55 protein-coding genes (2 of these 55 running past the window's edge) are annotated in these 54473 nt (G+C 70.9%); 11 read left to right on the top strand and 44 right to left on the bottom strand.

The features are described from left to right. Nucleotides 1-1255: the 5' portion of a 1-deoxy-D-xylulose-5-phosphate reductoisomerase gene (gene dxr, locus SCK26_RS10405; protein WP_318200998.1), read on the bottom strand. Its footprint begins 14 nt before the window's first position; the window shows 1255 of its 1269 coding nt (coding positions 1-1255); the start codon lies at nt 1253-1255; its stop codon lies off the left edge, out of view. 155 nt (nt 1256-1410) lie between these two features. Here dxr and SCK26_RS10410 point away from each other — a divergent pair, with 155 nt between their 5' ends. Next, a complete protein-coding gene (locus SCK26_RS10410) occupies nt 1411-1869 on the top strand; it encodes a lamin tail domain-containing protein (RefSeq protein ID WP_318200999.1) in 459 nt (152 codons plus the stop codon). On the opposite strand, the gene SCK26_RS10415 is transcribed toward SCK26_RS10410, so the two are convergent. Then, nucleotides 1866-3803: an acyl-CoA dehydrogenase family protein gene (locus SCK26_RS10415; RefSeq protein WP_318201000.1), complete on the bottom strand. Its 1938-nt coding sequence runs from the start codon at nt 3801-3803 to the stop codon at nt 1866-1868. The genes SCK26_RS10410 and SCK26_RS10415 overlap by 4 nt on opposite strands. Before the next feature lie 302 nt (nt 3804-4105). Between SCK26_RS10415 and SCK26_RS10420 the strand changes: the two genes are divergently transcribed. Continuing rightward, nucleotides 4106-5119, top strand: a complete 1014-nt coding sequence (locus SCK26_RS10420) for a LacI family DNA-binding transcriptional regulator (RefSeq protein WP_318201001.1) — start codon at nt 4106-4108, stop codon at nt 5117-5119. A gap of 43 nt (nt 5120-5162) precedes the next feature. On the opposite strand, the gene SCK26_RS10425 is transcribed toward SCK26_RS10420, so the two are convergent. From SCK26_RS10425 to SCK26_RS10455, 7 genes are all read right to left on the bottom strand, one after another. After that, nucleotides 5163-5876, bottom strand: coding sequence for a GH12 family glycosyl hydrolase domain-containing protein (locus tag SCK26_RS10425; protein ID WP_318201002.1), 714 nt, complete (start codon nt 5874-5876; stop codon nt 5163-5165). 34 nt (nt 5877-5910) lie between these two features. Beyond that, nucleotides 5911-8103 (bottom strand): glycosyl hydrolase family 95 catalytic domain-containing protein, encoded by a 2193-nt coding sequence (locus SCK26_RS10430; protein ID WP_318201003.1) that lies wholly within the window; start codon nt 8101-8103, stop codon nt 5911-5913. Continuing rightward, complete coding sequence (locus tag SCK26_RS10435) at nt 8100-10070, bottom strand: beta-galactosidase (protein ID WP_318201004.1); 1971 nt, start codon at nt 10068-10070, stop codon at nt 8100-8102. Before SCK26_RS10435 ends, SCK26_RS10430 begins: the two co-directional genes overlap by 4 nt. Continuing rightward, nucleotides 10067-12247, bottom strand: coding sequence for a 1,4-beta-glucanase (locus SCK26_RS10440; protein WP_318201005.1), 2181 nt, complete (start codon nt 12245-12247; stop codon nt 10067-10069). The genes SCK26_RS10435 and SCK26_RS10440 overlap by 4 nt, the downstream gene beginning before the upstream one ends. Nucleotides 12248-12388: 141 nt before the next feature. Beyond that, nucleotides 12389-13336, bottom strand: a complete 948-nt coding sequence (locus SCK26_RS10445; protein ID WP_318201006.1) for a carbohydrate ABC transporter permease — start codon at nt 13334-13336, stop codon at nt 12389-12391. Beyond that, nucleotides 13333-14349, bottom strand: a complete 1017-nt coding sequence (locus SCK26_RS10450) for an ABC transporter permease (protein ID WP_318201007.1) — start codon at nt 14347-14349, stop codon at nt 13333-13335. The genes SCK26_RS10445 and SCK26_RS10450 overlap by 4 nt, the downstream gene beginning before the upstream one ends. After that, nucleotides 14346-16028 carry an extracellular solute-binding protein gene (locus SCK26_RS10455; RefSeq protein ID WP_318201008.1) on the bottom strand — a complete coding sequence of 561 codons (1683 nt, stop codon included), beginning with the start codon at nt 16026-16028 and terminating at the stop codon, nt 14346-14348. The genes SCK26_RS10450 and SCK26_RS10455 overlap by 4 nt, the downstream gene beginning before the upstream one ends. Before the next feature lie 336 nt (nt 16029-16364). On the opposite strand from SCK26_RS10455, the gene SCK26_RS10460 reads away from it, so the two are divergent. Continuing rightward, nucleotides 16365-19199: a glycoside hydrolase family 3 C-terminal domain-containing protein gene (locus SCK26_RS10460; RefSeq protein ID WP_318201009.1), complete on the top strand. Its 2835-nt coding sequence runs from the start codon at nt 16365-16367 to the stop codon at nt 19197-19199. A gap of 199 nt (nt 19200-19398) precedes the next feature. Here SCK26_RS10460 and SCK26_RS10465 read toward each other — a convergent pair whose 3' ends face one another. The 3 genes from SCK26_RS10465 to SCK26_RS10475 form a co-directional block, all read right to left on the bottom strand. Continuing rightward, nucleotides 19399-20844 (bottom strand): aldehyde dehydrogenase family protein, encoded by a 1446-nt coding sequence (locus SCK26_RS10465; protein ID WP_318201010.1) that lies wholly within the window; start codon nt 20842-20844, stop codon nt 19399-19401. Between the two features lie 195 nt (nt 20845-21039). Continuing rightward, entirely contained in the window at nt 21040-22617 is a 1578-nt protein-coding gene (locus tag SCK26_RS10470; RefSeq protein WP_318201011.1) for a PucR family transcriptional regulator, read from the bottom strand. A gap of 84 nt (nt 22618-22701) precedes the next feature. After that, nucleotides 22702-24861, bottom strand: coding sequence for an ATP-binding protein (locus SCK26_RS10475; RefSeq protein WP_318201012.1), 2160 nt, complete (start codon nt 24859-24861; stop codon nt 22702-22704). A 301-nt stretch (nt 24862-25162) separates the two neighbouring features. On the opposite strand from SCK26_RS10475, the gene gabT reads away from it, so the two are divergent. The 5 genes from gabT (at nt 25163) to SCK26_RS10495 (ending at nt 29280) form a co-directional block, all read left to right on the top strand. Further along, nucleotides 25163-26497, top strand: coding sequence for a 4-aminobutyrate--2-oxoglutarate transaminase (gabT, locus tag SCK26_RS10480; RefSeq protein WP_318201013.1), 1335 nt, complete (start codon nt 25163-25165; stop codon nt 26495-26497). A gap of 421 nt (nt 26498-26918) precedes the next feature. Then, nucleotides 26919-27590, top strand: a complete 672-nt coding sequence (locus SCK26_RS10485; RefSeq protein WP_318201014.1) for a phosphatase PAP2 family protein — start codon at nt 26919-26921, stop codon at nt 27588-27590. Between the two features lie 450 nt (nt 27591-28040). Then, nucleotides 28041-28703, top strand: coding sequence for a GntR family transcriptional regulator (locus tag SCK26_RS37960; protein WP_412080731.1), 663 nt, complete (start codon nt 28041-28043; stop codon nt 28701-28703). A 182-nt stretch (nt 28704-28885) separates the two neighbouring features. Then, entirely contained in the window at nt 28886-29065 is a 180-nt protein-coding gene (locus SCK26_RS10490) for a hypothetical protein (protein WP_318201015.1), read from the top strand. Nucleotides 29066-29076: 11 nt separating this feature from the next. Next, nucleotides 29077-29280, top strand: coding sequence for a hypothetical protein (locus SCK26_RS10495; RefSeq protein ID WP_318201016.1), 204 nt, complete (start codon nt 29077-29079; stop codon nt 29278-29280). A 74-nt stretch (nt 29281-29354) separates the two neighbouring features. Here SCK26_RS10495 and SCK26_RS10500 read toward each other — a convergent pair whose 3' ends face one another. Both SCK26_RS10500 and SCK26_RS10505 read right to left on the bottom strand, forming a co-directional pair. Further along, the gene (locus tag SCK26_RS10500) at nt 29355-29576 is read right to left on the bottom strand and encodes a hypothetical protein (protein WP_318201017.1); all 222 of its coding nucleotides are present in this window, start codon (nt 29574-29576) and stop codon (nt 29355-29357) included. Between the two features lie 35 nt (nt 29577-29611). Then, nucleotides 29612-29818: a hypothetical protein gene (locus SCK26_RS10505; protein ID WP_318201018.1), complete on the bottom strand. Its 207-nt coding sequence runs from the start codon at nt 29816-29818 to the stop codon at nt 29612-29614. A gap of 24 nt (nt 29819-29842) precedes the next feature. Between SCK26_RS10505 and SCK26_RS10510 the strand changes: the two genes are divergently transcribed. Further along, nucleotides 29843-30181: a DUF6233 domain-containing protein gene (locus tag SCK26_RS10510; protein ID WP_318201019.1), complete on the top strand. Its 339-nt coding sequence runs from the start codon at nt 29843-29845 to the stop codon at nt 30179-30181. 371 nt (nt 30182-30552) lie between these two features. Here SCK26_RS10510 and SCK26_RS10515 read toward each other — a convergent pair whose 3' ends face one another. Then, nucleotides 30553-31572: a tyrosine-type recombinase/integrase gene (locus tag SCK26_RS10515; protein WP_318201020.1), complete on the bottom strand. Its 1020-nt coding sequence runs from the start codon at nt 31570-31572 to the stop codon at nt 30553-30555. 335 nt (nt 31573-31907) lie between these two features. Between SCK26_RS10515 and SCK26_RS10520 the strand changes: the two genes are divergently transcribed. Next, nucleotides 31908-32189 (top strand): hypothetical protein, encoded by a 282-nt coding sequence (locus tag SCK26_RS10520; RefSeq protein ID WP_318201021.1) that lies wholly within the window; start codon nt 31908-31910, stop codon nt 32187-32189. 206 nt (nt 32190-32395) lie between these two features. Here SCK26_RS10520 and SCK26_RS10525 read toward each other — a convergent pair whose 3' ends face one another. From SCK26_RS10525 to SCK26_RS10660, 28 genes are all read right to left on the bottom strand, one after another. Then, on the bottom strand, nt 32396-32725 hold the full coding sequence (locus SCK26_RS10525) for a hypothetical protein (protein ID WP_318201022.1): 330 nt from the start codon (nt 32723-32725) through the stop codon (nt 32396-32398). Then, complete coding sequence (locus tag SCK26_RS10530) at nt 32722-33159, bottom strand: hypothetical protein (RefSeq protein WP_318201023.1); 438 nt, start codon at nt 33157-33159, stop codon at nt 32722-32724. Before SCK26_RS10530 ends, SCK26_RS10525 begins: the two co-directional genes overlap by 4 nt. Before the next feature lie 12 nt (nt 33160-33171). Then, nucleotides 33172-33528, bottom strand: a complete 357-nt coding sequence (locus SCK26_RS10535) for a hypothetical protein (protein WP_318201024.1) — start codon at nt 33526-33528, stop codon at nt 33172-33174. Nucleotides 33529-33543: 15 nt separating this feature from the next. Then, complete coding sequence (locus SCK26_RS10540) at nt 33544-33885, bottom strand: hypothetical protein (protein WP_318201025.1); 342 nt, start codon at nt 33883-33885, stop codon at nt 33544-33546. Between the two features lie 2 nt (nt 33886-33887). After that, the gene (locus SCK26_RS10545) at nt 33888-34649 is read right to left on the bottom strand and encodes an N-acetylmuramoyl-L-alanine amidase (protein WP_318201026.1); all 762 of its coding nucleotides are present in this window, start codon (nt 34647-34649) and stop codon (nt 33888-33890) included. A 63-nt stretch (nt 34650-34712) separates the two neighbouring features. Continuing rightward, nucleotides 34713-34919, bottom strand: coding sequence for a hypothetical protein (locus tag SCK26_RS10550; RefSeq protein ID WP_318201027.1), 207 nt, complete (start codon nt 34917-34919; stop codon nt 34713-34715). Continuing rightward, nucleotides 34916-35716: a hypothetical protein gene (locus tag SCK26_RS10555; RefSeq protein WP_318201028.1), complete on the bottom strand. Its 801-nt coding sequence runs from the start codon at nt 35714-35716 to the stop codon at nt 34916-34918. The genes SCK26_RS10550 and SCK26_RS10555 overlap by 4 nt, the downstream gene beginning before the upstream one ends. A gap of 4 nt (nt 35717-35720) precedes the next feature. After that, nucleotides 35721-36803 (bottom strand): hypothetical protein, encoded by a 1083-nt coding sequence (locus tag SCK26_RS10560; protein WP_318201029.1) that lies wholly within the window; start codon nt 36801-36803, stop codon nt 35721-35723. After that, nucleotides 36800-37858, bottom strand: a complete 1059-nt coding sequence (locus SCK26_RS10565; RefSeq protein WP_318201030.1) for a hypothetical protein — start codon at nt 37856-37858, stop codon at nt 36800-36802. The genes SCK26_RS10560 and SCK26_RS10565 overlap by 4 nt, the downstream gene beginning before the upstream one ends. 12 nt (nt 37859-37870) lie before the next feature. After that, nucleotides 37871-38737: a phage distal tail protein gene (locus SCK26_RS10570; RefSeq protein WP_318201031.1), complete on the bottom strand. Its 867-nt coding sequence runs from the start codon at nt 38735-38737 to the stop codon at nt 37871-37873. A gap of 14 nt (nt 38738-38751) precedes the next feature. Beyond that, complete coding sequence (locus tag SCK26_RS10575) at nt 38752-42855, bottom strand: phage tail tape measure protein (protein ID WP_318201032.1); 4104 nt, start codon at nt 42853-42855, stop codon at nt 38752-38754. 3 nt (nt 42856-42858) lie between these two features. Beyond that, complete coding sequence (locus SCK26_RS10580) at nt 42859-43119, bottom strand: hypothetical protein (protein ID WP_318201033.1); 261 nt, start codon at nt 43117-43119, stop codon at nt 42859-42861. Nucleotides 43120-43169: 50 nt separating this feature from the next. Further along, a complete protein-coding gene (locus SCK26_RS10585) occupies nt 43170-43688 on the bottom strand; it encodes a hypothetical protein (RefSeq protein ID WP_318201034.1) in 519 nt (172 codons plus the stop codon). Continuing rightward, nucleotides 43688-44167, bottom strand: coding sequence for a hypothetical protein (locus tag SCK26_RS10590; RefSeq protein WP_318201035.1), 480 nt, complete (start codon nt 44165-44167; stop codon nt 43688-43690). The genes SCK26_RS10585 and SCK26_RS10590 overlap by 1 nt, the downstream gene beginning before the upstream one ends. A gap of 75 nt (nt 44168-44242) precedes the next feature. After that, on the bottom strand, nt 44243-44572 hold the full coding sequence (locus tag SCK26_RS10595; RefSeq protein ID WP_318201036.1) for a hypothetical protein: 330 nt from the start codon (nt 44570-44572) through the stop codon (nt 44243-44245). 13 nt (nt 44573-44585) lie between these two features. Beyond that, complete coding sequence (locus SCK26_RS10600) at nt 44586-45008, bottom strand: hypothetical protein (protein WP_318201037.1); 423 nt, start codon at nt 45006-45008, stop codon at nt 44586-44588. Then, nucleotides 45005-45406 (bottom strand): hypothetical protein, encoded by a 402-nt coding sequence (locus tag SCK26_RS10605; RefSeq protein ID WP_318201038.1) that lies wholly within the window; start codon nt 45404-45406, stop codon nt 45005-45007. The genes SCK26_RS10600 and SCK26_RS10605 overlap by 4 nt, the downstream gene beginning before the upstream one ends. Next, nucleotides 45403-45813 carry a DUF6093 family protein gene (locus tag SCK26_RS10610; RefSeq protein ID WP_318201039.1) on the bottom strand — a complete coding sequence of 137 codons (411 nt, stop codon included), beginning with the start codon at nt 45811-45813 and terminating at the stop codon, nt 45403-45405. The genes SCK26_RS10605 and SCK26_RS10610 overlap by 4 nt, the downstream gene beginning before the upstream one ends. Beyond that, nucleotides 45810-46379, bottom strand: coding sequence for a hypothetical protein (locus SCK26_RS10615; RefSeq protein WP_318201040.1), 570 nt, complete (start codon nt 46377-46379; stop codon nt 45810-45812). The genes SCK26_RS10610 and SCK26_RS10615 overlap by 4 nt, the downstream gene beginning before the upstream one ends. A 15-nt stretch (nt 46380-46394) precedes the next feature. After that, nucleotides 46395-46655, bottom strand: coding sequence for a hypothetical protein (locus SCK26_RS10620; protein ID WP_318201041.1), 261 nt, complete (start codon nt 46653-46655; stop codon nt 46395-46397). Nucleotides 46656-46687: 32 nt separating this feature from the next. Continuing rightward, nucleotides 46688-47650 (bottom strand): phage major capsid protein, encoded by a 963-nt coding sequence (locus SCK26_RS10625; protein ID WP_318201042.1) that lies wholly within the window; start codon nt 47648-47650, stop codon nt 46688-46690. 57 nt (nt 47651-47707) lie between these two features. Then, nucleotides 47708-48259, bottom strand: coding sequence for a hypothetical protein (locus SCK26_RS10630; protein WP_318201043.1), 552 nt, complete (start codon nt 48257-48259; stop codon nt 47708-47710). Between the two features lie 41 nt (nt 48260-48300). Continuing rightward, a complete protein-coding gene (locus SCK26_RS10635; RefSeq protein WP_318201044.1) occupies nt 48301-49332 on the bottom strand; it encodes a hypothetical protein in 1032 nt (343 codons plus the stop codon). 2 nt (nt 49333-49334) lie between these two features. Then, on the bottom strand, nt 49335-50714 hold the full coding sequence (locus SCK26_RS10640; RefSeq protein ID WP_318201045.1) for a phage portal protein: 1380 nt from the start codon (nt 50712-50714) through the stop codon (nt 49335-49337). Between the two features lie 15 nt (nt 50715-50729). Continuing rightward, complete coding sequence (locus tag SCK26_RS10645; protein WP_318201046.1) at nt 50730-52301, bottom strand: hypothetical protein; 1572 nt, start codon at nt 52299-52301, stop codon at nt 50730-50732. Further along, nucleotides 52282-52473, bottom strand: a complete 192-nt coding sequence (locus SCK26_RS10650; protein WP_318201047.1) for a hypothetical protein — start codon at nt 52471-52473, stop codon at nt 52282-52284. The genes SCK26_RS10645 and SCK26_RS10650 overlap by 20 nt, the downstream gene beginning before the upstream one ends. Then, complete coding sequence (locus SCK26_RS10655) at nt 52473-52937, bottom strand: hypothetical protein (RefSeq protein WP_318201048.1); 465 nt, start codon at nt 52935-52937, stop codon at nt 52473-52475. The genes SCK26_RS10650 and SCK26_RS10655 overlap by 1 nt, the downstream gene beginning before the upstream one ends. Nucleotides 52938-53546: 609 nt before the next feature. Then, nucleotides 53547-53930: a holin gene (locus SCK26_RS10660; protein ID WP_318201049.1), complete on the bottom strand. Its 384-nt coding sequence runs from the start codon at nt 53928-53930 to the stop codon at nt 53547-53549. A 50-nt stretch (nt 53931-53980) separates the two neighbouring features. Between SCK26_RS10660 and SCK26_RS10665 the strand changes: the two genes are divergently transcribed. Further along, the gene (locus tag SCK26_RS10665) at nt 53981-54412 is read left to right on the top strand and encodes a DUF2511 domain-containing protein (RefSeq protein ID WP_318201050.1); all 432 of its coding nucleotides are present in this window, start codon (nt 53981-53983) and stop codon (nt 54410-54412) included. 58 nt (nt 54413-54470) lie between these two features. Here the strand turns inward: SCK26_RS10665 and SCK26_RS10670 are convergent, their stop codons facing one another. Beyond that, a protein-coding gene (locus SCK26_RS10670; protein ID WP_318201051.1) for a hypothetical protein crosses the window boundary here: on the bottom strand, nt 54471-54473 show its final stretch. 201 nt of this gene lie beyond the right edge of the window; 3 of the gene's 204 nt are visible here — the last part of the coding sequence; its start codon lies beyond the right edge, outside the window — the gene reads right to left on this strand; it ends in the stop codon at nt 54471-54473.

The following is a 54473-nucleotide window of genomic DNA, read 5'->3' on the forward strand; positions in this document are numbered from 1 at the left end:
CCGCGGTCGCCGTCGTGGCTGTGAGTTCGCGGGCCCGGGCGCGGGCCCAGGTCTCCGCTTCGAGGACGTCCGACACGGTGAGCGAGGTTCCCGTGGCCGGGGTGCCGTGCTCCTCGACCACCCGGGTGACGGTCTCCACGATCCCGTTGAAGGGCAGCGCGCCGTTCAGGAAGGCGGCGACGCACTCCTCGTTGGCCGCATTGAACACCGCCGGGGCCGTGCTCGCGAGCCGTCCCACGTGCCGGGCGAGGTTCACCGAGGGGAATGCCTCGTTGTCCAGCGGGAAGAATTCCCAGGTGGAAGCCTTGCTCCAGTCGAAGGCGGGGGCGGCGTCGGGGACGCGTTCGGGCCAGCCGAGGCCGATGGCGATGGGCCCGCGCATGTCGGGGGGCGTCGCCTGGGCGAGGGTGGACCCGTCGGTGAACTCGACCATCGAGTGGACGTACGACTGGGGGTGGACGACCACCTCGATGCGGTCGAACGGAATGTCGTACAGCAGGTGGGCCTCGATGACCTCCAGTCCCTTGTTGACCAGGGTCGCGGAGTTGACGGTGATCACCGGTCCCATCGCCCAGGTGGGGTGGGCGAGGGCGTCCTGGACGGTGACGCCGGCCAGCTCGGCCCTGGTCCGGCCGCGGAAGGGGCCGCCGGAGGCGGTGACGACGAGCTTGCGGACGTCGGCGCGGGTGCCGGCGGCGAGGGCCTGGAAGAGGGCCGCGTGCTCGGAGTCCACCGGGATGATCTGGCCGGGCTTGGCGAGCGCGGTGACCAGCGGGCCGCCGACGATCAGCGACTCCTTGTTGGCGAGCGCGAGCGTGCGGCCCGCCTCCAGGGCGGCCAGGGTCGGGGCGAGGCCGATGGAGCCGGTGATGCCGTTGAGGACGGTGTGGCAGTCGGAGGCGGCGACCTGGGTGGCCGCGTCGGGCCCGGCGAGTATCTCGGGCAGCGGCTCGGTGCCGTACGCGGCGGTGAGCGCCTCGCGCAGCGCGGGTACGACGTCCTCGCGGGCGACCGCCACGGTCCGCACCCTGAGCCGGTGCGCCTGCTCGGCGAGGAGGGCCACCCGGCCGCCGTTCGCGGACAGGGCGGTGACCCGGAAGCGGTCGGGGTTGCGCAGCACGAGGTCGATGGCCTGGGTGCCGATGGATCCGGTGGAGCCGAGGATCACCACGTCCTTGGGTCCGTCGCCGGCGGCGGGGTCGTAGACGAGGTGCGGGTCGGCGAGGGGTGCCGGATGGGCGGGACTGTCGGTCATCCTCCCATTGTTGCGGCAAGCGGCGGCGCTCCGGACAGCGCGTCCCCCGGGTGGGTGCGCCGGCCGGGATTCCCCTTGTGAAGTCGTCATGAAGATCTTGTGATAAACACTTCGTTCCGCATGATTTACGGACGACATCCTGGGGGGATATCTCCATGCGCATTGTGCGCCTCCGCGCAGCCCTGCCCGCGCTCGCCGGCGCGGCCGTGCTCACCGGCACCCTGCTCAGCACTCCGGCCGAGGCCGCCGGCGGCGTGAGGATCCACCACGTGTGGTTCGACAGCCCCGGCAAGGACAACCGCTCCAACAAGAGCCTGAACGGCGAGTGGGTGCAGCTGAAGAACACCAGCGGCCGGGCCGTCTCGCTCAAGGGCTGGGTGCTGAAGGACGCCTCCAACCACAAGTACGTCTTCCCGAACGTCAAGATCGGCGCCGGGAAGTACCTGAAGGTCCACACCGGCAGCGGCTCGGACACCTCCTCCGACAAGTACCAGGGCCGCCGCGCCTACGTCTGGAACAACGACAAGGACACGGCCACCCTGACCAAGGCGGGCGGCACCAAGGTCGCCTCCTGCTCCTGGACGACGCGGGACCCCAGCGACAAGTACTGCTAACTCCCGTAGGGACGGCGGACGTTCTCGCGGGTCGGGGGTCCGGGGGTCGCGTCGGCGATCCATGGGCCCTCGCCCGACGGATCGAGGATGCCCTCCTCCAGCCAGGTGTGGGAGCCGGCGAGGACGGCCTTGACCAGCCCGCGGTCCAGGTCGTCGGTGTTGGTCCACAGGCGGGTGAACAGTTCCTCGACGCGGATGCGGGCCTGGCGGCAGAAGGCGTCGGCGAGCTGGTAGGCCTCCCGGCCGTGCCGGTCCTCGGCCCGCAGCCGCTCGGCGCGTACGCAGGCCGCGCTCATCGCGAACAGTTCGGCGCCGATGTCCACGATCCGGCCGAGGAAGCCCTGCCTGGTCTCCATCCGGCCCTGCCAGCGGGACATGGCGTAGAAGGTGGAGCGGGCGAGCCTGCGGGCGGTGCGCTCCACGTAGCGCAGATGCTTGGAGAGGTCGGTCGCGTGCCGGAACTCGGTGTAGGACGTGGGGAGCTGACCGGGGCCCGCGAGCAGTTTCGGCAGCCACCTGGCGTAGAAGGCGCCCGCGTGCGCGCCGGCCCGCGCCTTGTCGGCCAGGGACTTGTCGGGGTCGATCAGGTCGCCGGCGACCGAGAGGTGGGCGTCCACGGCCTCCCGGGCGATCAGCAGGTGCATGATCTCCGTGGAGCCCTCGAAGATGCGGTTGATGCGCAGGTCGCGCAGCATCTGCTCGGCCGGGACCGGGCGTTCGCCGCGCGCCCGCAGGGACTCGGCCGTCTCGTAGCCGCGTCCGCCGCGGATCTGGACCAGTTCGTCGGCCATCCGCCAGGCCGCCTCGGAGCCGTAGAGCTTGGCGAGGGCGGCCTCGATGCGGATGTCGTGGCGGTCCTCGTCGGCCATCTGCGAGGACAGGTCGAGGACGGCCTCCAGGGCGAACGTCGTCGCCGCGATGAACGCGATCTTCGACCCGACGGCCTCGTGCAGCGCCACCGGCTTGCCCCACTGCTCGCGCTCCGCCGCCCACTCGCGGGCGATCTTCAGACACCACTTGCCGGCGCCCGCGCACATCGCGGGCAGCGACAGCCGGCCGGTGTTGAGCGTGGTGAGCGCGATCTTCAGACCGGCGCCCTCGGGCCCGATCCGGTTCGCCGCCGGGACCCTGACCCGGTGGAAGCGGGTGACGCCGTTCTCGATGCCGCGCAGGCCCATGAAGGCGTTGCGGTTCTCCACGGTGATGCCCTCGGAGGCGGCCTCCACCACGAACGCGGTGATGCCGCCCGGATGCCCCTCGGACTGCGGCACCCGTGCCATGACGACGAGCAGATCGGCCACCACCCCGTTGGTGGTCCACAGTTTCACTCCGTCGAGGATGTACGCGTCGCCCTCGGGCACGGCCGTGGTGGCGAGGCGGGCCGGGTCGGAGCCCACGTCCGGCTCGGTGAGCAGGAACGCGGAGATGTCGGTGCGGGCGCAGCGGGGCAGGAAGGCGTCCTTCTGCTCCGGCGTGCCGAAGAGCTTCAGCGGCTGCGGCACACCGATCGACTGGTGCGCGGAGAGCAGCGCGCCGACGGCGGGGCTGACGGAGCCGACCAGGGCGAGGGCCTTGTTGTAGTACAGCTGGGACAGGCCGAGACCGCCGTACTCGGGGCCGATCTTCATGCCGAGCGCACCGAGTTCCTTCAGGCCCGCCACGACCTCGTCGGGGATGCGGGCCTCGCGCTCGATGCGGGCGGGGTCGATCACCGTCTCGCAGAAGGCGCGCAGCTTCGCCAGGAACTCCTCGCCGTGCCGGACGGACTCCTCGTCGGGCAGCGGGTGGGGGTGGATGAGGTCGAGCCGGAAGCGCCCGAGGAACAGCTCCTTGGCGAAGCTGGGCCCCCGCCAGTCCCGCTGCCGGGCGGCCTCCGCCACCCGGCGGGCCTCGCGCTCGGTGACGGTGGTGCGTGGGGTGGTGGTGGCGGACATCGGGGCTCCACTCGCCGCGGGGAGGGACGGCCGGGACCGTTCGGCACCGACCGGTGCCCTTGGATCGTTGGTACCGAAAACGGGCGGGCCGCGCCAGCCGGGAAAGCCGCCCGGGTTTAGCGTGGAGCCTCGGTGGCCGCCGTCCGGCGCGCGGGTTTCCGCGACATGGCCGGGAATCGTTGTCGAAGCGCTTCGATAGCCTATGGACACCCCGGGCTCCCTGAAGCTAGGGTCATTCGCATTCGCACCCACCCTGTCGGCACCGCGCAATGTCGAAGCGCTTCACATAGCTTGGAGAGCGGATGGTCACCCTCGCCGAGGTCGCCCAGCACGCCGGAGTCTCGGCGAGCACGGTGAGCTATGTCCTCAGCGGCAAGCGGTCCATCTCCGCCACCACCCGGCACCGGGTCGAGCAGAGCATCCGGGAGCTCGGCTACCACCCGAACGCGGGCGCCCGCGCCCTGGCCGGCAAACGGTCGAACATCATCGCCCTCATGATCCCGCTACGCACCGACATGTACGTACCGGTGATGATGGAGATCGCCATCGCGGTGGCCACCACCGCCCGCACGCACGGCTACGACGTCCTGCTGCTCACCGGCGAGGAGGGGCCCGACGCGGTGCGCCGGGTCACCGGCAGCGGGCTGGCCGACGCGATGATCCTGATGGACGTCGAGCTGGAGGACGAGCGGCTGCCGCTGCTCAGAGGCACCGACCAGCCGTCCGTGCTGATCGGTCTGCCCGCCGACGCGGGCGGTCTGACCTGCGTGGACCTGGACTGGAGCGCGACCGGCGCGCTGTGCGTGGAGCATCTGGCCGGCCTCGGGCACCGTGACATCGCCGTCATCGGCGAGGCCCCGGCGGTCTACGAACGGCACACCGGCTTCGCCGAACGCACCCTGGACGGGCTGCGCTCCGGGGCCCGCCGGGCGGGCGTGCGGCTGCTGCACCGGCCGTGCGAGGGCGGCTACGACGCGATGGCCCTCACCCTGGCCCGCGTCTTCGACGAGCGCCCGGCGACGACCGGGTTCGTGGTGCAGAACGAGTCGGCGGTGGAGCCGCTGCTCGCGCTGCTGCGCCAGCAGGGCCGGGCCGTGCCGGAGGACGTGTCCGTGGTCGCGGTCTGCCCGGACCAGGTCGCCGTGCAGGCCTCGGTGCGGCTGACCTCGGTCGCCATCCCCGCCCAGGAGATGGGCCGGCGGGCCGTGGAGCACCTGGTGGCCAAGCTGGACGGGCGGGGCGGCGAGGAGGTCGTGCTGCTCGCGCCCGAGCTGACCCGCCGGGCGAGTTCGGGACCGGCCCCGGCCGCGCCCTGACGCCGAGGGGGCCGGCCCCGCCGCGGAGGCCGGCCCCGGCTGCTCAGCCGCCGCTGACGGTCAGGTTGTTGGTGGTGAAGTCCAGGCCGCCGGACGAGGACGTGATCTCGTAGCCGAACTGGACGTCGCCGATGGTCTCGTTGCCGAACCAGCCCTTGGTGTCCTTGATCCACTTCAGGATCGGCAGGATGTTCACCGTGCCGGAGGCGGAGTTGGAGGTGCGGATGAAGGAGAACACCTCGTTGGCGCCGTTGTTGCCCTTGTAGACGGTCCAGGTGTGACCGCCCAGGGTGACGTTGCCCTGCGAGGTTCCGAGAGGCCCGACGGGTCCGGTCTTGTTGACCCAGAGCATGATCTCGTAGTCGTAGTCCGTGTCCCAGATGTCGTACGACGTGTTGTACGCGCCGGACGCCGGGACGGTGACGTTGTAGCTGCTGGTGAGCGAGGTCAGCGAGGTGATCGGCTTGTTGATCACCTTCTTGGCGTCGGGGTAGGACTTGATGCCGCCGGTGTTGGGGTGGTCGGCGTGCACACCCCAGTTGGTGCCGGAGTTGGCCCAGACGCACTGGCTGCCGGCGCCGGAACCCCAGATGTTGTTGTAGAGCGTGTAGCCGTTCAGGGTGGTGTTGCCCCACTGGTCGCAGGTGCTCCAGACGGCGGCGGAGGCGGGTGCCGAGGCGAGGCCGACGGTGGCGCCGAGGGCGAGTGCGGGGGCGAGCAGGGCCTTGGCGACCCTGCCGAGGGTGCTGGTTGCCATGGTGTCCCTTCCATGGGTGGGGGTGTGGGGAGGTTCACCGCGTCCTCAGGGTGAGGACGCGGGCTTCTCCGGCGACCAGGTCGAGGAACGCGGTGCCGGAGGAAGTCCGCAGCTCGACGCGGTGGGTGCGGCCGGGCCGGACGACCGCCCGGGCGCCGTCCGGGTCCCAGGCGAGGTCGACCTCGGCGCCGAACCGGGTGCGGATGCCGCGCAGTTCGCCGCGCGGACAGCTGTCGGGGACCGCCGGGAGCAGGATCAGGCGGTCCGGGGTGGACTGGAGGAGCGTCTCGACGAGCACACCGGGGAGGGTGTGCGCGGCGTCCGCGTTGTAGACGTCGCGGTGGGGGTAGTGGGCGCTCATCAGGGAGGCGTGGAAGAAGTCGCCGTCGAGGACCCGGCGCAGGGCGCGGCCGGCGCGCTCGGGGTCGCGGAGCCGGGCGGCGATCAGGGCGTGGTGGAGATGGCCGTGGGCGGAGTCGTTCTCGGCGCCGCGCAGTTCCAGCGCCCGGTGGGCGGCGGCGGCCAGGCGCGGGGTGTCGTACGGGGTGATCTCCTCCAGGGGCCAGACGCCGTACAGGTGGCTGAGGTGGCGGTGGTCGTAGGTGTCGTGGAGGCCGGGCCAGGCCCATTCGGCGAGGGCTCCGTCGGCGTTGATCCGGTGCGGGGGCAGCCGGTCGGCCAGCGCCCGCCACCTGTCCGCCTGTCCGGGGTGGTAGCGGGCGGCGGTGAGCAGGGTGTGGCGGGCGGCGGAGAGGTCCATGGCCGCGTTGACCGCGCCCCAGCTGCCGTTCGCCGGGCGGTTCTCCGGTGAGTAGGACGGCACGATCACCAGGTGGCCCGCGGCGTCGGTGCGGGTGAGGAAGTCCTCGTAGAAGAGGGCTGCCTCGGCGAGTGCGGCGGCGGTGCGCGGGTCCTGTGCGCCCTGGATCTCGTCGTGGTCGACCAGCGGCTTGAGCAGCCAGTCGGCGCCGGCGGTCCACAGGTGCAGCGGGTACTCGCGGCTGAAGTGGTAGGTCAGCCCGGACTCGCCGTCGCTGTGCGAGGGCGCGACCGCGCCCCGGGTGCCGAAGACCGCGCGGGCGTTGGCCCGCCAGTCCGGCAGCTGCCGGGTGACGAAGGCGGCCAGCGCCTCGGTGACCTCGGGCAGGGCGGCGGCGGGCGCGGCGGCGGTCTGGAGGTTGAGGTTGGCGTTGGTGGTGAACGCGCCGGACCAGGCGGTGTCCCAGTCGCCGGTCCACAGCCCGGTGAGCCGGGGCGGGTGGTGGCCGCTGCTGGAGAGCAGGTGGTAGCGGCCGGCCGCGAACAGCCGTTCCAGCAGGGCCGGGCTGTGCGGTCGCTTCAGCAGCTCGGAGCCGGGCAGGGCGCGTTCGGCCGGGTCGGCGCCGAGGTCCAGGGTGACCCGCAGGTAGGCGGTGCGGTGCCGGTCCAGATGGCGGGCGAGCAGGCCGTCGTAGGGGCGTTCGGTGCCGTCGAGGAGGTCCTGGAGGCGCCGGGTCTCGGCGCCGGCGTCCGCCTCGCCGGTGTGCCGCAGCACCCTCGTGAGCAGCAGCGCGGAGCGGCAGCCGGTGACGCGGACGCCGGGCGGGGTGAGTTCCGTCCGGCCGCCGGTGACGGCGAGGAGGGTGACGCCGGTGTAGGCGCGGTCGCTGCCCGGGTATCTGACGCGCAGGCTCAGCACGGCGCCCTCGGGAGTGAGCAGCGCGCCGTGCCCGACCCGCAGGCCGGCCGGGGCGCCCGGCAGCCGGTGGTCCAGGGTGAGGTGGAGGTCGCCGGCGGTGACCTCGTGCACGATCACGTCGTCGGCGCGGGAGACGAAGACACGGCTCACGGCGCCGCCGCCGGCCGCCGTGACCTCGCCGCTGGTGAAGTCGACGGCCCGGCGCACCTCCCGCCCGGCGCCCGCCGGCCGGCGCACCCGGACCTGGAAGGCGGGGTGGAAGGGCTGCACCCACTGGAGCGGGCGGCCGTCGGTGAGCGCCTCGGCGGCGGTGAGGTGCCCGGCGAGCAGCCGGTCCTGGACCTCCGGGAGGGCGGCGGCCAGCCGGGGCGGCCGGGCGTGTTCGCCGCCGTTGGGCCGGACCAGGGTGTGCTGGGTGACGATGACCCGCTCGTCGTCCGGGTCGCCGTACACCAGGACGCCGTGGTGGCCGTTGCCGCTCGGGAAGGCGTCCTCCCAGCGCGCGGCCGGGGCCGGCTCCCAGGTGCCGTGGACCGGCGTGGCGCTCATGACCGCAGCACCGCCACGCCGTAGCGGCCGAGGGTGACCGCGTCCGTGACGTCCGCGTCGCCGAGCAGGTCGCGGTGGGTGCCCGGGACCGGGACGGTGACCGGCTCCCGCCCGTGGTTCAGCAGGAACAGCAGCCCGCCCCGGCGCACCGCCTCCACTCCCCGCGGCAGCCCGTCCAGCACCGGCCGGACGCCGGCCCCGGCGGCGATGCCGGCCAGCAGGGAGCGCAGGGCCTCCGGTTCGGGCAGCGTGGACAGGTACCAGGCGCGGCCCCGGCGCAGCACGGCGGGCAGCCCGTCGAGTTCGCCGCCCCGGTAGGGCACGGTCTCGGCGGCGCCGGGCTCCGGCTCGATCTCCTCCGACCACAGCGTGCCGCGGAAGCCCTCGCAGCCGACGGTCTCCCCCGCCTCCAGCGGCCACCACTCGTGCAGGGTGCGGATGCCGAACAGCTCGCGCAGCCGGGCGTCCATGCCGCCGGGGCGGACCCGGTCGTCGCGGTCGACGACGCCGGTGAGGAAGCCGCTGACGAGGGTGCCGCCACCGCCGGTGTACGCGAGGAGGTTGTCGACGGCGGAGTCGGTGAGGAGGTACAGCTGCGGGGCGACGACGAGCCGGTAGCCGGACAGGTCGTCTTCCGGGTGGGCGAAGTCGGCGGTGAGGTGGGCCTCCCACAGGGCGCGGTGCCAGGCGGTGAGCACCTCGGGCAGGTCGAACCGGGTGGACAGGCGTCCTTCGTGGTCGCCGGCCCACCAGGAGTCCCAGTCGTGCAGGATCGCCACGTCGGCGGTGATCCTGGTACCGCAGACCTGGTCCGCGATCCGGGCCAGGTCGGCGCCGAGCCGCTTGACCTCCTGGTGGGTGCGGCCCTCTGGGCCCGCGTGGCCGAGCATGCCGGAGTGGAACTTCTCGGCGCCCTGCCGGGACTGGCGCCACTGGAAGTAGCAGACGGCGTCGGCGCCGCGGGCGACGGCCTGGAGGGACCACAGGCGGTTCAGGCCGCGCGGCTTGGGGTGGTTCGCGCCGCGCCAGTTGACCGGTCCGGCCGCCTGTTCCATCAGCATCCACGGCCCGCGCGCCTGCGACCGGGTGAGGTCCTGCACCAGCGCTCCGGCCTGCGCGCCCAGCGGGTCGCGCGGGTCGGGATACAGGTCGACGGAGACGACGTCCTCCTCGCGGGCCCAGCGCCAGCCGTCCTGCCCGGTCCACAGCGGCATGAAGTTGGTGGTCACGGGCAGCCGCGGGGTGTGCCGGCGGACGATGTCCCGCTCGGCGGTGTAGCACTCCAGGAGCATGTCGGAGGTGAACCGCCGGAAGTCCAGCACCTGGCCGGGGTTCTTCATGTAGTGCGGCCGGCGCGGCGGCAGGATGCCGTCCCAGGTGTCGTAGCCCTGGCTCCAGAAGGCCGTGCCCCAGGCCGCGTTGAGTGCGTCCAGGCTGCCGTACCGCTCCCGGAGCCAGCGGCGGAAGGCGGCGGCGGCCTCGTCGCCGTAGTCGAAGGTGCAGTACTCGTTGTTGATGTGCCACATGATGAGCGCCGGGTGGCCGGCGTACCGGGCGGCCAGGTCCTCGGTGATGGCGGCGGCGTACCGGCGGTAGGTGGCGCTGGAGTGCGAGAAGTGCTGCCGGCCGCCCCACCACTCGGTCCGGCCGTCGGCGTCCCGGGGCAGGGTGTCCGGGTGCAGCCGGCCCAGCCAGGGCGGCGGGGAGGAGGTGGGCGTGGCGAGGACGACACCGATGCCGTGCTCGTGCAGCAGGTCCATCAGCCGGTCCAGCCAGCCGAACTCCCGTGCTCCCGGCTCCGGTTCGAGTCGCGACCAGGAGAACACGCCGACCGTGACGGAGTTGACCCCGGCCTCCCTCATCAGCCGGACGTCCTCGTGCCAGGTCTCCTCCGGCCACTGCTCGGGGTTGTAGTCGCCGCCGAAGAGGATGCGGCCGCGGGTGGCGTCGGCGAGGGTCGGCTTCATGCGGGCTCCCCGTACTGGATGCCCCGCCCGTTGGTGGCGAGGTAGACCCGGCCGTACAGGCGCGGGTCGCCGGTGACGGCCTGTCCGGTCCAGCCCCACTGGTGGGCGTCGTCGTTGACCCGGACCCAGGTGCGGCCCTCGTCGTCGGAGCGCAGGACGGCGACGCCGGAGCCGGTGAGCGCGCCCACCTGGTAGAGGGCCGGGTAGCGGGCGCCGGGGGCGGCCTTGCCGAACCCGAGCGTGTACGAGGCCCGGACGCCGTCGACCCGGGCGAAGCCCGCTCCGGCGTCGGTGGACCGGTACAACCCGTCCTCCTTGCCGCTCACCCACAGGTCGCCCGTCCGCCCCGGGGCCACGGCCAGCTGGAACTGGCTGTCGCCGGACGGCAGATGCCCGGACCGGGCGACGAAGGTGCGACCGTGATCGGTGCTGGCGTACAGGGTCCCGGTGGCGGTGGCGTAGGCGTAGAAGACGGCCGGGTCGACGGGGTCGGCGACCGGCGTGGCCCCCTTGGGGAAGGAGGGCACCTCGGTCCAGGTCCGCCCGCCGTCCGCCGACCGGTGGGCCGGGTACGCGGTCCCGTCCCAGTGCACGAACGTCCACAGCAGCACCGCGCCGTCGGCGCCGGCCGCGATCGGCCCGGGCGCGTCCTCGGCGAGGGCGGGCTGGGCCGGGAAGGGCGTCCAGGTGCGTCCGCCGTCGGTGGAAAAGGCGCCGTTGCCGTTCTCGCCCCATCCGGTGCGCACGACGTACGACGGTTTCGCCGCGGCCAGCGCGAGTCCGGTCGCCGTGCCGAAGACGGGGTTGGTGGCCATGCCGGTCTTCGGGGAGGCGGTCAGCCGTTCGTGGTACAGCACCCCGATGTCCCCGTTGCCGCTGATCAGATGGGCCGGGCCGGCGGGCGGCGAGATCAGCTGCCGGACCGAGGTCTCCTCCAGGCCGCGGACCCGGGGCGTCCAGTGGACGAGGTCACGGGTGCCGTAGACGGTGGCGCCGGTGCCGTAGAGGATGTGCGCGCTGTCGTACGGGTCCACGGCGACGGCCTGGATCCACCAGCCGAACTTCGGGCTGTCCGCGCCCCAGTCGAGATACGGCGTCTCGGACACGTCGAGGACGGCGGTGTCCTTCAGGGAGACCCAGCTGCGGCCCGAGTCGGTGCTGCGGTACAGCGTGTCGACCGCCGACCAGCGGTTGTTGGTGGAGACGACGACCGTGCCGGGACGGTGGGCGGCCACGGCGATCCCGCCGTAGCCGAAGGTGTCGCCACCGCCCGGGACGACCGGGGTGACGTCGGTCCAGGCGCCGGTGGTCGTGTCCAGCTTGTGCACGCTGCCGGTGCTCTGGCCGTTCGGGCCGGGCGCGTCGGCGTAGGTGACGTACAGCTCGTGGGCGCGGGAGTCGTGGGCGGCGCGGACGGGGACCTTGGCGCTGGCGCCGGCGGGCTGTCCGGGGACGGCCTCCCAGGTGGTGCCGTCGGTGGTGCGGTACAGGTTCGGGTGCGCGGCGGTGCCGTCGCCGTCGCCCCAGCCGGCGTAGACGGCGCGGCCGGCGGCGACGAGCAGGGTGACGCCCTGGCCGCTGCCGCTCGGCGTGCCCGGGAACCCGGACTGCCTCGCCCAGGTCCCGCCCCGGTCGGTCGACCTCAGCAGCCCGTCATGGCGGGTGCCGAGCCACAGGGTGTCGCTGTCGCGGGGGTCGACGAGGAGCCGTTCGCCGGTGCCGCGGCCGTCCTCGTTGGCGCCGAGCGGGACGGGGAGGGCGGTGCGGTGCCAGGTGCGGCCGCGGTCCTCGGAGCGCAGCAGGGCTCCGTTGCCGGCCCAGGGCTGGGCGTACGTGCCGAGGGCCAGGTAGAGCCGGCCGGGGTGGGCCGGGTCGACGGCCAGGGCCTCCACGCCGAGCAGGTTCCAGTCGTCCCAGCCGAGGTGGTCGGTCAGCGGGGTCCAGCGGTCGGTGTCCCGGTCCCAGCGGTAGGCGCCGCCGATGTCGGTGCGGGCGTAGGCCAGGCCGGGGGCGGTGGGGTGGAAGAGGAGGCCGGTGACGAATCCGGTACCGCCGATGACCGCGGTGCGCCAGCGGTACGGGTGCCGCTCGGCTTCGGCGGCGTGTACGGGTGTGGGCAGGGTTGCCAGTGCGGCGGCTGCCGCCGTTCCGGCGAGAACGGTTCTGCGGGTGGGCATGGGGTACCTCGGGTGGGGAGTCTGGGTGGGTGGTGCGGTGCTGGGGCAGCGCCCCGTAAGGGGTGCGGGGAACTGCGCGATCAGCCACGACGGACCCGCGGTCGCCGGCGAACCGCACCGCCCCTTCGCAGCGCGCCCCCGTCAGCCCTTCACCGCTCCGGTCAGCATCCCCTTGCGGAAATGCTTCTGGACGAACGGCGAGAGGACGGCCACCGGCAGCAGGGCCAGCACCATCACCGCCATCTGGATGGCCAGCGGCGACAACTGGCCGGTGTTGATCTGGGCCGACAGCCCCACCGGCCGTTCCTGCTTCTGCACCAGCTGGATCATCACGTTCTGCAGCGGCATCTTCTTCTGGTCGGTCAGATAGATCGACGCGTTGAACCAGGCGCTCCAGTACCCGACCGCGTAGAACAGCGTGATCACCGCCAGCACGGCCCGGGACAGCGGCAGCACGATCCGCCACAGGATCCGCCAGTCCCCCGCCCCGTCGATCCGCGCGCTGTCGACGAGTTCGGGCGAGATGCCCATGAAGAACCCGCGCAGCACCAGGATGTTGAACACGCTCACCGCGCTCGGCAGGATCAGCGCCAGATAGGTGTCGGTGAGCCCGAGCGCCTGCACCAGCAGGTACGTCGGGATGAGCCCGGCGCCGAAGAACATCGTGGCGAGCAGGGTCATCAGGATCCAGCGGTGGCCCAGCGAGTCCCGCCGGGACAGGCCGTACGCGCACAGCACCGACACTGTCATGCTGAACAGCGTGCCGACGAGGGTCACCCCGATGCTGACCAGCGCGGCCCGCTGCACCTGGCCGCCGCCGAGCAGTTCCTGGTAGGCGACGAACGTGATGCCCCTGGGGACCACCACGAGTCCGCCCGTCTCGTCGATGACCTTCTTCGGCGACAGGCTGGTGACGACCACGATCCACAGCGGGAACAGCACGGCGAAGCACGCGATCCCGAGGACCAGTCCCTTTCCGGCGAGCCCGGCCTTCGCCGGCTCCTCCTCCCACACCGGCCGGGGCGGCGCGGCCCAGCGGCTCCGCTCGCGCACGCCCTCCGGCGCCGGCCGGTCGACCACGGCGCTCACTTCTCGTACACCCCCTGCTCGCCCATCAGATGGGCCACCTTGTTCGCCACGAGGACGAGGGTCAGTCCGACGACGCCCTTGATCAGGCCGGCCGCCGCCGCGTAGCTGAAGTCCTGGTTGCGGATGCCGTTCCACCACACGTAGGTGTCGAGCACCTCGGAGGCGTCCGGGCCGACCGCCTGCCGCTGGAGCAGGAACTGCTCGAAGCCGACGGTGAGGGCGTCGCCGACGCGCAGCACCAGCAGCAGGGCGATCACCGGCCGCAGCGCGGGCAGCGTGATGTGCCACATGCGGCGCCAGCGCCCGGCGCCGTCCATCGCGGCGGCCTCGTATAGGTCGTTGGAGACGGCGGCGAGGGCCGCGAGGAAGACGATGACGCCCCAGCCCGCGTCCTTCCAGACCATCTCGGCGGTCACCAGGTACTTGAAGACCGAGGGGTCGGTCATGATGTCGAAGCCCGGGTGCCCGTGTTCGCGCAGGGTCTGGGCGAGGACGCCGGCGCCGCCGAAGATCTGCTGGAAGACGGTGACGACCAGCACCCAGGAGAAGAAGTGCGGCAGATACATGATCGCCTGGGCGACCGCGCGGACCCGGGGCCGGATCACGCTGTTGATCAGCAGCGCCAGCGCGACGGGGATGGGGAAGAACAGCACCAGTTGGAGGGAGAACAGGACGAACGTGTTCTGCACGGCGTGCCAGAACTCGGAGTCCTCGAAGACGCGCTGGAACTGCTCGAAGCCGACCCAGGGGCTCTGGAAGACGGCGATGAAGCCGTTGTCGCTGAGGTAGGGGTCGTAGTCCTGGAAGGCGACGACGTTGCCGAGGATCGGGATGTAGTTGAAGACCAGGAGCAGCAGCACCACCGGCAGGGCCATCAGGATCAGGGTGCGGTCGCGCCGGAACCTGGTCCGCAGGCCGGGTCCCCGGGTGCGCTCGCGGCGGCCGGTGGCGCTCCCGGACGCCGCCGGGGCGCGCTTCGCGCCGGCCTCGCTGCGGGGGACGGTGCTGGTCATTTCGCCGATCCGGTGTCGTCGAGCAGCTTGCGGTACCAGTCGCGCAGGTCGTCGCCGCCCCGCTTCTTCCACTCGGAGACCGCCTGCTGCACGTCGCCGATCTTCTTCCGGCCGCGTACGACGTCGTCCTCCAGCTGTTCGAAGTCGTCGGCGAGGTTGGACCAGCGGTTGGGTTCGGTGATCGTCAGGCCGTAGAAGGAGGACTTCTTGGTGAAGGCGCCCATGCGCTGCTGCCACTCGACCATGCCCCGGGTGACCTCGGGGAAGTCGGGGTGGGCGACGTACGCGGCGGGCTTGCCGGTGTAGTCGAAGGCGCCGAGGACCTCGTTGACGCCCTTGGTGGTCTTGGTGGGCACGCCCTTGGCCAGGGTGAAGTCGGTGCCCTCGACGCCGTACTCGGCGAGCAGGCGCTCCTTGGTGCCGTAGGGGGCGGCGCAGAAGTTGGCGATGGCGAGGAAGTCCTTGATCTTCTGCTCGGACGCCTTCTTGTTGACGAAGGTGAAGATGTTGGAGGGCTGGACGGCCCACAGCAGGGGGTCGCCGCCGTCGTGGGTGAAGATGTCCATCGCGGCCATCTCGAAGTCCGGGTTCTGCGCGCGCTGTTCGGAGGTCTTGCCGAACCAGTCGGACAGGTCCTGGTTGTAGACGAGGAGTTTGCCGGCGGTGAAGCGGGTGCCGGGCGGGTTGGTGGTCTTGCCGGCCTTGTCGTCGGGGTGGACCACGCCGGCGGCGAACAGCTTGCGGGCCCACTCCAGGGCTTCGAGGTACTCCTCGGTCTCGATCCGGTTGATCAGCTTGCCGCCCTGGAGGTTCCACCACAGCGCCTTGTCGCTGCCGCCCAGGACGCCGAAGGCGCTGAACGCGGTCCACTTCATGTCGGAGCAGGCCCACACCCCGCCCTTGGCGTCGGTGGCCTCCTTCGCCCAGGCCAGGAACTCGTCGGTGGTCTTGGGCGGCTGCCAGCCGTGCTTGTCGAAGACGTCCTTGCGGTAGAAGGGCGCGATGTTGGTGACGTAGGAGGCGGGCAGCGGGACGGCCCGCAGCCGGCCGCCGAAGATGGAGCGCTGCCAGGCGTCGGTGGGGACGGCCGCGAGGTTGGGGTAGTCCTTGGCCTTGTCGCCGGACAGGTACGGGCCGAGGTCGGCGAACTTGGCGTTGATGGCGCTGGGGATCTTGCCCATCAGGTTCCAGCCGGGGACGACCACGACGTCCGGGATGTCGCTGGAGGCGAGGATCGCGCCGAGCTTCTCGTCGTAGGTGTTGCCGTCCTGGTTCTGCCACTTGGTCCGGACGCCGATGGCCTCGTTCATGGCCTTGTAGTACGGGTTGCCGTTGTCCGGCGGAGTGCCCCACAGCGGTGCCATGATCGTCAGCTCGCCACCGCTGCCGAGCTTCTTCGGCACGGAGGTCTCGAGCCGGTCCATGGCCACGGCCTTGGTGAAGCCGGCCGCGGAGCCGTTCTTCGCGGGGATGTCCGGGGCGACGACGCTCGATGCCACGTACGCGGGGAGGAGCTTTTGGGCCGCCTTGCCGGAGGTGGTGCCTTCCTTGCGTCCCTCCTGTCCGCCGCCGCAGGCGGTGAGCAGCGGCAGTCCGCCGGCCACCGCCGCGGCGGCGACCGCGGTGGAGGCGAGGAAGCTTCTCCTGCTGGGGGCGGAGGAGGCGGCGTTCGGCGTCATTGCGTCAACCCTTCATGGCGCACCAGGACACCCGGCGGTGGGCCGTCGGCTGCGGTGTCTTCAGTGGTTCGGCTGAGCGGAAGCGCTGAGGTGCGTGAACCGCAGTCGAAGCGCTTCGATGTTGCTGCGAGGTTAAGTGAACACTTGGGGGTGCACAAGGGCCGATTCCAAGTTTCCTCGGATGCTCGGGACGCCTGCGGCCCATCGCCGTTCCTTGTCATGCGACGGAGAAGTCGGGCCTGTTTCCGCACGGCACCTTGACACTCCGGCTTCCGCCCATCGAGCATCGAAGCGCTTCGAAAGTGTCAGCCGCTCCATGCGCAAGGGGAACCTCTCGTGACCGTTGACTCGCCGCCCACTCCGCCTTTCCGCGATCCGCGTCTGCCGTTCGCGAAGCGCGTCGAGGACCTGCTGGCGCGGCTCACCCCGGACGAGAAGATCTCCTTCCTGCACCAGTTCGCGCCCGCCGTGGAACGCCTCGGCGTCGCCGCCTGGCGCACCGGCCAGGAGGCGCTGCACGGGGTGGCGTGGATGGGCCCGGCCACCGTGCTCCCGCAGGCCGTGGGGCTCGGCGCGACCTGGAACCCGGAGCTGGTCCGGCGGGTCGGCGAGGCGGTCGGCAGGGAGACCCGTGCGATGCGCGCCCGGGACGACCGCGTCGGCCTGAACCTCTGGGCCCCCACGGTCAACCTGCTGCGCCACCCGCTGTGGGGCCGCAACGAGGAGGGCTACGCGGAGGACCCGAAACTGACCAGCGCCATCGCCACGGCGTACACCCGGGGCCTGCGCGGCGACCACCCCCGCTACTGGCGCACCGCGCCCGTGCTCAAGCACTGGCTGGCGCACAACAACGAGACGGACCGGGCCACTTCGTCGGCGTCCGTGCGCCCGCGCGTGCTGCACGAGTACGACCTGCGCGCCTTCCGGGAGACGGTCGAGGCGGGCGCGGTGGCCGGAGTGATGCCGGCCTACAACCTGGTCAACGGCCGCCCCAACCACCTCTCCCCGTATCTGCGCGAGCACCTGCGCACCTGGACCGACGAGGAGTTGCTCGTCTGCTCGGACGCGGGCGCGCCGACCAACCTGGTCGACGCCGAGCACTACTTCGACACCCACGAGGAGGCCACCGCGGCGGCCCTGCTGGCCGGTGTGGACAGCTTCACCGACCACGGCGCCGACGGCTCGCCGATCACCGCGCGGGTCAAGGGAGCCATGGCACGGGGTCTGCTGACGGAGGCGGACGTCGACGCCGCCGTGCGCCGCCAGCTCTCGGTCCGGTTCCGGCTCGGCGAGTTCGACCCGCGCCAGGACCCGCACGCGGACACCGGCGCGTTCGACACCCCGGCGCACCGGGCGCTCGCCCAGGAGGCCGCCGAGCAGGCGATCGTGCTGCTGAAGAACGACGGCGGCCTGCTGCCGCTGGCCCCGGACACCCGGATCGCGGTCGTCGGCCCGCTCGCCGACGAGTGCAAGCTCGACTGGTACAGCGGCAGCCTCCTCCACCGCTCGACCCCGCTGGAGGGCCTGTACGAGAGGTTCGGCGCGCAGCGGGTGGAGTTCGCGGAGGGCGTGGACCGCGTCCGGCTGCGGACGGCGTCCGGGGCGTTCCTGTCCGCGCCGGCGGCGACGGCACCGGACCGGGCGCGCGGCGCCGAGGGCGCGCTGGACCCGGCGCTGCTGTCCGGGCGCACCGATCTGCCGCCGCTCACCGCCGACGCGACGGGCAGCGAGTTCGCGCTGATCGACTGGGGCGAGGGGGTGCTGACCCTGCGCGCACCCGACGGCCGCTATCTCTCGGTCGCCGAGGACGGCTTCGTGCGCGCCTCCGCCGACCAGCCCGGCGGCTGGGTCGTGCAGGAGACGTTCCGCCTCGTACCGCACGCCGGCGGTCACCTCCTCGAGCATCTCGGCACGGGTCGCCGGGTACGAGTCGCCGCCGACGGGGTGAAGGTTGCCGAGGACGGCGATGTCTTCGAGGTGGTGACGGTCGAGCGGGGCGAGGAGGCCGTGGCCCGGGTAGCGGCCGGGGCGGACGTCGTCGTGGTGGTGGCGGGCAACGACCCGCACATCAACGGCCGGGAGACCGAGGACCGTACGACGCTGCTGCTGCCGGAGCACCAGCGGCGGCTGCTCGACGCGGCCCGCGCCGCCAACCCGCGCACGGTGCTGGCGCTGGTGTCGTCGTACCCGTACGCGGTGGAGGCGGCCCGGCTGCCGGCGGTGCTCTGGACGGCGCACGGCGGACAGGCGGCGGGCACGGCCCTGGCCCGGGTGCTGGCCGGCGACGTCTCCCCGGCCGGCCGGCTGCCCCAGACCTGGTACGCCGCCGACGCCGACCTGCCCGACCTGCTGGACTACGACGTGATCGGCGGCCGTCAGACCTATCTGTACTTCGAGGGCGTCCCGCTCTTCCCCTTCGGCCACGGCCTGTCGTACGCGTCCTTCGCCTACGCCGGCCCGGAGGCCCGCGTGACGGCCGGCGCGGTGCTGGTGGACTGCGCGGTCACCAACACCGGGGACCGCACGGCGGACGAGGTGGTCCAGCTCTACGGCCGCGCGGTGGAAGCGTCGGTGCCCCGGCCGCGCCGCGAACTGCTGGCGCACCGCAGGGTCACCCTCGCGCCCGGCGAGACGGCCGCCGTCTCCTTCGAGGTCCCTTTGCGGGCACTGGAGTTCTGGGACGTGCGGCGGGGCGCGTGGCGGCTGGAGGAGGGCCCGTACGAACTGCTGCTGGGCGCGTCCAGCGAGGATGTGCGGCTGCGGACGACCGTGCACCTCGACGGCGAGCCGCCGGCCCCGCGCCCGGTGCGCGAACAGGGCCTGTCCGCCGCGGACTTCGACGAGCAGTCCGGGATCGCGATCGTGGACCGCACGAAGTCGGCGGGCGACGCGGTGACCCCGGCCCACGGCACGACGGCCGAACTGCTCTACCAGGACTGCGACTTCGGTCCCGGCGTGCGCGAGGTCACGGTGCGGGTGGCGGGCGAGGGCGCGGTGGAGGTCTCCCTGGACGGCGGCCCGGTCCTGGCGGCGCTCACCCTGGAGTCCCCCACGGCGGGCCCGTACGCCTACACCACCCTCACGGGCGGCCTCACCGCCGAGGGCGTCCACGACGTCCGCCTCAGGCTGCGCGGCCCCGTCCGGCTCGCGCACGTCGGCTTCTCCGGCTGAGGGTCCGCAGAAGTCCGGCACCGGCAAGGGGCCCGGCACCGGAAGGCAGCGGTGCCGGGCCCCTTCGGATCGGCGGTCCGCCGCCAGGCGGGCTGAAAACGGTTCCCATCAACCAGAGCCCGCGGCCCGGACACGCGAACGGCCGCAGCCCCCGCACAGCGGGCTGCGGCCGTTCCGTTTCCGACCTGTCCGTGGCAGGTCAGAGCGCGATGCCGGTCAGGACCAGGACGCGCTCGTAGGTGTAGTCCTCCATCGCGTACCGGACGCCTTCGCGGCCGACGCCGGACTGCTTGGCGCCGCCGTACGGCATCTGGTCGGCACGGTAGGACGGGACGTCGCCGATCACCACACCGCCGACCTCCAGGGCGCGGTGGGCACGGAAGGCGACCTGGAGGTCATGGGTGAACACGCCCGCCTGGAGGCCGAACTTGGAGTCGTTGACCGCGGCGAACGCCTCCACCTCGCCGTTCACCTTGCGCACGGTGAGGACGGGGCCGAAGACCTCCTCGCAGGCGATGGTGACGTCCGCCGGCACGTCGGCGAGGACGGTCGGCGCGTACGAGGCACCGTCCCGCTTGCCGCCGGTGAGCAGCGCGGCGCCGGCCGCGACCGCCTCGTCCACCCAGGACTCCACGCGCTTGGCGGCGTCCTCGCTGACCAGCGGGCCGACATCGGTCTTCGGGTCGGACGGGTCGCCGGTGACCTGGGCCTCGACGGCGGCGACGATGCGCGGCAGCAGCCGGTCGTAGACGGACGCGTCGGCGATCACCCGCTGCACCGAGATGCAGGACTGGCCGCCCTGGTAGTTGGAGAAGGTCGCGATGCGGGTCGCGGCCCAGTCCAGGTCGGCGTCGGAGGAGAAGTCGCCGAGGACGACCGCGGCGCCGTTGCCGCCCAGCTCCAGCGTGCAGTGCTTGCGCGGCACCGAGTCCATGATCGCGTAGCCGACCTTGTCGGACCCGGTGAAGGAGATGACCGGCAGGCGCTCGTCCTGGACCAGGGCGGGCATGCGGTCGTTCGGGACCGGGAGGATCGACCAGGAGCCGGCCGGCAGCTCGGTCTCGGCGAGCAGGTCACCGAGGATCAGGCCGGACAGCGGGGTGGCCGGGGCCGGCTTCAGGATGATCGGGGCGCCGGCGGCGATCGCCGGGGCGACCTTGTGGGCGCACAGGTTCAGCGGGAAGTTGAACGGCGCGATGCCGAGCACGACACCCTTCGGGAAGCGGCGGGTGAGCGCCAGCCGGCCCTGGCCGCCGGCGTCCGTGTCGAGCCGCTGGGCCTCGCCGCCGTTGAACCGGCGGGCCTCCTCGGCGGCGAACCGGAACACCGAGACCGCGCGGCCGACCTCGCCCCGGGCCCACTTGATCGGCTTGCCGTTCTCGGCGGAGATCAGCTGGGCGATCTCCTCGGTGCGCTCGGCCAGCCGCTTGCTGACGTGGTCCAGGGCGGCGGCGCGCACGTGGGCCGGGGTGGCGGCGAACTCGTCCCGCACGGCGTACGCGGCGGCCACGGCCTCCTCGACCTGGGCCTCGGACGGCACGCTGACCGTGCCGACGAGCCGGCCGTCCCACGGAGAGGTGACGTCGAAGCTGTCCTCGCCGGTGACCTGGCGGCCGGCGAGCCAGAAGGCATGGGTGGAAGTCATGTACGAGTCCCGGCCCTTCCGCGTTGGGGGTGTGCTTGGCTTGCGTGGTCCACGGTAGGGCGGGGGCGGCCGACGGTCGTTTGTCCGAGTCGTAGCAGTCGGGACGGGGGCTGCGCCGGTTTGGCGGGGTGGACGGGCGCGAGGACGGGAGCAGCCGGCCGGCGGAAGCCCGCCCCCGCGCCCTCTCCCGCCCGGTCACTCCGTCGCCGTTGCCTTCAGGGCGAGCCACAGCTCCATGCGCACGTCGGGATCGTCCAGGCTGCGTCCGAGGATCTCCTCGACCCGCCGCATCCGGTACCGCAGGGTGTGCCGGTGGACGCCCAGGTCGGCCGCGGCGGCGTCCCACTGCCCGTGCCGGGAGAGCCAGGCCCGCAGCGAGGCGACCAGGTCCCCGCGTCCGGTGGCGTCGTGCTCGTGCAGCGCGCGCAGCAACCCGCCGGCGAACGCCTTCACCGCGTCGTCGGCCAGCAGCGGCAGCACCGACCCGGCCGCCAGCTGCTCGTGCTCCACGAACACCCGGCCCCGCCGCCGCGCCACCGACAGCGCCTGTTCGGCCTGCTTGTACGCCGCGGACGCCGCCGTCGGCCCGGCGGGCGCCGAGAGGCCGACGACCAGGTCGGTCTCGTCCGCCCGCCCCTGCTCCGGCCGCGCCCGCTCGGCCTCGCGCGCGGCGGCGTACGCGGTGCACGCGGCGACCGCCGCGCCCTCGTCGGCGGCCAGCACCACCAGCCGCTCTCCTTCGGGCACGACCAGCACGGCCTCCCCGGCCCGGGCCGCGGCGGACTCCACGGTCTCCGCGAGTTCCCCGAGGCGCTCGCCCGCCGGGCCGGTGCCGGACTCGGCGACGGCCATCCGGAACGGGGCGTCCAGCAGGGCGCCGTACAGGTCGCCGGCGACGGCCCGGGCGTGGTCCGGTTCCCCGGCCAGCAGCATGCGCAGCACCGCCGTACCCACGCGCTGCTCGGCCGCGTGCAGGGAGCGGGAGCGTTCGGTGGTGAGGGTGAGCAGGGCGATGGCGGAGTGGACGGCGTAGCGCTCGGCGGTGCCGAGGGCGGAGGCGGTGCCCACGGCGAGCGCGGCGCGGGGGCGGCGGCCGGTGCCGAGGCTGTGCAGCTCCACCCGGTCCTCGTGGTCCGGGCCGCCGACCACGGAGGAGGCGGGGGCGGGGCGCTCGCGCAGCCGCTCGACCTCGGCGGTGAGCCGGGCGGCGCGGCGGCCGGCCCAGTCCGGGGCGGCGGCGACGACGGCGCCCGAGGCGTCGTAGAGCGCCGCCCAGCCGTCGACCTGGGCGGCGAGCGCGCCGAGCACGCCTTCGGGGCCGGTGCCGAGGGCGTGCCTGGTCAGCTCGCGCTGGGCGGCGAAGCCGGCCGTGACGGCGCGGTACTGGTCGGCGGCGATGGCCGCGGAGACGGCCTTGCTGATGGCGAGGAACGGGGTGCGGCGGGGCACCTCCAGCAGCGGCAGGCCCTCCTCGGCGCAGGCGTCGACGAGCGGGCCGGGCGTCTCGTCGTAGTTCACGCCGATGGCGAACCCGAGCCCGACGACGCCGGCGCCGACCAGCCGGCGCACGTACCGCCGCATGGCCTCAGGGTCCTCCGCGTCCAGCTTGAGCGCGGTGATCAGCAGCAGCTCGCCGCCCTCCATGTAGGGGACGGGGTCGGCCAGCTCGCTGACGTGCGCCCAGCGGACGGGCACGTCGAGACGGTCCTCGCCCGCGCGCACGGTCAGTTTGAGCGCGGAGTGCTGGACGAGCGAGGCGAGAGTCGGGGGCATGGGGCCTTCACGGTGAGGAGCCGGTGATCTTTTGGCCGAGGTGTATGAACGGCCCACCCCGATTCTGCCTCACCGTACGACCGCTCACCCCCGCAGATCGACCAGCAACGGCGGCGCGTGCTCCCCCTGCACGGTGGTCAGCGACAGCACCGCGTGCCCCGGCGGCACCCCATGAGCCAACTCGGACGCGGACCACCGCTCCCGCTCGACCTGCCGGACGGTGACGGCGCGGGCGGTGGGCGCCTGGCCGGTGATGACCCTGCGCAGCATGTGCACGGCCTTGCCGGCCGGGGTCTCGGCGATGATCTGCCGGTCGGTGACGTCCCGGGTCTCGGTCCACTCCTTGCCCCACACCTCGGCGAAGTCCTGCCCGTCCCAGGGCGTGAGCCCGGACAGCGCCATCCTGCACCCCGTGGCGCCGAGCAGCGGGCCGCGCAGCGGCCGGGGTACGTCGTCCAGGGTGCGCAGGGTGAGCACCGTACCGGCGTTGGCGCTGCGCAGCCGCTGGATGCCTCGAACGGCTTCCGGGGTGACGACCCCGGAGGCGTCGTCGAGCAGCAGGCACGCGAAGAGCGAGCGATCCTCCCGTACCGTCACGGAGGCGGTGAACTGGGCGAGCACCAGCCGGGCCAGGATCCGCGAGGCGTCGGCGTGGCCGCGCTGGGGCAGGTCGATGCGGACCCGGACCGGGTGGTCGAGGGCCCTCAGCGAGAACGGCCGGCTCTGCCCGGAGGTGTCGAAGAAGGCGGCGAAGGCGGGCCGGTCGAGCAGGGCGATCCGGTCGGCGAGCACGGAGCCGACGTCACCGGGGTGGGCGAGCTGCCGCTCCCGGGCGTCGAGCTCCCGGAGCAGGGAGGCGTGTCCGGCGTCGGTCAGGGCCTTGCGCAGCGCGGCCAGCGGCCCCGGCGCCCCGTCGAGGAGCTGCCGCAGCTCCGGCACGGAGGGGAAGCGGCCGTGGACGGCGCGGAAGGGGCCGAGCAGTTGGGCGAGGACGGTGGTGGAACGGCGGCTGTCGCTGCCGGGGTGCGGATCGACGAGGTCACCGACGAGGGCCTCGGCGAGTATGGCGGCGGCCTCGTCGGGGTCGGTGGTGCCGCCGTAGAGGTCGAGGTCGTACACGGAGTCGGGGTGGCCGATGCGGATGACGACGTCGTAGGACTCCGCCGGGCCGAGTCCGGCGCCCGCCGCGCCGACCACCACGACCGACGTGCGGCCGGCCAGGGCTTGCAGGCACAGGGACTCGGCGAGCGGTCGCACCAGGGCGCCGGTCTTGCCGGAGCCGGCCGGGCCGACGGCGAGCAGGGAGGTGCCGAGCAGATCGGGGCCGAGGGCGAGGCCGGCGCCACGGTAGTGGTAGGGGTTGCGGGGGTCGTCGGCGGTGGTGCCGAGGCGGACCTGGCCGGTGAGCAGGTCGTGCCGGGCGTGCCGGGCGGGCAGGTCGCGGGCGCCCGAGGGGTGCGGGCAGGCGGCGGCGCCGTCCTTCAGCACGGCGCCGGTGAAGGTGGCGAGGCTGTGCCGGCCGGACCGTACGCCCTGCCAGGCCCGGCTGAGCCGGGCGTGGTCCACGTCCCGCATCAGCCCGGCCTTCGCCTCCACGGCCAGCCGCTCCGCAACCTCATGCGCCCCGGCCTGCCGCAACTGGGGCCACTCGGCGGGGTCCTGGTCGGGGGTGGGCGGAGAGGTGGCCACGGCGGCGGTGTCGGAACCGCTGGGCGCGGCCGAGCGTACGGCCTTCACGGCGGCACGCAGGACAGGAGCGCCATAGCGCCGCCAAAGCTCACCCCAGTGCCCGATTTTTCCGAACACCGCGAAGATCGCACCGAACACCAGCCACTGGTAGAGCCAAGAGGCCGTCCCGCCCACACGGCTGACCTGGCCATGATCGCCGTACACCCAGGAATCCGGCGCCAGCACGACCCACGGCCACTGCCAGAAGTCGCCGAGGTAGCCGTTCCACAGGAGAGAGCAGAGCAGCCATCCGCACAGCAGCGCGATCGCCGCTCCAGACAGCAATTGCCGTGTGGGGGTCTCTTGGGGCTCCACCTGCGGTCGCGGGCGGTAGTGAAACCGCCAGATTCCTGGGGCCGCCTGCGGCCTGGGGGCCCGCAGCCACGCCAGGAAAGCCGCTCCGTCTGGCCTCGGTGGCACGTTGGGCACGGGGGGCACCATCCCCGGCGGTGCCGTCGGCCGTGGTACCGGGGGTGTGGGCGTCTCGCGTGCGTCCCGTGTGCCGTCGGTGTCCATCGACCCTGCCCCCTGACCAGCCGTTCCGTCCGCCATCGTGTCCCCGTCGCGTCCACTGTCAGCGAGCCAATCTAACGCCCCGGCAAGGGGAGTTCACCGCTTACGCGGCCGAAGCGGGAAAGGCCCGTCCGAGCGGGCTATGTCCACCGCGGACAAGGGAGCGCGCCGACAACGCCCACATGGAGCATGCCCACCCCCCGGAACCGGTCTTAGCCTGCGAGAAAAGAAGGTATGCGTCCGTAAACGCACCGCCCGGAACCGCCCGGGACCGCCCGGTACGCAAGATCATCAGGGAGCCCCCATGACCGCACTTCCGCAGGAGCGCCGCGTCGTCACCGCCATCCCCGGCCCGAAGTCGCAGGAGCTTCAGGCCCGCCGTACCGCCGTGGTCGCCCAGGGCGTGGGCTCCACGCTGCCGGTCTTCGTCACCCGCGCCGGCGGCGGCGTCATCGAGGACGTGGACGGCAACAGCCTCATCGACTTCGGTTCCGGTATCGCCGTGACCTCCGTCGGCGCCTCCGCCGAGGCCGTGGTGCGCCGCGCGAGCGCCCAGCTCGCCGACTTCACCCACACCTGTTTCATGGTCACCCCGTACGAGGGCTACGTCGCGGTCGCGGAGGCGCTCGCCGAGCTGACCCCGGGCGACCACGCCAAGAAGTCCGCGCTGTTCAACTCCGGCGCCGAGGCCGTCGAGAACGCCGTCAAGATCGCGCGTGCGTACACCAAGCGGCAGGCCGTCGTCGTGTTCGACCACGGCTACCACGGCCGCACCAACCTGACCATGGCGCTGACCGCGAAGAACATGCCGTACAAGCACGGCTTCGGTCCGTTCGCCCCGGAGGTCTACCGCGTGCCGGTGGCGTACGGCTACCGCTGGCCGACCGGCTCGGAGAACGCGGGCCCGGAGGCCGCCAAGCAGGCCATCGAGCAGATCACCAAGCAGGTCGGCCCGGACAACGTCGCCGCGATCATCATCGAGCCGGTGCTGGGCGAGGGCGGCTTCATCGAGCCCGCCAAGGGCTTCCTGCCCGCGATCCGCCAGTTCGCCGCCGACAACGGGATCGTCTTCGTCGCGGACGAGATCCAGTCCGGTTTCTGCCGGACCGGGCAGTGGTTCGCGTGCGAGGACGAGGGGATCGTCCCGGACCTGATCACGACCGCCAAGGGCATCGCCGGCGGTCTGCCGCTGGCCGCGGTGACCGGGCGCGCGGAGATCATGGACGCCGCGCACGCCGGCGGTCTCGGTGGCACCTACGGCGGCAACCCCGTCGCCTGCGCCGGTGCGCTCGGCGCCATCGAGACGATGAAGGAGCTGGACCTCAACGGCAGGGCCAAGCGCATCGAGGAGGTCATGAAGGGCCGCCTCACCGCCATGGCCGAGAAGTTCGACATCATCGGCGACGTGCGCGGCCGCGGCGCGATGATCGCCATCGAGCTGGTCAAGGACCGGGCCACCAAGGAGCCGAACCCGGAGGCCACCGCCGCGCTCGCCAAGGCCTGCCACGCCGAGGGCCTGCTGGTCCTGACCTGTGGCACCTACGGCAACGTGCTCCGCTTCCTGCCTCCGCTGGTCATCGGCGAGGACCTGCTGAACGAGGGTCTGGACATCATCGAGCAGGCGTTCGCGCGCGTCTGAGCCCGCGCGCCGGACCGACAGGTCCGTACCTGTGAAGGTGCCTGCGGCAGGCCGTGTGAAGAACGTGTGCGGGGTGGATGACGGGAAGGGGATCCGTCTGCCCAACCGCCCCGGCCTGCCGTAGGTTCTGTCCGGATGAGAGATACACCCCGTCCACGGGGGACCGTGGACGGATCCGGGACGAGGCCTCCCCAGCTTCGATCCGGTCGTGCCCTCGCGCACACAACCGGCGCCTCGCGGCTCCGGGATCTCCTCACCGATCGGACGGTCGCCGCCCCAAACCCCCCGGGGCGCGCGGCATTCCGGTCCGGACGGCCGCCTCGGAACCACCCCCCCTGTTCCGGGGCGGCCGACCTCCTTCCCGGCCCTCCACGAGCGGACCGCAGGCCTGCCGCGAGCGTGGACCTGCGAAGCTGGGCGCATGCTTCTCCTGGTCCTCCCGGTGGTCGTCCTCGCCGTTCTCACCTGGCAGGTCGTCACCGACGGGCCGCTGCTGCGGCCGGACGCGGAGGTGAGCCGGGCCCTGGTCCATCCGGACGGCTTCTCCCAGTTCCTCTCCGACCTCGGCAACATCCAGGTCGCCGTCCCGGTGCTGGTCCTCGCGCTCGCCGCCGCCCTGTGGCGCGGCCGGGCCGAAGGCGTCCCGCGCTGGTGGCTGCCGCCGCTGACCGCCGCCGCGCTGATGGCGCTGGTCCCGGCGGTCGTCGTACCGCTGAAGGAGTGGACCGACCGGCCGGGGACACCGGCGGTGCCCCCGGCGACGGGCTACTTCCCGTCCGGCCATACGGCGACGGCGGTGGTCGCCTACGGCTCGGCGGCCCTGCTCCTGCTCCCCCGGCTCCGCTCCCCCGCCGCCCGCCGCGCACTGGCGGCCGGCTGCGGGGTCCTGGTCCTCGGGGTGTCCTACGGCCTGGTCCGCCACGGCTACCACTGGCCGCTGGACGTGGTGGCCGGCTGGTGCGCGGGCGCCGTGCCGCTGGCCGTCCTCGCCCGGGTGGTCAGCCGAAGTACGCGTCGAAGTTCTTCTGGAACTCCCAGTTCGCGTAGCGGTCTATCTCGCGACCATGCGGTTCATCGTCGACAAGGCACTTGACCTGCCCAAACCCTGTTTGGTGGCATGCATGTGTGTGCGTGTGTACGCACGCGACGGCAAGATATTTTCCCGCTTGTTTCCCAGTGGCACACTGGGCGCAGGTGACGACCTAAAGCGCCGGGCCCGACACCCAAGGGAACGCCGTCCTCAGAGGCGATGGGATGTCGGGCCCGGCTTTCACCGAGTGCGCGCAGACTTGCACTTCGCTCACTCGTTCGAGTGAATGTACCGCGCATGCAGCCAGCACAGTCACTCGGGACCACCGCAAGAGCGCGGGGACACGCGCTCGCGCAGTGGATCCATCGGCGCCGACGGAAACCTGAACCCCGCGGAGCCGAACTCTGTTCATCTGTCAACGGCCCACCAACGCCCGGATACCCACTGGATATATCCAGCAAGCGGAGCACTCCGTAGCGTCTGATCCCTATCCAAGATCGACTAGGGGTTCGGGTGCCAGAAGCCCGCTACCGACGGATCGCCAGCGAGATCCGCCGCCGCATCGCCGCCGGGGAATGGCGCTCCGGGGAGCCCCTACCCTCCCGCACCGAGCTGGCTACAGAGCTGGGCGTGCATCCTCAGACAGTCCGCCTCGCCTACGTCTCACTCCGGCGTGCCGGCGTACTCGAAGGCGAGGAGCGCAAAGCTGTCTACGTGGCACATCCTCCTGCCATGCGCACTCTCACCGACCCTGATGCACCCTGGCCGCACAACGTCGAGACGACCGACGTCAGACCGCGTCCAGCGACCGCCGAACTTGCGAACCGCCTCGGAGTCCGTCCGGGGATCATGCTTCGACATGCAACCGTGGAATGCCTCGACCCAGGCGGCAGGTCGGCGATGCTCATCGCCTCCTGGTGGAGGGGTCACCGTCGACCGCACGCCTCGTACACTGCGGAGTTGGGCTGCGTTGAGCTGCCAGAGGATCAGGCGCATGCTCTGGGCCTGCTGGTGGACACCGTTGCGTACCGCGTGGTGCGAACTCGTCTCGACCAAGATGGCCGCCCCCTGGAGACTGCTGATCTCGTCTTACCCATGGATCGCTGGCTGGTCCGGTTGGCGCCGACACAGCCACGAGTACATGCCAGCGACGTATCCGCCGTGACACATGACTGATAGTCAATCGCTAAACGGCCGATATGGGAAGCGTGAAGCCTGCATTTATCTACACCGACCTCCTGATCGAGGAGTGAATGTAACTGAAGGTTCATACATGGCCAGAACAATTTTCCCTTGAGCGGAACTTATCGGACAGCTCGCCCTGCCCGCTGTCAGACCCCGCGGCTACGCTGACCGCCATGTCCACGACTCCCCCACCGGAAGGTGCGCCGCGGCCGGCCGAGATTGTGCAGGCGGAGATCCGCGCGCTGATGCAGGAGACGGGCGGCTGGCTGTGGGGGCCGACCCGGGCCCGGTACGAGCAGCTGCGAGACGAGTGGGTGGCGACGGTCCGCGGGGACGTGGCGACCGCCGCGTAGGATCCGCACTCGTGAGCGACATCGACTTCCCCGCCGACCTGATCAGCCTGGAGACCGCAGCCTGGGAGGCGGCGCAGCGGGGTGAGCTCACCGCCGAGCAGGCTGCCGAGGTGCAGGCCGGGATCACCGCGCACGCCGAGGCGACGGGGCTGGACCGGTACACGGTGGAGATGGAGCTCAAGAAGCTCGTCCGGCACGCGGGCTCGGGCGTCTGACAGCAGACCGCCCCGGCTGCATCACGGCCGGGGCGGCACCAGCACCAGAGCATGGGCTGATAGATACGACCAGCCTACGACCCGCCACCGACAACGGGGCCGCGCGTGGACATCACGTACAGGCCAGGCTGCGCCTCAGGCATACGGGCGGCGAGCACCTGGAAGGACTGGCCCGGGAAGTCGTACTCCTCGGCAAGGCTGCCGGTCTCGGTGACCCAGCGGCGGGCGATGACTCGCTCCTTGCGGGCCAGCTGCTTCAGTGCGCGATCGCGGTTCGGGTGCGGGCGATATCCCATGACCCCTCCTTCGTCGCCGCCAGGATGGCAGACGCTCACGCCTCCTCGGGCCAGGCCGTCAAGGTCTCGCCGGTCTCATCGTCAGTGAGGACGATGCGCGCGCCGGGCCTGCCCCAGTCGCCGATCCAGCGCTTGAATTTCCGCCGGGCGGTCGCCTCGGCATCCCACCAGCCATGCTGGACCGGCCGGCCGCCGACGGTGAGCAGCAGATGGTAGCGGCCGGGGCTCGGGTTGCTCGTCACGACCATCATCCTATTATCGAACACGTGAACGATCTGCCGCCTGACCTGCCCCGTCTCCGCACCCTGGAGACGTGGCTCGCCGTGAGCCTCGACCGGGTCCGGCAGCAGATCGCGGCGGCCGAGCGGCAGCAGCAGGAGCAGCAGCGCGGCGAGCAGGCCCGGCCGCCGGCCCCGGACTGGCTGCTGGAACTGGGCATCGGCCGGGACACGCCCGCCGTGTACGTCCACGAGGGTGGCTGCTGGAATGCGGGCAAGCGGTCGAAGGGTGTCGACCGCAGCACCGCGCTCCGGGCCCTCGTCGAAGGCGTCGCAGCCTGTCCGCATTGCCGGCCGGACTCGGCGCTCGGCTACCTGGAGGGATGACAGCCGCGAAGCCTCCCGTGGGGAGCCGGGAGGTGCGGCGGGCCCCGCCGTCCGCGGCAGACGGCAGGGCCCGAGAGGGGAGCCACCTGGGGGCTGGGGGCGTCCCGTGCGGACCACCATGCATCACAAACAAGCCAGAGCGAAAGAGATCGGCCACGGGAATCTGCTGCACACGACAGCGCCCGCCTCGACGGGGGGGGCGAGGCGGGCGCCGTCGCCACTGTGGCACGGGGGTGTCCGCTGAAGTCACCGAAACGCCTGCGGGTTACCGCAGATAGCGGCACATTATCTGCGGTAATCCTGGCGGTGACCTGCGGAAACAGCGGTCCGGGAGAGTGCCGACTCCGGAAACTATCTGCGGTAGGCAGCTGCTACAGCCCGATGTCCTCGGAAGCGGCGTCGGTCCACTTGTCGGCTTCGCGGATGTACCCCCAGAAGGCGGGGCTGTTCTCGGCGTGGCCGGACTGTTCGCGGATCTTCTCCTCGCGCTTCCCTGCTCGGCGGCTGGTGGTGATGAACCCTGCCCGCATGCTGTGGCCAGTGAGCCGGACGGAGAGGCCGGCGCGTTCGGCGTTGCGGGCGATGATTTCGCGGACGGCTTCCGCGGAGAGTGCGCGGTCGCCGAGGCGGCCGTGGACGGTGATGGGCAGGAAGGCGGGCCCGGTGGTGATGCCTGCGGCGGTGCGCCAGGTGAGCCAGGCGCGGACGGGGCAGGTGTCGGGGTTTTTGCCGTAGTGGACGACGACGTCGCGGGGCGGGCGGCCTTTCACGGCGGGGACGTGGACTTCGAGTCCTTGGCTGACGTGGACGACGGTGTCGGCGCGGAGGGCGGCGACTTCGGCGGAGCGTCCGGCGATGGCGAAGGCCATGAGCCAGAGGGCGCGGTCGCGGAGTCCGGTGAGTCCGTCGGCGACGGCCGCGTTCATCTGCCGGAGCTGCTCGGGGGTGGCTGCGGCAGCCTTGCCCCTGCCGCGCGCCATGCGTTCGGGGTCGTTCTTCAGCGGCTTGAGGGCCTGCCGCGCGGCGACGGTGACGGCCTTCGGCACCTCGATGCCGCGGCCGCGCAGAGTGACGGTGGCGCCGGTGATTCGCCGGTCGATCGAGTTGGGTGCGGCGAGCTTGACGGTGTCGAGCCAGACGACGAAGCCGACGAACGTGCCCTTGGTGACGACGGTCAACGGCAGTGGCTGACCGGTGCGTTCGGCGAGCCAGTCGTGGAACTCCTCCCACAAGGCCCAGTCGTTGGCGTAGCCGCGCTTCGTGTTGTGGGGGCGGATGGCGTCGAGGTGCTTCTCGGCTGCCTCTTCCATGGCGTGCAGAACGGCAAGCGTCGCAGCGTCGTAGACGGCGGGGGTGGAGTCTGGCTGCTGCGGAACGAGAGTGCTGCTCACGATCGTCCGTACCGCGAGTCATTCAACTCGGCTTCCTCAGCCGCCTGTAGCAGCTCAATGGACAGGCGACGGGCCAACTGGGGCGACAGGTCTCGAATGAGTCCCCCATGTCGCGCTTCCTCCGGATAGATGGCGCACGTCAGTCGCACGGCACCAACCTGGAGTGGGGCGATCTTGATGATGGAGGGATGTTCCTCGGAGTATTCCGGCATGGCTAATTGTACCGTTTTTGCGCCCGCGATATGGCATGTTATCGAGAGTGCAGGCCAGTCAACTCAGCCGTCTTCGCGGCCGATTAGGCTCACCTTGCTTGACGTGCTGGCTAGCCTCCGAGCATGAACAATCACCTTGGTGACGCGGTCCTCTGCTTGGACGATGGCCGCCTATTGAGCGTGAACGCTGACCTCAGCAAGGACGGCTCCGGGACGTGGGGTGGAACTCTCTTCGCCACGATCGGTGCTGCTGCGACTTCCGACCTGGCCAACCTCACCGAGGGCACGCTCCTGATCGGCAATCGCACTGGCGCGTTCGTTCGTCGGGACACCTCAGACTGGATCGACTCCCCCGATGGGGAGTTCCGGCTCTGCATCGAGGGCAATGGCGACGCCCCGTTCTGACACGACGAAGCGCCCCCACTCCCCCGCGACGGCGGGATGGTGGGGGCGCGCGGTCAGGCCGGGCTGTCGAGTTCGTACACCGGCGGCGGGGGCGGCTCCGGGTCGGCAACGGGCTGCTCCGGGATGACCCCCATCTCCTCGAGGGTCGCCGCGTCCGCGGCGGTCGGGTCCGGTTGCGGCTGGACAGGGACGGGTTCGGGCGTGGGTCACACTCCAGTTCGGTTGTACTCGTCCACCAAGGGATGTGGCGGCTCTGGGTCTATGCCGGCCTGATGCATCTGGCGGGCCCACCGGTCCATCGTCCACGTACACGCACGCACCAGGGCCTCCAGCCTGGACTGGCGACCCCGCAGCTCCTTGTTCTCCCGGTCCACCCGCGTCACCGTCGCCTGCAGAACCGCGAACTGCTGCGCTTCCTCCTGCGGGCCGGCTTGGATTGCCGCGGCGGTACGCGTCCCCCGGTAGGTGAAGAACCCTGTCGTGATCACGCCGACGACCGTGATGGTCGCCCCGACCAGTCCCCAGATTCCGTTCACCCGGGTCTCCCCTCAGCCGCCTGGCCGAGGTTCCGGGGTGATCCGGCATCAGGCGGGACTCGTGACGCGCACCAGATCACCCCACAGTGCGATGTGATGTACCAGCCGAACAGGAACAGGCCGCGCGGGTAGTCGCCGAGCAGGCCGGCCCAGCCGTAGGTGAACGCCCACACGGCGGGCGGGATGCTCGCGGCGACGAAGCCCCAGCCGTCCTGGCCGAACTGGATCCATGCGCAGATGAACGTGGCTGTCCCGGCGATGATCCATACCCACGCCCAGCAGTGCAGTGGGGCGAAGCGCAGCAGCATGCTGAGGCCGTCCTGCGCCCACGGCGGGGTGAAGATGAAGGAGAAGCCGAAGCAGGTCTTCCCGACCCCCATGAAGACGAGGAACGGCCCGCGCGCGCCGAGGCGTCCGCTGAGCCAGCGAACCACCCGGCGCACTCTTCAGGCTCCCCGCGGCCCGGTTGGCGCGGCGGGCCTGGACGGCGTCACCTGCACGCGGGTCAACAGGGTGAGGCCGGCGAGGACGACGGTGTTGATGGCGCCGACGGTGGCCTGTGAGACGTCGTAGCCGAACGCGGCGACGAGGACCGCGCCGGCCGCGACGACCGCAGTGAACGCCTGCGGGGCGACCGGCCTCGTCATCGCGGCGGCGATCGCGCCGAGGATCGCTGACACCGCGGCCACGATCGCGCCGGCCTGGTCCGCGGTGAGCCCGGTGAAGCCGAGCGACACGATGAGGCCGAGCACGGCGGACAGCGCGTTGAGGACGACCACCGGTTCGCGTCCGAAGATTCTCATAAGGGAGCTCGATTCTCAGACGGGCTGTGCGAGGGAGCGACAGCCGATGACGGTTCCGGAGCTGTTCCGGACCTCGCGATAGGGCACGAGCAGGTCGTCGCGTCGGTCGGCGAGAGCGAGTGCCACGACGAGGGAGACGATGTACTGATAGCCGTCCCGCTTGGGCGGCAGGTTCTGGGCGTGACCGAACTCGACCAGTTCGAAGGTGATGCCACCGCCCAGCTCGATCGTCGCCAGCCGGGCAGGAATCGGCTCCGGCGGGATGACCTCACGCAGGTGCGACTCCAAGTCGTCGCTGCCGTCCTCGCGCTCGGCGGAGTACAGGCGGATCGGGTGCGGGGTCAGGTTGAGGATCAACGTCAGCTCTTTGTCTGGCTGGCGATGAGACGGTCGACGGCCCTCTGCAGTGCGCGGACGCGGGTGGTGACGTCCTGGATGTGGGACTGCCAGGTCCAGGACTTGTTGGTCTTGTAGTCGGTGGCCTCGGCCGGCGCGTCGAGGACGCCGTCCGTCTTCAGCAGCTTGGTGTAGACCGCGTCGGCGATCCGCTTGATGTCGGCGTCGGAGAGCACGTCGTCCTCCTGGGTGGTCTTGCCGGTGGCCCGGGCGATGATGCCCGGCATGATCACGTCGTGGAACTGCTTTATGCGCGCGTCGCCTGGGCAGCTGTGCGCGTCGGGGTTCCACTCCTTGAAGAGGCGGTGGTAGCCGAAGCCGGGATCACTGGCGGTGCGGCAGGCCCGCAGCGGGATGCCGTGCTTCTCGTGCAGCCACACGCCGAGCTTGATAATCGACTCGACCTGCGCGGCCGTCCACGGATCCGACGCCGAAGTATTCGACGCGGACTCCAACGACACCGCGCCGGTCCCGTCAGCCCGACGGTTCGCCGCACCGGTCGCGTCCGCGCGCGTCTCCGTGCCGATGAACTGCGCGAGGCTGCCGTCGTAGCCGAGCCCGAAGTGCGACTCCAGGTTCGTGCTGTCCCGCCAGTACTCGTAGGTACGCTCGGGCGTCCACGGGGCGACGATGCTGTGCAGGATGAACTGCGTCGGCTTGATGGCCGGCTGCGCGTCCGACTCCGGCTGCAGCTCCATCCTCTTGGCGCCGGGATACCAGGCCATGCGGCCCTCCTTCTGGGCATGAAAAAGGCGCCCAGTCCGGGGCGCAGGCGGGGGTGGTGCGGGTTAGGACAGCTCGGGCTGAGGGTCCAGCAATGTCGCGGAGGTGATGGTCATGTTGTGCTTGCACAGGCCGCACTGGACGTAGCAGTTGGTGCCGGCGTTCGAGTAGAACGGGTTGACGTCGAACGTCTTCCCGAAGTTCGCGCATGCCTCGTTGTCGTCCTGTGCTGTGACGGAGTACCACAGCGCCGGTTCGAAGGTCACACTCATATCCCGATCACCATCCAGTTCACGTTCGTAGCAGTTGTAGTGGTGCGCGTAGCCCAGATGGTCATCCCGTTGGAGCTGGCGTTGGATACGCCGACGCCGGTGACCTGGCTCCCGGGCACGACGGTGTTGGCGGTGGCCAGCCCGTAGAAGGTGGTCCCCTTCAGCCCCAGGCCGGTGACGGTCACAGATGTGGGCGTGTTTGCTGCGCTGGGCGTGATGCTGACTTGGCCGTAGGCGATGTTCGATGCGGTGAGGACGCCGAGGATGTCCAGGTTGCACTGGGTGCTGTTCTCGCCCTGGACGTACACGTAGGGGCTGCCGCCCTCGAACGTGCTCTCCAGCGTCATGATGGCCCGGTGCGCGGTGGGCGCGACGTTCCCCGAGGTCAGGATCAGGTCGGTGTACTGGTAGGCGTCGGAGTCGTAGGTGATGCCTGCGGGTACGGCGACCAGGCCCTGTTCCGCCGGCTGGAACTGGAGCTGCCCGGAGGTCAGGGAGGCGGCGATGTTGTTCGGCGTCTGGAGGCCGCGGGTCCACAGTCCGCCGCCGCCGGTCTCTTCGGGCCCGAGTTCGGCCAGCAGCGTCTCGCCGTCCTGGGCGTAGATCTGGACGGCCTGGCTCTCCTGGCTGATCTCGACACGGGACCCGGTCGTGGCGGTGCGCATCGTGCCAATGGTCGCCGCGGTGAGCCGCCGGGCCGCCCGCAGTTCCTTCACCTGGCGTTCCAGTTCGGCGACCTTGCGGGCGAGGGTCGTCGCGTCGGGCGGTAGCTGGTCGAGCTGGCGCACTGCGCTCATCGGCTCACTCCTGTACGAGGATCGGGCGGACGCGGTCGGCGCCGGGCTCCAGCTCCCAGGACCAGCAGCGGGCGACGACGTCCGCGCCCTTGGGGTGCCGGCGCGACGTCTCGACGGCGAGGCGGACGGTGTCGCCCAGCCCCCAGTCCGTGCCGAGGCGCGGGGCCTGGGAGGCGATGGCCTGCATGGTCCATACCTGGGCGCCCTCGGCCATCAGTCCAACGGACTTGATCGCGTGGGCGTTCAGTTGGTTGGGGTCGGTGACTCCCGTGGCCGGGGTGTAGCGGTATTCCCAGACGGGCCAGCCGTTGGCCAGCTGCGCGGTGGCGTCCTGCGCTGCCGACGTCAGCCGGGATGACCCCTCACCCTCGCCGCGGGCCCGGACCCGGGTAGCGCCCTTGTCCTTCTCGTAGGACTCGCTGAAGAGGTAGTCCGAGACGCAGCCCGGGAAGTCGAAGACGGCCTCGGGCGTGGCGTCCTGCAGACCGACCTGCTTGCGGATCCGCAGGGGAAACTGGAAGCCGTTGTGCCCGGCGTTCCAGACCACGTCAATGGTCCACTCGGGTCCGCCGTCCAGGCCCATGATCTCGGTCAGGCAGGACAGGATCGTCTTGTCGTCGCCGTCGTCGGTCAGGTAGTCCATGGTCGTGCCGGTCGCGACCGCGTCGATGACGAACGGTGGGCCGCCGGTCAGGGCCGGGGTTACGAGGGCGGAAACGACGCTTGCCTGGTCGGTGTGGAGCAGCGTCTGGGTGCCTGGATAGCGGCAGTCCAGGTACGCCTCCAGGGTGGCGGCGCCGAGCTGCACCGTGTCCGCGCTGCCACCGTCGCGCGGGAGGACGGCGCCGGCCCACAGCGGGGTGTCGGTGGTGGTGTCGACCGCGACCAGCAGTGATCGGCCCGGGGCGGTGGCCGACTCCCATTCGGCGGGTGCGCCGTCCAGGCTCAGCTCGACCTGCAGCGTGGTGGACGCGCCCATCCGCCGGGTCAGGGCGCCGGACGGCTTCAGGGAGGGGAGATCCTCCACGATGCCGCCGGTGCTCATGTCGACGCCGTACCAGGCGAGCTGGTAGGGGCCGCCGGTCATGTCGTGGACTCGTACTGTCCGACGATCGTGAGCCGGTTCCCGGACACCCAGGTCCACGGGGAGAGGCTGTCGACGACACCGGCGGCCACCGTGCTCCCGTTCACGGCCCCGGAATCGATGTGGATCATGATGGAGGTGCCGTCGGTGTTGGTCTGCGCGAGCCCGGACACGCCCCGGGAAGCACCCGGCTCCATCGAGGCCTTGCCGATCGGGTAGTTCGTCGCGGCGGCCGTGACCGGCAGGGAGAACGTCCAGTTGTCGGCGGCGACCACACCGGAGCCGAAGTTCGTTGAGGTCCCGAAGGCGATGTTCATGCTGTAGATCACCAGTCGGCCGAGTTTGGTGTAGCGGCAGTCGACCGTGGCGTTTCCCCAGCTCGGCGTGTGCGCGCCCGTGGACGTGGTCCAGGTCGGCGTCCAGGCTGTCCAGGCCCCGGGCATTTTCTGGTAGGTGTCCCAGGCGCTGCCGTTCCAGATCAGCAGGTTGCCGCCCGAGTAATAGGCCTGTCCGGTGTACGGGCCGGCCGGGGCCGCGCTCGACGGCAGGATGCCGCCCGGTGCCACGGTGTACGGGCGGATGGTCTGGCTCACCGAGGGCGAGCCGCCGCCGGCCGCCGGCACGCTGATGGTGGCCAGCTCCACCCCGGTCTGTCCCGCGGGGATCGTCGGGGCGACCGGCGTGGCCGCGGCCGTCCCGGCCAGGTACACCGGCTCGGACTTGCGCAGGCCCGTGCCGTCCAGGTCGGTATCCCACACCCGCAGATACACCAGGTCGATCCGGGGCAGAGTGGCGTGCGCCGCGGTGAGCGTCAGGGTGAACGACGCGTCCAGGGGGCAGATGTACACGCCCTCGCCGGACGGGCCGGACACGGCCATCACGCCGGGCGTGACGGTGATGGTGGTCCCGGAGACGGAGACGTCGTAGCCGCCGGACCCGGGCCGGATCCCGGAGCGGCCGCCGCGAGCGGTGCCGTTCGTCATGACCTGCATCGCGGTCGCGCGTCGCAGTTCCTGCGCGTCGTAGGTGGTGCTGTTCGTCCACAGTGCGTCAGGCATGGGGGCCCTTCCTCACATCCATGCGGGCCGCCACTGCGCGGTGAGCGTGGCAGACGAGTTGTAGATGGCCGCGCGGAACTCGATCCGGACGGTGCCGCTGGCGGGGATCTCGGGCCACGTGGTGACCGTGAGGTAGCGGCGCCGGCTCGCGGTGCCGTTGAGCATGACGGTCCGGGCGGCGCAGTCGATGACGAGGCTTTCGCCGCTGATCAGGGTCTGGCTGTACGACAGGGAGATCGGCTCGCCGCCGCCGTCATCCACGACGACCTTCGGACTCTGAACGGGGCCGGCGACCGTGAAAACGGGCCGGGTGGCGAAGGTGCCCGGGTTCGTCGCGGTGATGGCGCCCGTGACGGTCGTGGCCGACACCGTCCAGGGCGTGGCCGCCGGCAGGGTCAGCCCACCTGTGGTGGACGGCAGAGCCGTCGTCCCGGTCTGCAACGTGATGCTGTACCGGCGGGGGTCCGCCGCGGTCACCATCACGCTGTACGTCGCCGTGTTGGCGCTGACGTATTGGATGAGAGGCTTCCCGCTGCGCCTGACCACGGCCTGTTTGGGAATGGTCTCCTGCACCACCAGCAGCGTGTCGGTGAGCGAGGCCGCCGCTCGCAGCCGGTCCATGGCCAGGTCCAGGTCCTCCCGGGAGGGAGCGACGATGGTGCCGCCCAGGGTGAGCGGCCGGGCCCCGAGATAGGCCGGTGACGCCCAGCTCCCGTGGTCTCCCTCACGGTCGGTGTACGACGACCGGAGATCGGGGGAATCCCAGCCCTCCAGGGTCTGGAGGTACCAGGCCACGCCAGCGGAGTCGACGCCCCCCAGGGTGAGATCCCCCAGGCTTGCCTGGAGGCCGTCCAGGGTGGCACCCGGCGTGTACGGCATCCGCGCCCCCTTCCTCAGCCCACGAAGTTGATGACGCGGGCGATGTCGTGCGCCTGCTCGGCGGCGGTCTGGCGGGCGCCGTAGAGGTTGATGGTGATCTGCCGCTGGACCTCGCGGGCGATGGCAGTGGCCGCCATGGCACCGCCGCCGTACCGGCCAGCAGGCACCAGCTGGTAGCCCATCGCAGCCGCCGACTTCGCCAGCAGGGCACGCGACCGTTCGGAGTTGTTCCAGGGGATCCACGACTCCGGGACGCTAGCCTCTCCGCCCAGCACCATCGTGGGGCGGGTGAGGATGCCGCCGGCGGCCATCGCCTTGCCGCCCTGCTGCGTCCACTGCCGGATGAACTCGTCCCGATTGGCGGGTGGCAGGGCCTTGATCTGGGCGGTCATCTTCGGGACCAGGGCACGGATGGTGGCGACGTCCAGGCCGGCGGAGATGAGGTCCCCGAACCCGCGGCCCGGGCCGCCCCGGAGCGTCGACAGCAGGACCAGACTGTTGGTGAGATCCTCGCCGCTCAGCGAGTTCTGGGCGTTCTTCACCGAGTCGTTCGCCGACCGGGCCGCCTTGCTGTCGCCGGCCGCCTGGTGGGCCAGCTCCATCGCGGAGGCGTCGCCCTGGGCGGCCAGCGCCTGGGCGAGGTCCCCGAACCCGGAGGCGGCCAGCTTCTGGAGGTCGGCGGCGAACTGCTGGGACTCCTTGGTGGAGCTGTTGAGCTGCTTGGTGAAGTCGCCCAGGGTCGCCTTGGCGAGATCACCGGTCTTCTTCAACTTCTCGGTGATCCGCTTGAACTCCTTGTCGGAGGCGCCGGCCAGGGCGTTGACCAGGTCGTATCCGCCCTCACCCATGCCCTCCAGCATCTTCTGGAGTTCGGCCCCGCCTCGCGCACCGACCTTGTTCAGGCTCTTCCGCCATCTCTCGGTGGAGGCGACGCTCTCGTTCAGCTGGGTCTCGTAGGCCTTGAGGTTGAACGCGCCCGGCGCCTTCTGGCCGTGCTTCAGCCCCAGTTCCTCGTCGGCCTCGTTGACCTTCTTGCGCTTGGCCCGGACCGTGCTGTCGGCGGACCGCTTTTCTTTCCGGGCCTTGCCTACCCGGTCTTCCGCGGCCTCCAGCTGCGCCTTGGTGTGCTTGCGGTGCCGGACCTTGTTCAGGTTGGCCTCGGCCGACTTGAGGTTGTCGGCGGCCTTCTTCTGTTCCTTCAGCGCCTTGGTCAGGTCGTCCCATGCCTGCTTCAGGTCGTCGATCTCTTTGTCGTAGCGCTGCTTGGCGTCCGTCGGGCCGCCGAGCACCGGCGTGCCGGTCGGGGTGTAGGTGAAGCCGGGGATGCCGCCGCCCGCCAGGCCGCCAGCGGCGAAGCCGGGGATGCGGTTGGCGTTGATCGCCGTCAGCAGTGGCAGGTACCTCTTGGTCGACGCGGCGTTGACGACGAACTCCGTGTTCGCGATCCGGCCGACGGCGCCGCTGGCGAAGAACGCCAGGATGCTGTCCGACCGCCCGGTCCCAGGACCGTGGATCAGTCCGTTCGGACCGATCTGGACGCCACCGCCCTCGGCATAACCGGGGACGAGTCCGCCGCGTGCGCTGCCTGGCATACCGGGCAGCTGCGGCCCGGAGTGCGCCCCGCCCTGCTGGACCGTCTTGTAGTAGTGGGTGGTGTAGACGCCGATGCCGACGTCCTTGCCGTGCACGTCGTTGATGTAGCCCTGGATGATTGAGGCGGCCGCCCGCGGCCCGCCGGTGGGCAGGGTGATCTCGACTGTCTTGCCGTGCGTGTCTCGGATCTTGAAGCCGAGGGCTTCCAGGGCCTTGCGGGCGTCGCCGGTCAGGGCGCCCATCGTGACCGTCTTGCCCTTGGTGTGCTCCACCTTGTCCTTGACGGCCTGAAGATCACGCATCGCCGACTCGGTCTTGGCGGTCACCGCGGTGGTCTTCGACGCGGGCAGCTGGGCGTAGGCGGCGGTGAGCTTGTTGATCGCGTCGGCCGAGAAGCCGGCGGCTTCCATCTGCTTGCGCAACAGGCCGATGTCCTTGTCGAGCACCTTCTGGCCGGCTTCCTGGCTGTTCTTCTGCTCGGCCACCGCCTGGGCGTGGTCCATGGCTGCCTTGGCGGCGTCCAGGAACGCGCCCTTCACCGCGCGGCCCTTCTCCGTAGTGACGTCCAAGGAGTGGCCGTTGTCCTTCACGGCCTCGGTGAGGTCGGCGAGGGACTGGCGGAAGCTGATCTCGCGCTCGGCGGTGCTGATCGCCGTACCGTTCAGGTCGTTGAGAGCGTCGGCCAGCTTCTCGGCCTCGGTCTTCTGGTCCTGCAACGAGTCGGCGGTCACCTTGGCAACGTCCGCGAGGTTCTTCTGCCCGCCGGCCGTGGTTCGGGTCTGCGTGTCGGCGTCGGCGAGGGCGTCGGTGTAGCCGGGCAGCAGGGACTTGAACTTCTCCAGCGACGTGCCGTCGAGCCCCTTGGACAGCTCCTTGAACGTCTTGTTCGCCTTCTCGGCGGCGCCTGACTGCACCATCTGGGCCAGGGCCTGGTCGAGGGCCTGCACCTTCGTCTTGGCGTCGTCGAGCTTCATGGATCCGCCGCCGAGAACGTCGTCGTCGGTGATCAGCTCCATGGACTCTCGCCAGTGCCGGATCCGGTCCTCCATCGACGGGTGCGCGATCTGCTTGACTGCCTCGTTGAGCTGGTCAAGATCCGCACCGAACGCCTTGGCCGCCTCCCCCGAGACCTTTCCGGTGTCGGCGAAGTCCAGGAGGCTGTTCGTGAGCTTGCTGGTGCTGGGCGGGGCGTCTCGCATCTCCTTCTTCAGCTCGTTGACGCCGTAGGTGATAGCGGCCAGGACGCCGACGACAGAGCCGAGGGTGCCCAGGCCGGCGACCGCGGTCCGCGCCCGCGCTGCGGTGACCCCCATGGAGGCCAGCGCGGTACGTGTGGCCGCGATCCTCGGCAGCAGCAGAAGGATCCCGGCCGCAGCGAGGGACGCAGCGCCCCCGACTCCGGTGAACAGGGTCACGGCGTGCTGCACGCCGGGCGGCAGGCTGTTGTAGGCGTCCACGACGCGGGTGACCCACTGGACCATGTCGCGCAGGGCGCCGTTGGCACTGCTGCCGCCCTCGATGAGGGCGGTCTCGATGGCGCCGCGCAGGCGCTCCATGTCGCCGGCCAGGTTGTCCGTCTGGACCGCCGCGACCCGGGCCGCGGCCCCGTTGTCGTTGACCGCCCGCGTGTACTTCTGGACCCCGCCCGCACCCAGCTCGTACAGGATCGTCGCCGCGCGCACGGCATCCGACCCGAAGATCGTGGCAAAGGCCGCGTTGCGGGCCTCGGGGGTGAGGGTGCCGAACGACGACTGGAGGTTGCCGGCCATCTTCGCGAGGCCCACGAACTTGCCCTGGCTGTCATAGGCGGTGAAGCCCAGCTTGTCCATCATCTGGCGGGCCTCATCCGACTGCGGGGTGAGCCGCTGGAGCATCGTCTTCAAGCTCGTGCCGGCGTCCGAACCCACCAACGCGTGGTCGGCGAACGCGGCCAGGGCTCCCACCGTGTCCTCAAGGCCGAGCCCGGTCTGGTGGGCGAGCAAGCCGCCCTGCCGCAGAGCCATGCCCAGACCGCTGATGTCCGCGGCAGACTTGTTCGCGCCGGCCGACAGGACGTCGGCGATATGCCCAACGTCCTTGCCCTTCAGGCCGAACGTGTTCATGGCCTGAGCACTGATGATCGCCGCGTCCGCCAGATCCATCTGCCCGGCCGCCGCCAGCGCCAGCGAGCCCTTCAGGGCGCCGCCGGTGATGTCCGCGACGGAGACGCCGGCGCGCGCCAGCTCGGCTTCGGCGTCCGCCGCCTGCGTGGCGGAGTACTGGGTGGACTTCCCCGCCTCCAGGGCCGCAGCGCGCAGCTGGGCCAGCTGCTTCGTGTTCGCGTTCGTCACGGCGCGCACGTTCGACATGGCCTTGTCGAACTTGGCCGCCGAGGCTGCGGCCACGGCGAAGCCGGTGAGCATCGCCGTACCCACGGTGGCGCCCGCGCCGGCGAGCCGGGAGGTGTTGTCGGCGGCCTGCCGCAGGCCGCGGGTGTACTGGCTGATGTCCGCGCGCAGCCGGACGGTGACGGTGCGAGTGGCCACAGGTCACCTCCCGGTAGGGCGCTCGATCTGGACGTGCACGCCGTGCGTGGAGCCGTTCTTGTCCTGGTACGCCTGGACGGCCTTGGCGGACGCGGTGCACGCGTGGCAGCGGATCAGGTGGGCTCTGAACTCGAACTCGTTGGCCTTGTCGGTGGCGACGTCCCAGGGCTGTCCGCAGTCGGGGCAGGCGTTGGCCTCGGCCTCGAGCAGGGCGAGCGCCCAGGCCCGGTCCTCGTCGAGCCACAGCGGTTCGCCCTGCTCCACAACGCGGCCGAGGAACACCGACCGGGGGACGCCCCAGGCGCGGGCCGCCTCTACTTCACGTCGAAGACGCGTTCCAGGAGTGCGGAGGCGGCGAGCGAGAAAGGGGCGATGTCCACGGAGGTGTGGACGTCCCAGGCGGCGTTCGCCAGCTTGTCGATCTCGCCCTGGTTCAGGACCTCGAACAGTTCGGCGGCCTCTTCCGCGGTCATCACCGGGTCTACGCAGGACGCCACGATCAGCGCCCGGGGGAAGGTCTGGGCGTCGAACAGCTGCCCTTCGTCCTGCGACGGGTGCGCGGCCAGCAGGTCGCTGTACGCCTTGTCCCCGATGTACCGCAGGGTGAAGGGGACCTCTGCTGCCTTCGCTTCCTCCCGGACTTCCTTCAGCCGGGCGGCCAGGGCCCGGGCCGGGTGCTCTTCGGTGAGGTCGGACGGCTCCCAGTCCGAGGAGACCTTGCTGATCTCCTCGGTGAGGCGCTCGACCTCGCCGGCCAGGTCGCCGCGGATGCAGATCGGGACCGTGCGTTCCCGGGGCTTGGCCTGCTTCAGGATGTCGCTGATGCTGGTCATCAGGCCACCGTCGCGGCGGTCGCCGGCGCGTCCGTCACCTTCATCGGGGACACGAACTTCATGACCTCGTTGGCGGCCGGGCTGGAGTTCTGCGGCTCTCCGCAGGTGATCGGGTAGACCTCCACCTTCTGCCCGCTGGCCCACGCGGTGTTGTAAGCCAGGCCGCGCCGGACCACGAGGAAGCCGGACACGCCGTACTTCAGGGTCGTGTAGGGGGCGTCGTCGCCGACGGTGTCGCCGCGCTTGAACGTCAGCTCGACGTCGAAGCCGACGCGGCCGACCGTCTTGGTGTCGAAAGTGGAGGCGAGGGAGCCGGTGTCGACATCCGCGGTGCTGGGGTCGAGCTTGAGGCCGTCGGGGGTGATGCGCTTGGTGTAGTCGGCGCCGGCGGTCAGCTCCGTGACCGTCGGGGCGTTGATGTTGGCGACGGTCGACAGCCACGCCACGCGGGTCTTGCCATCGCTGATGAGGTCAGCCATTGGGCCCTCCAGGGCATGAGAAAGGCCCTGGCCAGAGGGCGCAGGGCTTCAGAGGTGGTGGGTGAAGGGCGGCGGTCAGATCCGCAGCGCCGCGACGGTCACGGAGGCGGCGGCGCTGTAGCCGATGGCGCACAGGCCGTCCGACGCGTTCTGGAGGAGATCGGCGCTGAGCGGGCCGATCATCCGCTCACCGCTCGCCGGCACGCTGACGGTGACGTTGGAGACGGCCTGCCCGCGCAGGGAGGCGGTCGCGGTGAGCGTGACGGTGATGGGCGAGCCCCCGCCGTTCTTCACGTGCAAGAAAATCCTGTCGCCCACCTCACACTTGTCGCCGCCACCGGTCGCGGCGCCATAGGTGGGGTTCAGGCCGGCCAGGGCGATGACCTGGGTGGCGAGTGTTGCCATGGGGTGCCCTCCATCAGGCAGGTGTGGAGCAGATGCGGTACTGGACGGGGACGTAGTAGAGCGGCGGGGTGACGTCGTCGTCCCGGGCCACAGGAGGGCCGCCCCGATCCTCAGGCGGCCAGCAGGTGCGCCCCGGGACGGCGAGTGGCGTCGCGAGCGCCCTGCGGACGCGGTCGGCCACCCACAGGGCACGATCGACGTCTCCGCCCACGCACGTGATCTGAATGGTGGAGTCGAACTCGGTGCGCTCGTCCGCGAGCGATTCACGCACAGCCATGCCCGGGTCGGGGTAGAGCACGGCGAACTTGTCCGGCGGCGTCCAGGCGCTCGAGGTGGGGGCTCCGCCCACGTAGACCGTCAGGCCGGCCGCCTCCAAGGCGGCCTTCACCGCATCCAGATGCGGCAGTATCTGGGGCTGGGCAGCCGAGGGCATCATGCCCCCCAGGTCAGGCCGCGGTCGGCGAGCAGTGCGATCTGGGCCTCGAAGCGGGGCTCTTCGACGTCTGCGGCGCGGCCGCCGTCGCGGTGCGGAGGGTTCTTCACCGAGCCGTACTCCAGCAGGTTGCCGAGGGCTCCCTGCGGGGCTCCCTTGTCCGGGCCGATGATGGCCATGAAGATGTCCGGCCCGTATGCGGCCAAGTCGAAGCCGATCGAGTTCGGGTAGGCCGGCGCGTGACGGCCCGAGGACTGCCGGGCGTTGGCCTGCCAGTCCCGCTTGATGTTCACGGCGCCGCGCATCGTGACCTGCCGGACTTCCTGGCGCAGCCGGGGAATCGCGCGGGCCAGCTGCCGCTCGAGGCGGCGGACGTCGCTCATGTCGAAGCGTGCGCTCATGACCGGTCCTCCGTTCTGATCCGCCACGCCGTCGACTGATCGGAGAATGTCGCGCCGGCCACCCAGAGGATCAGTCCGACCATGCGGGCGTCCGGTGAGGATGTGACCTCGATACGCATGCCCGGCATGATCCGCGTGCCGGCCGGCAAGGAAGCGGCCCAAGGTAGCTGCACCTCGTACTCGCGCAGCACAACCTCGCGTTCGCCTGCCTCGGTCTCTTCCCCCGTCGATGCGGCGATGGCCTTCACCCGGGCCTTGCCGCTGTAGAGGGTCGTCTGCTCGCCCGGGACCGTGTTACCGGAACCCCGGTCGAAGACGTCCGGTGCCTGCGCATACAGGCGGACCGTGTCGCGCATCCGGGCTTCGGCCGCCCGGCGGCCTGCCGCAAGGACTGCATCCAGGCTCATCGCAGCCTCATCGTGCCGATGCGGCGGCGGTAGTCGCCCAGCATCGTCTTGTGGGCGTCGGAGAGGCCGCCCAAGCCCAGCGATTCCGCGGCGAACGTCCGCGTGTAGTCGTCGATAGCCTCTTGGCGGAGCATCGACGGGTTGGCCAGCGTGGACGCGGCAAGATCCAGACACACGGCGCGGACGTCGTCCGGCACTTCCTCGTAGCCGTGCGTGTAGGTCACCTGAACGATGCCAGGGTCCGGATAGGAAGCGGTGCCCGGAAGATACCGCCAGCCGCCCGTGCGCAGCAGCCGGTCCCCCGACAGCACCCAGTCGGCGAGCACCAGAGCCTGGACCCGCACTTCGGACACCGAGATGACCGGCCGCTGCGGCAAGACGAGCTCCGCAACGTCGATGACCCGTAGCTGCACAACGTCGTCGACGACCTTCGTGATCGTCTGCCGCGTCCATTTGCGGATCACAGCCGATGCAGACGCCAACGCCAGCTCGGCGGCGGCCGGATCGACCGGAGTCTGCATCACTGTCGACAGTTCGGCCGCCGTAGCGAACGGGGGAAGAGCCACGGCGACCTCCCTGTGTCAATTCTTGCGCGCGTCGTCGTCGAGCTTCTGCCGGACCTCGCGGGCGTGGTCCACGTCCGTCTCGGGTGTCGGCTTGCCGGCTGTGACGCCTGCCACGGTGTAGTGCTCGCTCGGGGTCGGGTCCGTTGCGACACCGTAGAAGCCCTGCTCCTGCGCCCTGTCGGTGGCGTGCTGCACGGCCTTCGCCACGTCGTCGCCCTCAGGCACGGGCTGGTTCTCCGGCTCGCCGGCCGGCTTGTTCGATCGCGATGCGGCCATGACAGGCCTCCTTGGTTCCGGAAGAGTGCGGATTAGGCGCCGACGGTCTTCAGAACGCCGACCGGATAGCGGGACGCCTCGGTGGGCTGCTCGTTGTTGATGCGGTTGGAGACCTGCCAGCCGACGCGGAACGTCAGGCGGACGGCGGTCATGTCCTGTTGGGCCAAGTTGTAGATGATCGCGCCCGTGTTGTCCTGGATGACCGCCTGGTCGAGGATCTTCATCGAGATGTCGGAACGCACACCGATCACGAACTCGTCCCAGTCACCGGCGAACAGGCGCACACCGTCCACGCCAGCGCCACCCGCGAGGGGGAACATGCCCTTCATCGCGTACTGGATCGGGTAGCCGTCGAGGGTGCGCATGTCGCCGGAGATACGGGATTCGTCGAGCTTGCGGCCCTGGGTGTCGCGGGCCCGGCGCAGCTTGCTCTTGGCAGAGGTTGCGGCGACGAAGCCGTTGACCTCGAAACCGTCGGCCTCGACCTTCTCGTACACGTTGTCGATGTCGCCGAAGAAGCCACCCTGCGCGGCGGTGGCGCCCTCGTTCACGCTGTTCCCGGCCGCGGTGGCGGCCGAGAGGATGTTCGTGGGAAAGCTGGAGGGCGCGTTCGTCCCAAAGAAGATCGTCGAGTCGAGCAGGCGCCCGAACGCCTCCCGGACCAGCGGCTCCGCCTCGTCCCACAGGTCCGCGTCGGTGTCGGCGAGGACGTTGTCCGGGAACGGGACGATCGTCGCCATCTCCTCGACGTTGAGGAACTTGTTCGCCCAGTTCACCTCCGTGGTCTGCTTCAGGCCCGTGTCGCCGGCGACCCAGTAGGCAACCGGCAGAGCGGACAGGATCGGCAGCCGGACCTGGCCGCGGGCCACCGGGATCCGCTTGAACATGCTCAGCGCGGCCGAGTCTTCGACGGCCTTGCCGAGCATCTCCTTGGAGACTTCCTCGGGGATGAGAGCCGCGGCGTCGGTCCGCGACGTGATGTTGTTGTAGGCCACGGCTGATGCCTGCCTTTCGCGAGAATGGCCGGCCGGATCAGACCGGGCCGGACGTGGTTAGCTCGCACCCGCCTGCTGGCGGATGAGATCGTTCATGGAGGTCGGCTTCGCCGCCGTGGTGCGCGCACCGCCGTCGAACGAAGGCGGCGCCTCCTTCGCCAAGTGCGGCTTGCGCTTGAGGAGATCGGCGAGGGCCTTCTCGATGCCCTTGCTGTCGATCTCGCCGTCGTCGTCGACGAAGTCCGCCAGGTTGAGGAAGGCTGCGGCGTCGGAGGGATCGGCGAAGGTGGCCGCCGCGAGCGCCCTCACTTCGGCGCGGGTTGCGCGCTCCACCATTGCGGTGGCGCGCTGCTCGGCCTTCGTCATGCGCTCGGTGGCCTTCTGGAGTTCCGACTTGTCTCGGTCGTCGATCTCCTGCAGACGGGCGGCGTGCTCCTTCGCAGTCTTCTCGGCTGCCTTGGCGCGGCGCTTCCACTCGTCGAGCGCCTTCTCCCCCGCCGGGCCGAGCGGCGCGCTGGCCGTCGGCTCCGGCGCCCCGGCCGGCTCCTCTGCCGGCTCGGCGCCCTCGCTTCCCTGCGGAGCGGTGGATTCGGTTGTGGTCTCGGACATGCGTGCTCCCGTTGCGGGATCAGGCCGCGCGTTGCGCGCGGTCAGGACAAATAGCCGAAGCGACGGAGCATCGCGATCGCCTCGTCGCGTGATTCGGCAAGCTCGAAGATCTGCTCGGGCATGAGCCGGGGCGTGCGCAGGTGGAAGCCACGGCCGCTCGGTGGGACCAGTCCGCGGTCGACCGCGCGGCGCCGCTCCAGACGGTAGAAGTGACCGCGGCGCGTGGCGCCCTCGCGGGTCGCGCTCAGGACACGGCCGTAGGCGGTCGTGGTGTACATGCCGCGCCGGGCATTCACCACCTGCGCCATGTCGGCGCCCTCACGGATGGCCCGGGCGCCGGCCTCACCGAAGGTGCGTTCCTGCTCGGCTCTGGACAGGCTGTCGAAGTAACCACGCGGGTCCATGAACCCGCGGCCGCCCGTGTCGTCGGCGCCTTGGCCGCGGTGCTGGTTGCGGGCGATCAGCGTGGTCGGCAAGTGGATGCAGTCGCAGCGAGGATGCCGCTGGAAGCCCTTGTTCCAGCCGAACTCCTTGCCGGCCAAGACGATGCACCGCGCGCACGCGGGCGGCTGAACCACGCGCACGTAGCCCTGGATGGTGCGCTTGCCGGCCATCGACGCCCCGACGGCACTCCGACCGGCCTGGGCCACCTCCGAGCCGGACAAGGCCAACGCCTGTCGCAGGCCTCGCATCAGCGCATCCTGCGCGGCCAGCCCGGCCCCGATGCCCTGCTTTGTCGTGATGACCGGCAGGTACATCAACGAGTCCAAGGTGCGTCCGTCGGCGGCGACCCCAGCGAACGCACTCGGCCGCACAGCGCCCAGCCGCTCTGGGTCGGCGCCCTCCGCGGCCACGACCTCGTCCACGTAGTCGTCGGCGAGACGCGCCGAGGCCAGCTGGCCCGCGGTGACCGTCTGGACCACCCTTCGGCCGATGCCCGCGTTCCACGAGCCGGTGAGGTCGCCGATGTCGATCAGCCGCCACAGTTCCTGGACCTGGTTCGCGGTGAGCCGGGTGATCCGCTGCTGCTGCCGGTAGTGCCGCAGCGCGATCCGCCGGACGCCGACGGTCACCCCTACCCCTCAAGGCCAGCTTGCAAAGGATCGGCCTCCGCAGACGGCTTGGGCCCGTACTCGGCCGCCATGTCGCCCGCCATTGCCCGGTCGAGAGCGTCCTCGTTAAGGCGACGCCACCGCTCGATCTCCTGCGGTGTAGCGCCCCAGCGCTCCCACAGCACCTCACGCGGTACGCCGAGCGTGCCCATCTTCACCAGTGCGTCGACCAGCTCGCCTTCCGTCCGCCACTCCGGGGACTTCCACACGATCCGGGCCTGCAAGGAGGCGAACCCGGCCAGGCGCATCGTGCGCTCCAGGCCCTCCTCCAGGAACCGGCGCCGCTGATAGATCTTGTGGATGAGGCCCGCCTCGGCCGCCTTCAGAGCCTCCGCAGACAGGTTCGTCAACGCCCCCAGCAGGTAGTGCGGCGGCGTGGAGGTGATGGCCGCGATGTCGCGGACGTCCTCCTCCTTGGCCTTCAGGTAGCCCGTAAGGTCCGCGGCAGCGAACTGCCCGAACTTGGCGTTATCGCCCTCGGCGACCAGGATCTTGTTCACCGCCACGTCGAACGGCTCGATCTCCTGACCGTTGTCATCAACCGGGATGTCCATCCCCGTCGCCCACTTCTGTGGGAACGCCGCCGCTTCCTGCGTCATCATCCGGTCCGCGATCGTCTTGTTGATCCGGTCCTGGATCCCGGTCACCGACCGCAGCTCCGAGGCCCCCGGCTTCAGCATCCGGGGCCGGTTCGCCAGCTCACCGAACGGCACCTCGCCCAAGACGTTGCGGCCACCCCACTTCTCGCCGGCCACCTCCCGCCGCACCCACTGTGGCTTGCCGCCCGTCTTCGGCTCCGGCGCCTCGAACTTGTAAATGCGGTCCGGGAGGTAGAGGGTGCAGCACAGCCGAGCCGTCCAGTCATCCAGCCACAGCTTCAAAGCTGCTGCCGGGACACCGGGAGCGTCCGGGCGATAGGCCAGGATGACCTGCGTCGGGTGCTCCGGTGTGACCCGGAAGCCCCCATCCCGTACCGGCGACACCATCAGGTACGCAGTGCCGTGGATCGCGGCCTCCAGAAAGGCGAGCTGAGAACCGCCGTCCAGGTTGTTCTCCTGCCACAGCTCCCACGCCGCCTCGTCCGCGGCGCCCTCGATGTCCGACTGGAAGCCGGCCACCTCCAGCCGCCCCACGAAAGCGTCCACCACCAGCTCGCAGTAGTTCGCCCGCGACATCTTCAGCAACCGGCGGAACGGAGCCCGGGCCCTCTCGTGCAGATGCGGCAGCGGATGCTCGCACTCGTAGTAGTCGTCGTAGACCTTCGTCTCCGCCGACCGCTTGGACAGAGCCTGGTACAGGCGGTCACGCCACCACTCCGGGGACTGGACAGTAGGCTCAGGCATCCGGCCCCCTCTCGGTCAGAATCCACGCGCCCTGCGCCTCTTCGGCTTGGCCAGACCCGCGGCGACCGCATCCCCGGCCGCCTCGTGGGCGAGGATCGAGCACATGGCGATGTCGATCTTCTGCGACTCGGACGCCTTCTTCAGCAAGTACCGGCCCGCCGGCCGAGCCGCCTTCCGCGCATTGCGGATGTGCTGCCCGGCCCACGTACAGCCGTCGTGCCGGAAGGTCGAGTCCTTCTTCGTCACGTCCGTCGCCAGCCGCTCGGCCGCGCCGTGCATCTGCGCGATCCGATTCGTGTACCAGCGGGTGACGGTCTTCTCTCCGTACCGCTCGGCGAGCGTGTCGCACTCGGACTCCCAGAACGGCGGGTCGAGATAGGCGCGCACCACCCGGTAAGTAGAGAACACCTCGTCGAAGGCGGTCATCACCTCAAGCCGCGGCACCTGCCCGCTCCACTCGGCCGGGTTCCAGACCGTCGGCCGGGAATCAGGCCCGTAGGTCGGGGTGAACTGGTAGCCGTCCAGGGTCTCCAGGCGGATGCCCGTCCAGTCGTCGATGTCAGAGCCGTCGAAGCCCAGTGTCACCGCAGTGCCCGGCTCTACCTCGCGCGGCTCGCGGCGCAGATCCCAGCGGTCGCCATCGATGTACGCCCCCGTACCGGCGACGATCCGGTTCAGGTAGAACCGCTCGGCCTGGGCCGGGTCCTTCTCGGCGATCTCAACCAGTTCGCCGTCGATCCGGTCCAGGTCAACCCAGCCGCCGGCGAGAACGGAGGAATCGCCGTAGGCGACGCGCAGCGCCTTGTGCCGCTCCCGCTTGTTCGCCAGCGACGCCGGCGCCGGAATCCGGTGGTCGCGGTACACGTCCTTCACGGATGCCTCCGCAGTGCGCTGGGCCACGGACTGCTCCGACGGATCCCAGGCATTCGTCGTCTCTACCGCGCGGCCGCCCGTGCCTGACAGATTCCTGCGCTGAGTCTCGGCGAGCTTCCAACCGCCGTTCGCCTCCAGCCAGCTGTGTGTCTCGTCCTGCACCGCGAACGTGATCCGCTGACCGAGTCGGGCCCGGCCCGAGCTGGTGACCGGCTCGATGCGGCCACCGCCCGGGACATTGATGCGGGTCTCGCCCGTGTCCGGGATGAAATCCGCCAGCGGCCCCTCGTCAATCATCGGGACGAGCGCGCGATAGACGTTATCCGTCTGGTCCTCGGACGTGGCCGCGATCTGGATCCACGGCGTCTCCCACGCCCGTCCCACCGGCTCGCCGCCCGAGTCCCAGCCGGCGAACCTGACCGGGCCGGCCGCCTCGGCGCACACCATCGCGCAGGTCAGTGGACCCTTGCCCCACTTCTGCGGACGCACCAGCTGGCTGCGGCGGTAGTGCCAGGCCGACCGCCAGCCGTCCTCCGTGGCGTCCGGTCGGAGCCGGTAGTGCCATGCGAGGAACGTCCACATCTCGTCCGTGAGCAGGTACGGATTGCCGATGTCGTCGCCGTCCGGAATGACGCAGTGGGCCTCGATCCACTCCCCCACCAGCCAGCCCAGAGTGGGGAATTCACCCGGATGGTCAGGTCCCCGCCACGGCATCCGAGGACACCTTGCTCAGGTCGACGCCACCCTCGAAGAGGAGCACGTGCTCGATACCCAGTTCCCTCATCGTGCGGGCGAAGCGCTCGACGGCCTCATCGTCCGTGAAGGCGTCGCCGACATTGCCGAGGACGAGGACGTCGCCCGGTTCCAGCTTCACCAGTTGGGCCATTACGATCCTCCAGCCGCTTCCGAGTCGACCACCCGCAGCCTCTGCCGGGCCGTCTTCTTGCGGACCTGCGCCGTGCGCTCCTGTCGCTGCTCGGCCACCTCGTCGGCGGCCACCTCCCAGCGGAGCCGCAGCATCGCCAGCGGCGTCAGCCCCAGCCGGTCACCCAGTTGGCGGGCCTCCTTCGAGGCGTCCAAGTCGCCGAGTTCCGCCTTCACCTTCCAGCGGACGTACTGGGCGACCTCGCGAGTCCAGCCGAGCCGCTCCCAGGCAACCGACTGCGGCGTCGCCCACAAGTCCGACCACAGCTCCGCTTCCAGGGCCGCTGTCGCCTCGATCTGCTTGTCCAACACGGTCGCTGCCGACTGCGCGGCGTCCAGCTTCCGCTGCACCGCGGCCCGCTGCCGGCCCTGCAAGTCCGGCTCCATCAGCTGGAGCTCGTACTCGTCGGCTTGGCGGCGGGCCATGTCCCGCTGCGTGGTAGCAACGACGTCGTCAATGAGCGGCCACTTGGGTGGTTCTCCCTGTCGGCCACCCGCCGGCAGTCGGGTCATCGCAACCGTGGCGTTGCGCCGACGTCGCTCCCCGGCTGGCTTGGGAGGCGGTCCCATACCTGCCATGACTGATCAACTCCTCGTGCCGTTGCGGCACGTCGGCGCCCGCCGTTGCGGCCAGCGCAGGGTCACACTGAGTCATCACGGACTTCGATCTTGCACCGCCCAGACCCGTACAGACGGACAGCCACCTCCCCGGCGGTCCCCCGGCAATTCCGGGACGGGGGGTCCCCCCACCCCGACCGTTACAGAAGGTGACGACAGTCCGGCCACCGGGACCAGCGGGGGTGACCCGGGGTGGTCAGGCCCAGACGTAGAGGGTGCCGTCGTGCACCACTCGGTGCGGGTGCAGGGCCGCCCGGGAGCCTCCAGGGCCGTCATGACCAGCCGGCTCAGAGCAGTGCAGGTGCGCCAGGAGGGCGAGTTGGTGAGGGGCTCCGCACCTGGGCTCCTCATCCTGCGGTGCTTCGATGGGCATCGGCTCAGCCGCCTGCTCTTTGACCGTCACCTTGGGCTTCGCGGTCATCGGTTCCAGCCTCCAGGCTGCTCGCGCGCTGTGCTGCTGCTGTGGCAGGGACCGCACAGGCCGCGGCCGTGCCGTGGGTCGTCGGGGTCCAGGCCGCGGGCCACGAGCTCGCGCCGGCTGAGCGGCCAGTGGTCGGCGTGCACGCTCGGCTGCCCGCACGGCTGCCCGTGTCCGTGCTCCTCGTCGGTGCACACGCACCGCGGGTCGCGGGCGAGGACGGCCGGCCGGAACCGGGTCTCATGCTGCCAGCCGTAGCCCCGCTGCCTCGCCGAACCGCGCCGCTTCTCTGCCTCACGCCGGTGCTGCTCGCACCTGCCGCCCTCGGTGTACTCGGGGCACCCGGGGACGGTGCACACCCGGTAACCTCCGCGTTTGGGCATCGCTGACCTCTCCGGGGTCGTACCGTATCCCTCACGCATTGAGGGGGATCATGGCTGACAGACACAGCGGACAGCGCCCATTCAGTAGCGGCGAAAAGATCACGGTTGCGGTTTTCGCCTGCATCATCGGGTTTGCGTGCTTACAGAGTTGCGGCAGCGACGATGACGAGTCGACGAGCAGCAAAGATCGCTCGGCATCGACAGTGACTGGCTCAGACCGTGGAGATACACACACGCTCCCGGTGACATCAGCCCGCTTCACCGAGTGGCCCTTCACGGTTTCGGCTGGCACTCTCCGCTGCCGTCCAGGCGACGAGGTGACATTCACTGCCCCCAACGGCACTGAGTACGCGGTGAACGGTACTGCAAAGGGTGCTGGCTATCCGTCGATCGAACCGATCTGGGCCGACGACGAGAATCTTGGGCATGGCTTAAAGGTCGACATCTCCGAAGTGCTCGCGAAAGGCCGGTCTCTCTGTTGACCAAGCCCCTGAGGATGGGGTCCCGCCGCCCGGGGACGGTGGGCAGACGGCGGGACGATCA

Origin of the sequence: Streptomyces sp. SCL15-4 (genome assembly GCF_033366695.1) — a bacterium.
GTDB lineage: Bacteria > Actinomycetota > Actinomycetes > Streptomycetales > Streptomycetaceae > Streptomyces.

Bases quoted from the DNA above. Each gene is read 5' to 3' on its own strand.
- SCK26_RS10410 (WP_318200999.1), top strand. From the start codon at position 1,411: ATGCGCATTGTGCGCCTCCGCGCAGCCCTGCCCGCGCTCGCCGGCGCG.
- SCK26_RS10415 (WP_318201000.1), bottom strand. From the start codon at position 3,803: ATGTCCGCCACCACCACCCCACGCACCACCGTCACCGAGCGCGAGGCC.
- SCK26_RS10420 (WP_318201001.1), top strand. From the start codon at position 4,106: ATGGTCACCCTCGCCGAGGTCGCCCAGCACGCCGGAGTCTCGGCGAGC.
- SCK26_RS10425 (WP_318201002.1), bottom strand. From the start codon at position 5,876: ATGGCAACCAGCACCCTCGGCAGGGTCGCCAAGGCCCTGCTCGCCCCC.
- SCK26_RS10430 (WP_318201003.1), bottom strand. From the start codon at position 8,103: ATGAGCGCCACGCCGGTCCACGGCACCTGGGAGCCGGCCCCGGCCGCG.
- SCK26_RS10435 (WP_318201004.1), bottom strand. From the start codon at position 10,070: ATGAAGCCGACCCTCGCCGACGCCACCCGCGGCCGCATCCTCTTCGGC.
- SCK26_RS10440 (WP_318201005.1), bottom strand. From the start codon at position 12,247: ATGCCCACCCGCAGAACCGTTCTCGCCGGAACGGCGGCAGCCGCCGCA.
- SCK26_RS10450 (WP_318201007.1), bottom strand. From the start codon at position 14,349: ATGACCAGCACCGTCCCCCGCAGCGAGGCCGGCGCGAAGCGCGCCCCG.
- SCK26_RS10455 (WP_318201008.1), bottom strand. From the start codon at position 16,028: ATGACGCCGAACGCCGCCTCCTCCGCCCCCAGCAGGAGAAGCTTCCTC.
- SCK26_RS10465 (WP_318201010.1), bottom strand. From the start codon at position 20,844: ATGACTTCCACCCATGCCTTCTGGCTCGCCGGCCGCCAGGTCACCGGC.
- SCK26_RS10470 (WP_318201011.1), bottom strand. From the start codon at position 22,617: ATGCCCCCGACTCTCGCCTCGCTCGTCCAGCACTCCGCGCTCAAACTG.
- SCK26_RS10475 (WP_318201012.1), bottom strand. From the start codon at position 24,861: ATGGACACCGACGGCACACGGGACGCACGCGAGACGCCCACACCCCCG.
- gabT (WP_318201013.1), top strand. From the start codon at position 25,163: ATGACCGCACTTCCGCAGGAGCGCCGCGTCGTCACCGCCATCCCCGGC.
- SCK26_RS10485 (WP_318201014.1), top strand. From the start codon at position 26,919: ATGCTTCTCCTGGTCCTCCCGGTGGTCGTCCTCGCCGTTCTCACCTGG.
- SCK26_RS10490 (WP_318201015.1), top strand. From the start codon at position 28,886: ATGTCCACGACTCCCCCACCGGAAGGTGCGCCGCGGCCGGCCGAGATT.
- SCK26_RS10500 (WP_318201017.1), bottom strand. From the start codon at position 29,576: ATGGGATATCGCCCGCACCCGAACCGCGATCGCGCACTGAAGCAGCTG.
- SCK26_RS10520 (WP_318201021.1), top strand. From the start codon at position 31,908: ATGAACAATCACCTTGGTGACGCGGTCCTCTGCTTGGACGATGGCCGC.
- SCK26_RS10535 (WP_318201024.1), bottom strand. From the start codon at position 33,528: ATGAGAATCTTCGGACGCGAACCGGTGGTCGTCCTCAACGCGCTGTCC.
- SCK26_RS10545 (WP_318201026.1), bottom strand. From the start codon at position 34,649: ATGGCCTGGTATCCCGGCGCCAAGAGGATGGAGCTGCAGCCGGAGTCG.
- SCK26_RS10550 (WP_318201027.1), bottom strand. From the start codon at position 34,919: ATGAGTGTGACCTTCGAACCGGCGCTGTGGTACTCCGTCACAGCACAG.
- SCK26_RS10555 (WP_318201028.1), bottom strand. From the start codon at position 35,716: ATGAGCGCAGTGCGCCAGCTCGACCAGCTACCGCCCGACGCGACGACC.
- SCK26_RS10560 (WP_318201029.1), bottom strand. From the start codon at position 36,803: ATGACCGGCGGCCCCTACCAGCTCGCCTGGTACGGCGTCGACATGAGC.
- SCK26_RS10565 (WP_318201030.1), bottom strand. From the start codon at position 37,858: ATGCCTGACGCACTGTGGACGAACAGCACCACCTACGACGCGCAGGAA.
- SCK26_RS10570 (WP_318201031.1), bottom strand. From the start codon at position 38,737: ATGCCGTACACGCCGGGTGCCACCCTGGACGGCCTCCAGGCAAGCCTG.
- SCK26_RS10585 (WP_318201034.1), bottom strand. From the start codon at position 43,688: ATGACCAGCATCAGCGACATCCTGAAGCAGGCCAAGCCCCGGGAACGC.
- SCK26_RS10590 (WP_318201035.1), bottom strand. From the start codon at position 44,167: ATGGCTGACCTCATCAGCGATGGCAAGACCCGCGTGGCGTGGCTGTCG.
- SCK26_RS10595 (WP_318201036.1), bottom strand. From the start codon at position 44,572: ATGGCAACACTCGCCACCCAGGTCATCGCCCTGGCCGGCCTGAACCCC.
- SCK26_RS10600 (WP_318201037.1), bottom strand. From the start codon at position 45,008: ATGATGCCCTCGGCTGCCCAGCCCCAGATACTGCCGCATCTGGATGCG.
- SCK26_RS10605 (WP_318201038.1), bottom strand. From the start codon at position 45,406: ATGAGCGCACGCTTCGACATGAGCGACGTCCGCCGCCTCGAGCGGCAG.
- SCK26_RS10610 (WP_318201039.1), bottom strand. From the start codon at position 45,813: ATGAGCCTGGATGCAGTCCTTGCGGCAGGCCGCCGGGCGGCCGAAGCC.
- SCK26_RS10620 (WP_318201041.1), bottom strand. From the start codon at position 46,655: ATGGCCGCATCGCGATCGAACAAGCCGGCCGGCGAGCCGGAGAACCAG.
- SCK26_RS10630 (WP_318201043.1), bottom strand. From the start codon at position 48,259: ATGTCCGAGACCACAACCGAATCCACCGCTCCGCAGGGAAGCGAGGGC.
- SCK26_RS10640 (WP_318201045.1), bottom strand. From the start codon at position 50,714: ATGCCTGAGCCTACTGTCCAGTCCCCGGAGTGGTGGCGTGACCGCCTG.
- SCK26_RS10645 (WP_318201046.1), bottom strand. From the start codon at position 52,301: ATGCCGTGGCGGGGACCTGACCATCCGGGTGAATTCCCCACTCTGGGC.
- SCK26_RS10650 (WP_318201047.1), bottom strand. From the start codon at position 52,473: ATGGCCCAACTGGTGAAGCTGGAACCGGGCGACGTCCTCGTCCTCGGC.
- SCK26_RS10655 (WP_318201048.1), bottom strand. From the start codon at position 52,937: ATGGCCCGCCGCCAAGCCGACGAGTACGAGCTCCAGCTGATGGAGCCG.
- SCK26_RS10660 (WP_318201049.1), bottom strand. From the start codon at position 53,930: ATGCCCAAACGCGGAGGTTACCGGGTGTGCACCGTCCCCGGGTGCCCC.
- SCK26_RS10665 (WP_318201050.1), top strand. From the start codon at position 53,981: ATGGCTGACAGACACAGCGGACAGCGCCCATTCAGTAGCGGCGAAAAG.